At 70.3% G+C, this 57671-nt stretch carries 42 protein-coding genes, 1 tRNA gene and 1 pseudogene (2 of these 44 cut by a window edge); 25 read left to right on the forward strand and 19 right to left on the reverse strand.

Annotation, left to right across the window (positions count from 1 at the left end; genetic code table 11):
* Together ACIBTX_RS09285 and malQ are read left to right on the forward strand one after the other, a co-directional pair.
* Positions 1-118, forward strand: partial view of a sn-glycerol-3-phosphate ABC transporter ATP-binding protein UgpC gene (locus ACIBTX_RS09285; RefSeq protein ID WP_357128272.1) — the 3' end only. The gene continues 1070 nt to the left of window position 1, outside the view; only the last 118 of its 1188 coding nucleotides appear in the window; its start codon lies beyond the left edge, outside the window; its stop codon occupies positions 116-118.
* A gap of 158 nt (positions 119-276) precedes the next feature.
* Positions 277-2439: a 4-alpha-glucanotransferase gene (gene malQ, locus ACIBTX_RS09290; RefSeq protein WP_396832297.1), complete on the forward strand. Its 2163-nt coding sequence runs from the start codon at positions 277-279 to the stop codon at positions 2437-2439.
* Between the two features lie 59 nt (positions 2440-2498).
* Here malQ and ACIBTX_RS09295 read toward each other — a convergent pair whose 3' ends face one another.
* Entirely contained in the window at positions 2499-3602 is a 1104-nt protein-coding gene (locus ACIBTX_RS09295) for a winged helix DNA-binding domain-containing protein (protein ID WP_396832298.1), read from the reverse strand.
* Positions 3603-3726: 124 nt separating this feature from the next.
* Here ACIBTX_RS09295 and ACIBTX_RS09300 point away from each other — a divergent pair, with 124 nt between their 5' ends.
* A complete protein-coding gene (locus tag ACIBTX_RS09300; RefSeq protein WP_355047644.1) occupies positions 3727-4119 on the forward strand; it encodes a DUF4190 domain-containing protein in 393 nt (130 codons plus the stop codon).
* A gap of 53 nt (positions 4120-4172) precedes the next feature.
* On the opposite strand, the gene ACIBTX_RS09305 is transcribed toward ACIBTX_RS09300, so the two are convergent.
* The gene (locus tag ACIBTX_RS09305) at positions 4173-5123 is read right to left on the reverse strand and encodes an alpha/beta hydrolase family protein (RefSeq protein ID WP_396832299.1); all 951 of its coding nucleotides are present in this window, start codon (positions 5121-5123) and stop codon (positions 4173-4175) included.
* A gap of 130 nt (positions 5124-5253) precedes the next feature.
* Here ACIBTX_RS09305 and ACIBTX_RS09310 point away from each other — a divergent pair, with 130 nt between their 5' ends.
* The 4 genes from ACIBTX_RS09310 to wrbA all read left to right on the forward strand — a co-directional run bounded on the left by ACIBTX_RS09310 (position 5254) and on the right by wrbA (position 7915).
* Positions 5254-5844: a TetR/AcrR family transcriptional regulator gene (locus ACIBTX_RS09310; RefSeq protein WP_396832300.1), complete on the forward strand. Its 591-nt coding sequence runs from the start codon at positions 5254-5256 to the stop codon at positions 5842-5844.
* Between the two features lie 26 nt (positions 5845-5870).
* Positions 5871-6629, forward strand: a complete 759-nt coding sequence (locus ACIBTX_RS09315; protein WP_396832301.1) for a HipA family kinase — start codon at positions 5871-5873, stop codon at positions 6627-6629.
* Entirely contained in the window at positions 6626-6994 is a 369-nt protein-coding gene (locus ACIBTX_RS09320) for a DUF3037 domain-containing protein (protein ID WP_357128287.1), read from the forward strand. Before ACIBTX_RS09315 ends, ACIBTX_RS09320 begins: the two co-directional genes overlap by 4 nt.
* A 303-nt stretch (positions 6995-7297) precedes the next feature.
* The gene (gene wrbA, locus ACIBTX_RS09325; protein WP_396832302.1) at positions 7298-7915 is read left to right on the forward strand and encodes an NAD(P)H:quinone oxidoreductase; all 618 of its coding nucleotides are present in this window, start codon (positions 7298-7300) and stop codon (positions 7913-7915) included.
* A gap of 97 nt (positions 7916-8012) precedes the next feature.
* On the opposite strand, the gene ACIBTX_RS09330 is transcribed toward wrbA, so the two are convergent.
* On the reverse strand, positions 8013-9926 hold the full coding sequence (locus tag ACIBTX_RS09330) for an anthranilate synthase family protein (RefSeq protein ID WP_357128290.1): 1914 nt from the start codon (positions 9924-9926) through the stop codon (positions 8013-8015).
* A 263-nt stretch (positions 9927-10189) separates the two neighbouring features.
* Here ACIBTX_RS09330 and ACIBTX_RS09335 point away from each other — a divergent pair, with 263 nt between their 5' ends.
* The 3 genes from ACIBTX_RS09335 to ACIBTX_RS09345 all read left to right on the forward strand — a co-directional run bounded on the left by ACIBTX_RS09335 (position 10190) and on the right by ACIBTX_RS09345 (position 14667).
* On the forward strand, positions 10190-11602 hold the full coding sequence (locus ACIBTX_RS09335; RefSeq protein WP_357170971.1) for an FGGY family carbohydrate kinase: 1413 nt from the start codon (positions 10190-10192) through the stop codon (positions 11600-11602).
* 99 nt (positions 11603-11701) lie between these two features.
* On the forward strand, positions 11702-14248 hold the full coding sequence (locus ACIBTX_RS09340) for a nitrate- and nitrite sensing domain-containing protein (RefSeq protein WP_357170973.1): 2547 nt from the start codon (positions 11702-11704) through the stop codon (positions 14246-14248).
* Positions 14249-14253: 5 nt separating this feature from the next.
* On the forward strand, positions 14254-14667 hold the full coding sequence (locus ACIBTX_RS09345) for a roadblock/LC7 domain-containing protein (protein ID WP_197281421.1): 414 nt from the start codon (positions 14254-14256) through the stop codon (positions 14665-14667).
* Between the two features lie 77 nt (positions 14668-14744).
* On the opposite strand, the gene ACIBTX_RS09350 is transcribed toward ACIBTX_RS09345, so the two are convergent.
* Positions 14745-16088, reverse strand: a complete 1344-nt coding sequence (locus ACIBTX_RS09350) for a GH1 family beta-glucosidase (protein ID WP_357128299.1) — start codon at positions 16086-16088, stop codon at positions 14745-14747.
* Positions 16089-16930: 842 nt separating this feature from the next.
* On the opposite strand from ACIBTX_RS09350, the gene ACIBTX_RS09355 reads away from it, so the two are divergent.
* Both ACIBTX_RS09355 and ACIBTX_RS09360 read left to right on the forward strand, forming a co-directional pair.
* Entirely contained in the window at positions 16931-19837 is a 2907-nt protein-coding gene (locus ACIBTX_RS09355; protein ID WP_396832303.1) for a glycoside hydrolase family 48 protein, read from the forward strand.
* 485 nt (positions 19838-20322) lie between these two features.
* Positions 20323-21210: a phosphatase PAP2 family protein gene (locus tag ACIBTX_RS09360; RefSeq protein WP_357128604.1), complete on the forward strand. Its 888-nt coding sequence runs from the start codon at positions 20323-20325 to the stop codon at positions 21208-21210.
* 21 nt (positions 21211-21231) lie between these two features.
* Here the strand turns inward: ACIBTX_RS09360 and ACIBTX_RS09365 are convergent, their stop codons facing one another.
* Together ACIBTX_RS09365 and ACIBTX_RS09370 are read right to left on the reverse strand one after the other, a co-directional pair.
* Positions 21232-22095, reverse strand: coding sequence for a DUF1028 domain-containing protein (locus ACIBTX_RS09365; RefSeq protein WP_357128302.1), 864 nt, complete (start codon positions 22093-22095; stop codon positions 21232-21234).
* A gap of 89 nt (positions 22096-22184) precedes the next feature.
* Positions 22185-23405, reverse strand: a complete 1221-nt coding sequence (locus ACIBTX_RS09370) for a low temperature requirement protein A (protein WP_357128305.1) — start codon at positions 23403-23405, stop codon at positions 22185-22187.
* A 153-nt stretch (positions 23406-23558) separates the two neighbouring features.
* On the opposite strand from ACIBTX_RS09370, the gene ACIBTX_RS09375 reads away from it, so the two are divergent.
* Together ACIBTX_RS09375 and ACIBTX_RS09380 are read left to right on the forward strand one after the other, a co-directional pair.
* Entirely contained in the window at positions 23559-24542 is a 984-nt protein-coding gene (locus tag ACIBTX_RS09375; protein ID WP_357128607.1) for an LLM class F420-dependent oxidoreductase, read from the forward strand.
* The gene (locus tag ACIBTX_RS09380) at positions 24539-25345 is read left to right on the forward strand and encodes an SDR family oxidoreductase (RefSeq protein WP_357128308.1); all 807 of its coding nucleotides are present in this window, start codon (positions 24539-24541) and stop codon (positions 25343-25345) included. Before ACIBTX_RS09375 ends, ACIBTX_RS09380 begins: the two co-directional genes overlap by 4 nt.
* Before the next feature lie 50 nt (positions 25346-25395).
* On the opposite strand, the gene ACIBTX_RS09385 is transcribed toward ACIBTX_RS09380, so the two are convergent.
* From ACIBTX_RS09385 to ACIBTX_RS09410, 6 genes and pseudogenes are all read right to left on the reverse strand, one after another.
* Positions 25396-27783, reverse strand: a complete 2388-nt coding sequence (locus ACIBTX_RS09385; RefSeq protein WP_396832304.1) for a transglutaminaseTgpA domain-containing protein — start codon at positions 27781-27783, stop codon at positions 25396-25398.
* Positions 27759-28913: a DUF58 domain-containing protein gene (locus tag ACIBTX_RS09390; RefSeq protein WP_357392379.1), complete on the reverse strand. Its 1155-nt coding sequence runs from the start codon at positions 28911-28913 to the stop codon at positions 27759-27761. The genes ACIBTX_RS09385 and ACIBTX_RS09390 overlap by 25 nt, the downstream gene beginning before the upstream one ends.
* Positions 28914-28927: 14 nt before the next feature.
* The gene (locus ACIBTX_RS09395; RefSeq protein ID WP_357128317.1) at positions 28928-29923 is read right to left on the reverse strand and encodes a MoxR family ATPase; all 996 of its coding nucleotides are present in this window, start codon (positions 29921-29923) and stop codon (positions 28928-28930) included.
* 27 nt (positions 29924-29950) lie between these two features.
* Positions 29951-32569, reverse strand: coding sequence for a fibronectin type III domain-containing protein (locus ACIBTX_RS09400; protein WP_363660453.1), 2619 nt, complete (start codon positions 32567-32569; stop codon positions 29951-29953).
* Between the two features lie 201 nt (positions 32570-32770).
* On the reverse strand, positions 32771-33418 hold the full coding sequence (locus ACIBTX_RS09405; RefSeq protein ID WP_396832395.1) for a fibronectin type III domain-containing protein: 648 nt from the start codon (positions 33416-33418) through the stop codon (positions 32771-32773).
* 1950 nt (positions 33419-35368) lie between these two features.
* A pseudogene (locus tag ACIBTX_RS09410) lies at positions 35369-35542 on the reverse strand (tetratricopeptide repeat protein); the annotation flags it as partial.
* Positions 35543-35750: 208 nt separating this feature from the next.
* On the opposite strand from ACIBTX_RS09410, the gene ACIBTX_RS09415 reads away from it, so the two are divergent.
* From ACIBTX_RS09415 to ACIBTX_RS09425, 3 genes are all read left to right on the forward strand, one after another.
* Positions 35751-35837, forward strand: a tRNA-Leu gene (locus tag ACIBTX_RS09415).
* A gap of 139 nt (positions 35838-35976) precedes the next feature.
* A complete protein-coding gene (locus tag ACIBTX_RS09420) occupies positions 35977-36453 on the forward strand; it encodes a hypothetical protein (protein WP_396832305.1) in 477 nt (158 codons plus the stop codon).
* Entirely contained in the window at positions 36450-37472 is a 1023-nt protein-coding gene (locus ACIBTX_RS09425; protein ID WP_396832306.1) for a tyrosine-type recombinase/integrase, read from the forward strand. Before ACIBTX_RS09420 ends, ACIBTX_RS09425 begins: the two co-directional genes overlap by 4 nt.
* Before the next feature lie 9 nt (positions 37473-37481).
* On the opposite strand, the gene ACIBTX_RS09430 is transcribed toward ACIBTX_RS09425, so the two are convergent.
* The 4 genes from ACIBTX_RS09430 to ACIBTX_RS09445 form a co-directional block, all read right to left on the reverse strand.
* On the reverse strand, positions 37482-38489 hold the full coding sequence (locus ACIBTX_RS09430; RefSeq protein WP_396832307.1) for a hypothetical protein: 1008 nt from the start codon (positions 38487-38489) through the stop codon (positions 37482-37484).
* A 772-nt stretch (positions 38490-39261) separates the two neighbouring features.
* The gene (locus ACIBTX_RS09435; protein ID WP_396832308.1) at positions 39262-40215 is read right to left on the reverse strand and encodes a hypothetical protein; all 954 of its coding nucleotides are present in this window, start codon (positions 40213-40215) and stop codon (positions 39262-39264) included.
* Positions 40216-40284: 69 nt separating this feature from the next.
* Positions 40285-41412 carry a hypothetical protein gene (locus tag ACIBTX_RS09440; RefSeq protein WP_396832309.1) on the reverse strand — a complete coding sequence of 376 codons (1128 nt, stop codon included), beginning with the start codon at positions 41410-41412 and terminating at the stop codon, positions 40285-40287.
* A 223-nt stretch (positions 41413-41635) separates the two neighbouring features.
* Complete coding sequence (locus tag ACIBTX_RS09445) at positions 41636-42334, reverse strand: hypothetical protein (RefSeq protein ID WP_396832310.1); 699 nt, start codon at positions 42332-42334, stop codon at positions 41636-41638.
* 303 nt (positions 42335-42637) lie between these two features.
* Between ACIBTX_RS09445 and ACIBTX_RS09450 the strand changes: the two genes are divergently transcribed.
* On the forward strand, positions 42638-42865 hold the full coding sequence (locus tag ACIBTX_RS09450) for a hypothetical protein (RefSeq protein ID WP_396832311.1): 228 nt from the start codon (positions 42638-42640) through the stop codon (positions 42863-42865).
* Positions 42866-43066: 201 nt separating this feature from the next.
* Here the strand turns inward: ACIBTX_RS09450 and ACIBTX_RS09455 are convergent, their stop codons facing one another.
* Positions 43067-43237 carry a hypothetical protein gene (locus ACIBTX_RS09455; protein WP_396832312.1) on the reverse strand — a complete coding sequence of 57 codons (171 nt, stop codon included), beginning with the start codon at positions 43235-43237 and terminating at the stop codon, positions 43067-43069.
* A 665-nt stretch (positions 43238-43902) separates the two neighbouring features.
* Here ACIBTX_RS09455 and ACIBTX_RS09460 point away from each other — a divergent pair.
* The 5 genes from ACIBTX_RS09460 (at position 43903) to ACIBTX_RS09480 (ending at position 51564) form a co-directional block, all read left to right on the forward strand.
* Positions 43903-45510: a DUF262 domain-containing protein gene (locus tag ACIBTX_RS09460; protein ID WP_396832313.1), complete on the forward strand. Its 1608-nt coding sequence runs from the start codon at positions 43903-43905 to the stop codon at positions 45508-45510.
* Entirely contained in the window at positions 45500-46711 is a 1212-nt protein-coding gene (locus ACIBTX_RS09465) for a type II toxin-antitoxin system HipA family toxin (protein ID WP_396832314.1), read from the forward strand. Before ACIBTX_RS09460 ends, ACIBTX_RS09465 begins: the two co-directional genes overlap by 11 nt.
* A gap of 419 nt (positions 46712-47130) precedes the next feature.
* The gene (locus tag ACIBTX_RS09470) at positions 47131-47433 is read left to right on the forward strand and encodes a hypothetical protein (protein WP_396832315.1); all 303 of its coding nucleotides are present in this window, start codon (positions 47131-47133) and stop codon (positions 47431-47433) included.
* Positions 47423-48493 (forward strand): tyrosine-type recombinase/integrase, encoded by a 1071-nt coding sequence (locus ACIBTX_RS09475; protein ID WP_396832316.1) that lies wholly within the window; start codon positions 47423-47425, stop codon positions 48491-48493. The genes ACIBTX_RS09470 and ACIBTX_RS09475 overlap by 11 nt, the downstream gene beginning before the upstream one ends.
* Before the next feature lie 224 nt (positions 48494-48717).
* Positions 48718-51564 carry an NACHT domain-containing protein gene (locus tag ACIBTX_RS09480; RefSeq protein WP_396832317.1) on the forward strand — a complete coding sequence of 949 codons (2847 nt, stop codon included), beginning with the start codon at positions 48718-48720 and terminating at the stop codon, positions 51562-51564.
* 105 nt (positions 51565-51669) lie between these two features.
* Here ACIBTX_RS09480 and ACIBTX_RS09485 read toward each other — a convergent pair whose 3' ends face one another.
* A complete protein-coding gene (locus tag ACIBTX_RS09485; protein ID WP_396832318.1) occupies positions 51670-52992 on the reverse strand; it encodes a helix-turn-helix domain-containing protein in 1323 nt (440 codons plus the stop codon).
* A 177-nt stretch (positions 52993-53169) separates the two neighbouring features.
* Here ACIBTX_RS09485 and ACIBTX_RS09490 point away from each other — a divergent pair, with 177 nt between their 5' ends.
* Positions 53170-56058 carry a hypothetical protein gene (locus ACIBTX_RS09490; protein WP_396832319.1) on the forward strand — a complete coding sequence of 963 codons (2889 nt, stop codon included), beginning with the start codon at positions 53170-53172 and terminating at the stop codon, positions 56056-56058.
* Positions 56059-56770: 712 nt separating this feature from the next.
* Here the strand turns inward: ACIBTX_RS09490 and ACIBTX_RS09495 are convergent.
* Complete coding sequence (locus ACIBTX_RS09495) at positions 56771-56998, reverse strand: hypothetical protein (protein ID WP_396832320.1); 228 nt, start codon at positions 56996-56998, stop codon at positions 56771-56773.
* 573 nt (positions 56999-57571) lie between these two features.
* On the opposite strand from ACIBTX_RS09495, the gene ACIBTX_RS09500 reads away from it, so the two are divergent.
* Positions 57572-57671, forward strand: the start of a protein-coding gene (locus tag ACIBTX_RS09500) for a hypothetical protein (RefSeq protein WP_355030186.1). The gene runs 902 nt beyond the window's last position; 100 of the gene's 1002 nt are visible here — the first part of the coding sequence; it begins with the start codon at positions 57572-57574; its stop codon lies off the right edge, out of view.

The following is a 57671-nucleotide window of genomic DNA, read 5'->3' on the forward strand; positions in this document are numbered from 1 at the left end:
GTCCGCCGAGTCCGGCGCCGCCGAAGGGCAATCCCGCCGAGCCTGGTTCAACCTGGAAAAGATCCACCTCTTCGACCCGTCCACCGGCCGCAACCTAACCCTCGACAAGTCCCACTAACCCGGCCCCGGCCCCGGCCCCGTCGATCTTGCACTTTGTGTCGTCGACATGGAGGGGAAGGTCCTTTATGTCGCCGCAGAAAGTGCAAGATCGCGGGAAGGGGAGCGGGGGCGTGTGGTGCTGCGGCACGGGGGTGGGCGTGGCAGGGTGGGTTGGTGATGGATCGGGGACTTGTGGCGTTGGCCGCCGCGCACGGCGTGTCCACCTGGTACGAGGACTGGCGGCACCGCCGCGTCGAGGTCGCGTCGGAGACGGTCGTCGGCGTGCTCGGGCTGCTCGGCGTGGACGCCACCAGCCCCGCCGCGATCGCCGACGCGCTCGCCGCCGCCCGCGCGGTGGACCGGACCGCGCTGCCGCCGACCCTGGTGCTTGCCGAGGGCGCGACACACGCGCTGCCCGGCCCGGGTGTGGTGTCCCTGGAGGACGGTGGTCGCCGGACGGTTGACGCGCAGCTGCCCGCTGACCTGCCGCTGGGCTGGCACCGGCTGGCCTGCGACGGGCGGGACGTGACCCTCGTCGTGGTGCCCCGGCGGCTGCCCGTGCCGCCCCGCACCTGGGGTTGGATGCTCCAGCTCTACGCGCTCAGCTCCGAGCGGTCCTGGGGCATGGGCGACCTCGGCGACCTGGCCGACTTCACCGGATGGGCGGGCGGAACGGGCGCCGGACTGGTGCTGCTCAACCCGCTGCACGCGGTCGGACCGGCGCACCCGGTGGCCGCGTCGCCGTACTCGCCGGCCAGCCGACGCTTCGTGAATCCGCTCTACCTGCGCGTCAGCGACACCACCGCGTACACGGCGGCGGACCCGGCCACCCGGGCGGTGGTCGACGCGTTACGCCCCGACCGCCGGGACCTGATCGACTACGACGAGGTGTGGGCCGCCAAGCGGCACGCGTTGGAGCTGCTGCACCCGTACGCCCCGGCGATGGACCTCGACGCGGACCCGGCGCTGACCAGCTTCGCCACCTGGTGCGCGCTGGCGGAGCGGCACGGCAACGACTGGCAGGCGTGGCCGGCGGAGCTGCACCACCCGGACGCCCCGGCGGTCGCCGAGCAGCGTCGCCAACTCGCCGACCGGGTGGCGTTCCACGCCTGGCTGCAACACCTCTGTGACGAGCAGCTCGACGCCGTGACGGCGGCGGCCCGGTCGACGGGCATGCCGGTCGGCGTGGTGCACGACCTGGCCGTCGGCATCGACCCGGGCGGCGCGGACGGCTGGCAGCTCGCCGACGTCCTGGCCCAGGGGGTACGGGTCGGCGCGCCCCCGGACGACTTCAACCAGCTCGGCCAGGACTGGGGCCTCGCCGCGTGGCGACCGGACCGGCTCGCCGAGACCGGGTACGCGGCGTACCGGGACATGCTGCGGCGGACCCTGCGGCACGCGGGCGGCCTGCGGGTCGACCACGTCGCCGGGCTCTGGCGACTGTGGTGGGTGCCGCCGGGCGCCGGGGCCGCCGAGGGCACCTACGTGCGGTACGACGCCGAGGCGATGCTCGGCATCCTGGCGCTGGAGGCGCACCGGGCCGGCGCGGTGGTCGTCGGCGAGGACCTGGGCACGGTCCAGCCGGCGGTGACCCGCGGGCTGCGTGGGCGCAACATGCTCGGCTCGACGGTGCTGTGGTTCGCCCGGGACGACGACGGCGAGTTCACCCCACCGACCCGCTGGCCCACGAACGCCCTCGCCACGATCAGCACCCACGACCTGCCGACCGCCCCGGGATTCCTGACCGGCGAGCACGTGCGGGTGCGTGACGAGTTGAAGCTGCTCGGCACCGACGTGGCCGTCGAACGCGCCCGGGCCGCCGCCGACCGCGAGCGGCTGCTGGCGATGCTGCGCAACGAGGCGCTGCTGCCCGGCTCGCGCGTCGCCAAAGCAGGGGCCGCCGCCGGAGCCGAGACCGCCGGGGCAGGGGCCGCCGCCGGGGCCGAGGCTGCCGCCGGAGCAGAGGCCGCCGCCGAAGCCGAGGTCGGTTCCGGGGCGGGGGCCGACGGTGACCCGGCCGACGGTGACGTGGTGGTGGCGATGCACGCCGCGCTCGCGGCCAGCCCGTCACGACTGCTCGGCGTGTCCCTCTACGACGTGCTGGGGGAGGTGCGCCAACCCAACATGCCGGGCACCGTCGACGAGTATCCGAACTGGCGGCTGCCGCTGCCGGCCAGCGTGGCGCAGATCCGGACGGACCCCGGCGTGGCCCGGATCGTCCACCTGCTCACCGCCGCCCGTCCCCGGACGACCCCGCCCGACCGGGCCGGGGAGAAGGCCGGTCGGCGGACCACCCCGAACCCGGTCGGAGATAGGCCGCCCGACCCGGCCGGCACGTAGGCCACCCGGTCAGGCCGGCCAGTAGGCCGCCCCACCCGGTCGGCCAGTAGCCCGTCCGGTCAGGTCGACCAGTCGAACCGTGGTGGCAGTCCGAGGAAGTCCGCGTACCGGGTCAGCGCCCGCTCGACCTCGACCCGTTCGGCGGCGGTCATCGGCACCAGCGGCCGTACCGTCAGGGTGACGGCCTGCCGGCCGACCTTGCGCTTCCACACGCCGACCACGCGACCGGCGCGGACCACGGTGGCCTGGAAGATGCCGTTGTTACCCGGCACCACGGCCGCCCGGTGCGCGGGGTCGAGCATCAGCGTGCGGTCCCGGTAGCCGAGCAGGTACTCGTCGAAGCCCGGCAACGCGAGCACCTCGGGCGCCGGGGCGCGCGGGATGTCGGCCAGTGCCGCGTCCACGTACATCGGCTCGCCGTCGACGCGTACCGTGCTCAGCAGGTCGGCGGCGGCGGTCAGGCCGCGCCGCGCGTCGGTCAGGGTGAGGCCGCTCCACCCGGCGAACTCGCGGTCGGTGACCGGCCCGTGGCCCCGGACGTAGCGGTGGGCGAGCAGCGCCAACGCCTCGTCCCGCTCCGGGCGGCGTTGCTCCGGCGCCCACTCGTCGAGCAGGACGAACGTCTGCTCGGTGCCGATGGTGGGCGCCACACAGGTCACCCCGCGCACGCTCGCGTACCAGAGCAGGTGGTAGCCGCGCTGGCCGTCGGTGCCGATGCCGGCCGCGCGCAGGGTGGCGAGACACTGCGCCCGGCTGAGCCGGCCGCCGCCGGCCAGCGCGACGCCGAGTACGTCGAGCGCCCGCGCCTCGTCGGCCTCGGTCAGCCCGAGCTGTACGCGCCGGGTCGCCGAGCCCGCCAGCGCGCGTACGCCGGTCAGCTCCAGCATCCAGCAGGTGTCGGCGGGCGGGATGAGGTGCACGGTGCCCCGCATCGGCCAGGTGCGCAGCGCCTCGCGGCGTTCCAGCGCGGCCTGCACGTCGGTCACCGTCCACCCCGGCAGCCGGGCGCCGAGCGACCACAGCCCGCTCGCCAGGTCCTGAGCCTGCATCGCCCCGAACCACTCGACCACCTCGGCGACGGTGCCCGGCCCGCCGGGCGGGCGCAGCAGCAGGCTGGTCATCCGCAGTGCCAGCGCTTCGGCCGCGCTGAGGTCGGCAGTCATCGCACTCCTTCCGGTCGCCACGCCGCAGCCTAGGCCCGAGGACCGACACGCACGGTTAACCGCCGTGCCGGTGGGAATGCGGCCGGCCGGAAGTACGCGCGCCGCGCGTACGGAAGGGAGTCTCATGACTGCCGCAAGCCAACCGGCCCGCGGTGCCGGCGTACCGGCCGATTCTCGGGCCCATCGGGCGTCCACCGGCGCCAAGACCAGCGCGGCCGCCACTTTCGCTCTGGTCTTCGGTGTGGCCGGCCTGTTCAGCGTGTTGACGGCCATCCTCGCCTGGGTCGGACTGGTGCTCGGCATCATCGGCATCGTCCTCGGCATCGTCGGGCTGAAGATGGCCCGCCGGCCGGGCGTGACCGGCCGGGGCGTGTCCATCGGCGGCCTGGTGCTGAGCATCCTGGCGGTCCTGATCGGCCTGGGCCTCGCCGCGGGCATCACCACGTTCGTCAACAACAAGGGCGCGGTGGACCGCCTTCAGAACCAGGTCGACGACCTACGGGACAAGCTCGACTGACACCGGGCCCGGGTGGCTGGGGGCCAGGGCGTGCCGCTGGCCCCCACCCCGGCCTATTTGGACTCGACCCGTCCGACCGCGTCGACCCCCGAGGTGAGCGCCGCGCGGGTGGACTGCCACGCGGGATCTCCCGGGTAGAGCGTGCTGCGCAGGTATGCCGCGGTGAGCGCCGCGACCGCCGCCACCCGTCGCGGGCTCTCGTCGGTGGTCTCGGCGGCGTCGTAGCCGGAGATCCCGCCGAGACCGTGCTCCGCCTCGAAGAGGGTCAGGAGCGACTTGGGGGCGGGGGACAGGACGTACGGGTCGGCGTGCCACTGCGCGCCCCGCACCGTCAGGTGCTCGGAGGTGTCCCGGTCGCCGGCCACGACGAGCGCGGGCGTCGTCATCGCGGAGAAGTCCGTGGTCTGGAAGAACCCGTAGCTCCGGGCGAACTCGCTGAGCGCGTCCCCGCCCCGGCCGGGGGCGGCGAGGAGCACCCCCGCGCTGATCCGGGGTTCGGTCAGGTCGACGGGCGTCCCGTCGTGCGGGTCGGTGAGCCGCGCGCCCAACAGCAGGCTGGCGGTGTGCCCGCCCATGGAGTGCCCGGCCACGGCGACCCTGTCCCGGTCCAGACGGCCGTGCAGTTGTGTGACGGCGGCCTCGATCGTGTCGAGCGCATCGAGGATGCGCGTCATGTCGTGGGCCCGTGAACGCCAGTAGAGCGGTGCCTCGTTGTCGCCGGGGTTGAGGCTCAGGGTCTTCGAGTCCAGATGGGTCGGCTGGATCACGACGAAGCCGAGTGCCGCCCAGTGGTTGGCGAGGGGCCCGTAGCCGTTGAGCGAGGAGAGGTTGTTCGAGTGCCCGTGGCCGTGCGAGAGCAGGATGATCGGCAGCCGGGTGCCGGTCATCGGCGCGGAGACGCGTACCTGCAGGTCCACGGCGCGGCCGGGGGCCGGCAGCGTGATCGGGCCGACGGACACGATCGGGGTGCTGATGGTGTCGGCGACGAGGGTCGATGTGGTCATGGTTGCCTTCCCGTGGTGCGGAGGTGGCACGGCAGGGGTGTCCCCGCCTCCGCTACAGTTGAAGCGGATCGCCGTTCCACTAATATACGGAACGCTGATCCGTTTTCCAAACGGCGTGTGGAGGAGAACCGTGTCGGCGACGAGCCAGTCCCCGGAGATGCCGGCCCGAGGCCGCCGCGCCGACGCGGTGCGCAACCAGCAGACGCTCCTGACGGCAGCCGCCGCGGTCTTCGTCACCTCCGGCGTCGAAGCGCCGATCCGGGAGATCGCGGCCCGCGCGGGGGTCGGCATCGGGACGATCTACCGGCACTTCCCGACCCGGGCGGACCTCGTCGTCGCCGTCTACCGCCACCAGGTCGAGGCCTGCGCCGAAGCGGGCCCGACCCTGCTGGCGAACGCCGCCTCCCCGCTGGCGGCCCTCCGCCAGTGGGTCGACCTCTTCACCGACTTCCTGGTCACGAAGCACGGCCTGGCGAGCGCGCTGCAGTCGGACGCCGGCGGCTTCGACACGCTGCACGCCTGGTTCCTCGACCGCCTCGTGCCGGTCTGCGGGCAACTGCTCGACGCCTCCGTCGACGCGGGCGAGATCACCCCCGGCACGCGCCCGTACGAATTGATGCGCGGCATCGGCAACCTCTGCGTCAGTCGCGACAACGACCCGGACTACGACCCCCGCCGCCTCGTCGACCTGCTGCTGCGCGGCCTCCAGCGACCCCGCTGACCGGAGATCACAGTAGGGTGGGCGGCGTGCTCCGCCAGGTCACCGCGATCCGCTACGTCACCCCACTGCGGGAGGGTGGCTCACTGCCGGGCGTCGTGGAGGCCGACGACCTCGGCACGTACGTCGCGAAGTTCACCGGCGCCGGGCAGGGGCCCAAGGCGCTCGTCGCCGAGGTGATCTGCGGCGAGCTGGCCCGCCGGCTGGACCTGCGGGTGCCGCCGCTGGTGGTCCTCGACATCGACCCGGTGATCGGCCGGGCCGAGCCCGACCAGGAGGTACAGGAGCTGCTGCGCAACAGCGGCGGCGCCAACTTGGGGATGGACTTCCTGCCGGGCGCGCTCGGCTTCGACCCGGTGGCGCACCCCGTCGATCCGCTGCTGGCCTCCCGGGTGCTGTGGTTCGACGCGTACGTGGAGAACGTCGACCGGAGCTGGCGCAACCCCAACCTGCTCATCTGGCACCGGGAGCTGTGGCTCATCGACCACGGCGCCGCGCTGTACTTCCACCACAACTGGCCCCGCGCCGACGCCGCCGTGCACCGCGCCTACCGGGCCGAGGACCACGTGCTCGCGCCGTACGCCGCCCGGGTCGCCGAGGCCAACGACGAGCTGGCCGCCCGGGTCACCCCCGACCTCCTCCGGGAGGTGTTGGCGCTGGTGCCGGCTCAGTGGCTGACCGCGGCCGACTTCGACTCGGCCGACGAGGCGCGCGAGGCGTACGTGTCGCACCTGTCGCGGCGGGTCGCCGACCCGGCGGACTGGCTGCCGGCGGGGAGCGCGGCGTGAGGCATCCCTTCGAGTACGCCGTCATCCGGCTGGTGCCCCGCGTCGAGCGCGGCGAACAGATCAACGTGGGTGTGCTGCTCTACTGCCAGCAGCGGGACTTCCTGGCCGCGCGGACGCACCTGGACGCCGACCGGGCGCGTGCCCTGGCGCCCGACGTCGATCTGCCGGCCGTCGCCGCGGTGCTGGAGTCGCTGGACCGGACCTGCTCCGGCGACGGGCCGGCCACCCGTATGCGGCTCGGTGAGCGCTTCCACTGGCTGGTCGCGCCGCGCAGCACGATGATCCAGGCCGGTCCGGTACACACCGGCCTCACCGCCGACCCGGCGGCCGAGCTGGACCGGCTGATGACGATGCTGGTCCGCTGACCGGCCGGTGGGCTGAGCGGGCGGGGCCTTCGACGACGGCGGACCCCTGATCGCGCTGCGCCAGCGCCGTTGCCGGCGGAGCGCGATCCCCCGTTCAGGCGCCGGTGCCAGGGGGGCGGCAGGATTGCACGCCGGCACCGGTTGGCATCAGGATCGCCGCCCGCGCGGACGGCCGGATCGGAACGTCCGGGAACTTGCGGAAAACTTGAACCCGGACGACCGGAACACCGCGATCCGTCGTTTGTCTCCGCACCGCCGGGGTAGTCGCGGGAGCTGACCCGAGACGAGAAGGGGACAACTCTGATGGCTGCCCAGACGAAGGTGGCGGTGATCTACTACAGCGCCACCGGCATCACCTACCAGATGGCGCAGGCCGCGTGTGAGGCCGCCGGGGAAGCCGGCGCGGAGGTGCGCCTGCGCAAGGTACGGGAGCTCGCGCCGGACGAGGCGATCCGCTCGAACTCCGGTTGGCAGGCGCACCATCTGGAGACCCAGGACGTTCCCGAGGCGATGATCGACGACCTGGCCTGGGCCGACGTGACGATCTTCGGCTCGCCCACCCGGTACGGCATGATCGCCGCGCAGTTGAAGCAGTTCATCGACACCACCGGCCCGCTGTGGGCGCAGGGCGCGCTGGCCAACAAGGTGTACGCGGCCTTCACCTCCACGGCGACGTCGCACGGTGGTCAGGAGACGACGTTGACGTCGCTCTTCAACGTCTTCTACCACTGGGGTGGTGTGGTGGTCCCTCCCGGCTACACCGACTCCAGCCAGTTCATCGCCGGCAACCCGTACGGCGCCTCGCACACCAGCAACAACGGGGAGATCGCCCCGGACGCGGTGGCGCTGGGCGCCTGCGCCCTCACCGCCCGCCGTGCGGTGCTGATCGGCGCGGCGCTCAAGCAGGGCCTGGGCGGCTGAGGCGACCGGTGGCGCGGACGGGGGCTCTCGACCCGCCCGCGCCACCGGTCGCACCAGCCCTACCCCGCGACGACGGTGACCATGCCGTGGCCGGGAGCTAACCCTGGCCGACCGGGCGCGACGCCGGCAGCAGGTCGGTCAACACCTCGGTCAGCACGGTCAGTCCGTCCGGGCTGAGCACCGACTCCGGGTGGAACTGCACCCCGGCGAAGCCCTGCCCACGCAGGGCGTGCACGGACCCGTCGCGGACGTCCCGGGCCAGCTCCACGGTCCCGTACGCGGTGTCCAGCCGGTCCACCTGGGCGCGGGCGGTGAACGAGGAGTAGAAGCCGACCCGGCGGGACCGGCCGAACAGCGTCACCTCCCGTTGCAGCCCCTGGTAGGGCGCGTCCCTGCGGTGCAGGGGCAGCCCCAGCAGCCCGGCCAGCACCTGGTGCCCCAGGCAGACCGCGAGGGTGGGTCGACCGGACGCCAGCAACTCGCCGAGCAGGTCCCGCAACGCCGCCATCTTCGGATCGTCCGGGCTGCCCGGGTCACCCGGGCCGGGCCCGGCCACCACCAGGTCGTACCCGTCGACCGGGCCGCCGGCGTGCCACGGGCGCAACGTGACCGCGAGACCCAACGCGCCCAGTTGGTGCGCCAACATGCCGGTGAAGGTGTCCTCCGCGTCCACGATCAGGGCCCGCAGCCCGGCCAGGCCGGGCAGCCCGGACGCGTCGGGCGAGCGCTGGTCCAACCAGAACCGGGCCAGCGGCGTGTTACGCGCGGCCAGCGCGTCGCGTACCTCCGGGTCGTCGGCCAGCCGCACGACCGGCCCGCGCTCGCCGGTGGACGCCGCCGGGCCGAGACCCAGCGCGGCCAGCACCCCGGCCGCCTTGGCGTGGGTCTCGGCCACCTCACCGGCCGCCGTCGAGTGCCGGACCAGGGTGGCGCCGACCGGCACCCGCAGCCGACCGGACGGGGAGATCTCGGCGGTACGGATCAGGATCGGCGCGTCCAGCGTCTGCCGGCCGGCGTCGTCGTGGCCGAGCAGCGCCAGCACGCCCGCGTAGTAGCCCCGACCCCGGCGCTCGTGCCGGGCGATCACCCGGCAGGCGTTCTCCATCGGACTGCCGGTCACGGTGGGCGCGAACATCGTCTCCCGCAGCACCTCCCGCACGTCGCGGGTGCCCCGGCCGGCGAGCAGGTACTCGGTGTGGGCCAGGTGCGACATCTCCTTGAGATAAGGGCCGATGACCTGGCCGCCGTGCTCGGCGACGGTCGCCATCATCTTCAGCTCCTCGTCGAGCACCATGTACAGCTCCTCGATCTCCTTCGGATCGGCGAGGAACCGCAGCAGCGCCGCCCGGTCCGGGATGCCGCCGGTGGGCCGGAAGGTGCCGCTGATCGGGTTCATCATGACGAGCCCGTCGTCGACGCTGACGTGCCGTTCCGGGCTGGCCCCGACCATGGTGCGGGCGCCGGTGTGCACCACGAACGTCCAGTAGGCGCCGCGTTCGGCGACCAACAGCCGGCGCAGCGCGGCCAGCGCGGCCACCAGCGGCGCACCCAGCACGGTGGCGTGCAGGGTGCGGTGGATGACGAAGTTGGCGCCCTCGCCGCGACCGATCTCGTCGGTGAGCACCTGCTGCACGATCCGCGCGTACTCCTCGTCGCTGACGTCGAAGGCGGCGTCCCGGGTGCGGACCGGCTCGTCGGGCAGCGCGGCAAGCGCCTCGGCCAGCGGAATCCGATCGTGTTCGCGGACCTGGAGACACTCCAGCGGGGCGTCGTCGTCGACGCAGGCGAAGCCGCGCTCGGCGATCTGCCGGTACGGCACCAGGGCCAACGTCCGCGCCCCGGGCTCACCCGGGGTCAGCGGGATGTCCGCCAGCCGGTCGACGGTGCCGACCGGGCCGGTGAACAGTTCCAGGTCGTCGGCGCCCTCGCGGCGCAGCAGCGCGAAGGGGCCGGGATCGTCGCCCCGGGAGATGGCGGCGAGCAGGTCGGTCAGGGGGTTCTGGCTGGTCATCGTGGTCTCCGTGGGCGCTGGGCGCCGCCATCGGGGGCGGCCATCCGGGCCGGAGATCCGGCGGCCGCCTCGGTGGCGGCCGCGTGGATGAAGCTACGCGCGGGGGGTGGCCGCCGGGTCGGCGGGCCACCAGGAGGTTGGGTGCGCGAGCATGCGCATCACCTTACGCGGTCGAGGCCTCACTCGGGACCCCTTCCGGCGTACGGGTGTGCCGGGCCGGACCCTCGTCCCGGCGCGGCCGGCACCGGGTAACTTGACCGGCGATGAACATTCTCGCGCTCGACCTGGGCACCTCCTCCGTACGCGGGCTGGTGCTGGACGGGGAAACCCGGCCGCTGCCCGGCGCCCTGGCCCGGCGCAAGGTCAAAATCGCCATCGGGGACGACGGCACGGGCACCCTCTCCGGCCCCGACTACCTCGCCAGCCTCGTCGAGTGTCTGGACGAGTTGGCCGAGGCGGGGCACCTGCACGACGTGGGCATGGTGGCGACGTCCGCGCAGTGGCACTCGGTGCTTCCGCTCGACCGTGACGGCACCCCGCTGGGCCCGGTCGTCACCTGGTTGGACACCCGGCCCGCGCCGGTCGGCGACACGTCCGGCCCGGCCGACCCGGACGGCTTCCACCAACGCACGGGCTGCTGGTGGCACCGCTCCTACTGGCCGGTGCGCCTGCCCTGGCTGCGGGACCAGTCGGGCACGCCGATCACCCGGTTCGTCGGCCTTCCGGAGTACGTGCTGGGCGAGTTGCTCCAGACGGCGCCCATGTCGATCTCGCAGGCCTCCGGCACGGGCCTGCTCGATCTCGTCACCCTGCGCTGGGACGAGGAGGCGCTGACGCTGGCCGGCGTACGACCCCGCGACCTGCCGCCGCTGGGCGAGTTGGACTGGCACGGCCGGCTCCGCCCCGACCGGGCCCGCCGCTGGCCGCAGTTGGCCGAGGCCCGGTGGGCGCCGCCGGTGGGCGACGGTGGCGCGTCCAACGTCGGCTCGGGCTGCGCCGACCCGAGCCGGGCCGCCGTCACGGTGGGCACCTCCGCGGCGGTACGCCTGATGCAGCGCATCCCGGCCGGCGAGCCGCTGCCGCGGCTGCCCGAGCGGCTCTGGCGCTACCGGGTCGACCACGACCACGTGGTGACCGGGGCGGCGTACTCCAGCGGTGGCAACCTGTTCGCCTGGGCGGACCGGGAGCTGCGGCTGCCCCACGGGGACGAACTGGACGCGGCGCTGGCGCTGGTGCCGGTCGGTGGTGGCCGGCCGGCCGATCCCCGGTTCGGCGGCGACCGGGCGCCCGGGTTGGCCCCGGCGGGCACCGGCGAGCTGCGCGGTCTGAGTTTCAGCACCACGGCGGTGGACATCCTGGCCGGGCTCATGCAGGGGCTGTGTGAGCTGGTCGCCGAGGACCTCGCGGTGCTGGAGTCCACAGTCGACAAGCCGGTCGGGGTGGTGCTGGGCGGCGGCGCGGTGGCCGCGTCGGTGTGGTGGCGGCAGGCGTTCGCCGCCGCGCTCGCGCCGCGACCGGTGTCGCACCAACGCAACCCGGAGATCGGCGCCACCGGAGCCGCTTTGGTGGCCCTGGGTCACTTTGATGCGGCGGCGGCGCTCGCCGACATCGGCCGGACGGACGAACTGGTCTCACCGACCACGACAGGACGTTCCCACCCGCAGTATCCTTCCTGAACTTTCGCCCTGCCCGGGCCGTTGACAGCGCCACCGAGCCTGGTTGGATGGACTCCGCTCCCCGGGTCGCGGTGGACGCGGCAGGACGGAGGAGGCAGGGTGGCGGCAGGTCCCGACCCGTCGATCGGTGCGGTGTCGAACCACCGTCGGCGTCGCTTCGACGTCCGGGTCGTCCCGCATCGACGCCGCTCGCCGTTCCGGCTGCGGGACTGGCGGATGAGCACCAAGCTGGCCACCGTGCTGCTGGTGCCGTCGATGGCGTTCCTGGTGCTGGCGGGCGTGCAGACCAGCGCGCTGGTCGGTCGGACGGCCACGTTGAACGACTTCTCCCGGCAGGTCGGCATCGGTCGGCAGATCACCGCCGTGGTCGACCAGCTCCAGCAGGAGCGGGACCGTTCGGCGGGTGAGCTGGGCGAGTTGCGCCGCGGTGGCGACCGCGAGGCGGCGGCCACCGCCCTGCGGCCGTTGCAGTCGGCCACCGACCGCGCCGTCGAGGACCTCCGGCGGGCGGCCGAGCCGTTGGCCGACGCCGACGCCTCCTGGCGGGTCGCCTACTCCGAGGTGCTCGAGGCGTACGACCAGGTCGTCGACATCCGACCGGCCATCCCGCCGGCGGTGCTCAGCAACGACACCATCCTGAGCAACTACCACCGGGCGGTCGACGCGCTGCTGGACCTGCTCGCCGAGCCGACACCGGGCCAGGACCGACCGGGGCTGAGCGACGCGGTGCTGCGCTACGTCCAGATCGCCAGGGTCAAGGAGCTGTCCTCCCGGGTCCGGGCGCAGCTCTACGGCGCCGGCCGGGCCGGCCGGTACGGCACCGAGGACCGGGTGATCCTCTCCGACCTGCGTGCCCAACAGCTCACCGCGCTCGGCGCGTTCCGGGTGTCCGCCACCAGCGACCAGATCCGCCGGTACGACGAGACCTCGGTGAACCCGGGGTTCCAGGTCGCCACCCGCCTGGAGGAGCGCAGTCTTCCGGTCGGCGACGCGGCGCCGGAGGTGCTGCCCTCGGAGCAGTGGTGGTCGGCGAGCCAGCAACGCCAGGAGCTGCTGCGGCAGGTCGAGGCGAGTGTGCTCGACGACGCGGTGCGCCAGGCCGACGACGCGAGCAGCGGCCAGCTCCGGACCACCCTGCTGGTGGTCGGCGGCGTCGTGGCGGTGCTGCTGGTCGCCCTGCTGATCTCTCTGCTGGTCGGTCGCTCCGTCGCCCGGTCGATGCGCCTGCTGCGCAGCCAGGCGCTGCGGATCGCGCAGGTGGAGCTGCCCGACGCGCTGGACCGGCTGCGCACCGTCACCGGTGGTGTGCCGACCATCGACGTGTCCCCGGCGGTCGTCCGTTCGCTCGACGAGATCGGCGAGCTGGCCGAGGCGTTCGTCGCGGTGCACCGCAGCGCCGTGACGGTCGCCGTCGAGCAGGCGCTGATGCGCCGCAACGTCAACGCGATGTTCGTCAACCTCGCGCGCCGCAGCCAGGTGCTGGTGGAGCGGCAACTGGAGCTGCTCGACGACCTGGAGCGTGAGGAGAGCGACCCGGACCAGTTGGAGAACCTCTTCAAGCTCGACCACCTGGCCGCCCGCATGCGCCGTAACGACGAGAGCCTGCTGGTGCTGGCCGGCACGGACTCCACCCGCCGGTGGAACCGTCCGGTGGGCCTGGGCACCGTGCTGCTGGCGGCCGCCGCCGAGATCGAGCAGTACCAGCGGGTACGGCTTGAGTCGATGGGTGCCGTCAACGTGGTCGGGCACGCGGTCGGCGAGCTGGTGCACCTGCTGGCCGAGCTGCTGGAGAACGCCACGGCCTTCTCCCGTCCGGACACCTTCGTCGTGGTGACCGCGCGGGTCGAGGCGTCGACCGCGCTCATCGAGATCGTCGACGACGGTCTGGGCATGAGCCCGTCCGCGCTCGCCGAGGCGAACGCGGTGCTGGCCAGCCCGCCGGCCGCGGACGTCGCGGCGGTCGAGCGGATGGGCCTGTTCGTGGTCAGTCACCTGGCCAGCCGGCTCGGTGTGCGTGTGCAGCTCGACGGGCGCCACAGTGGCCTCGTCGCGCGGCTCGTGCTGCCGGCGACCCTGCTGGCGCCCGGCGGCGCGGTCGAGTTGGATCCGCCGGCGTCCGCCCGGATGCTGGCGTCGAACGCGGCCCGGGGCGCCGCGGCGCAGCGTGGGGCGGGTGTGCCCCCGTCCGGCTCCGTCCACGGGACAGCGACCGCGCCGCTGGACCTTCCGGTGGCCGGTCGTCCGCCGGCCGCGGCCGTGCCCCGCCAGACCCGACCCGTGCCGGTACGCGCCGAGGACGTGTTGGCTCCGGCTGCCGCTTCCGCCGGCGACGGCGGTGGCTGGTGGTCCCGGCAGGGGCCGACCGCGTCGGCGGCCCCGGTCCAGCCCGTGCCGCCCGCGACTCCGGTGACGGCCGGCACGAACGAGCGGGGCCTTCCGGTACGCGTACCCATGGCGCAGCTCTCCGCGGTCACCCGCCCCGCCCAGCCGGAGTCGTCGCCGCGGCGCGCCGACCTCGACCCGGACGCGGTCGGCGGCATGCTTTCCCGGCTCTACAGCGGGGTACGGCGTGCCGAGGCCGAGGACACCACCGAGATACCGGTGCCACCCTCGTGGGGGCACGACGAAGGAGGACGACGACAGTGACGACGTTGAGCCAGGAGGCACGTGACCTGAGCTGGCTGGTGAGCGCGTTCGCGGAGCGGGTGCCGGGCGTGGCGCACGCGGTGGTGGTCTCCTCCGACGGGCTGCTGGTGGCGATCTCCGACCACCTGCCCCGCGACCACGCGGACAAGCTCGCCGCGGTGACGTCCGGGCTGATGAGCATCACGGCGGGCGCGGCGCAGATGTTCGACGGCGACATCGTCAAGCAGACGGTGGTCGAGATGGGCCGGGGCTATTTCCTGGTGATGCAGGTGCGCGACGGGTCCATCCTGGCCACGCTCGCGGCCGGGGACGCCGACATCGGCGTGGTGGGCTACGAGATGGCCCGGTTGGCGAAGCAGGCGGGGGAGATGCTCACCCCGGCGCTGCGAGCGGAGTTGCAGCAGGCGCTGCCCCGCTGAGTCTTCCGGCCGTGACCCGGACGGTCACCGGCTCACCCGAGCCGAGCCGTCCGGGCCCGGCCGTCCGGGCGAGCCGTTCAGAAGCCACCCTCGGTGATGACGGAGCGGTACCAGTGGGCGCTGCGCTTGAGCACGCGCCGTTGGGTCACGTAGTCCACGTAGACCAGGCCCCAACGCTGCTCGTATCCCTCGTCCCATTCGAAGTTGTCGAGCATCGACCAGACATGGAAGCTCTCCAGCGGCACCCCGTCAGCGATGGCGCGGTGCGCGGCGGCCAGGTGGTCGCGCAGGAAGGTGATCCGGCCACTGTCGTCGACGGTGTCGTCCGCGGCCAGGGTGTCGGGGGTGGGCAGACCGTTCTCGGTCACGGTGAGCGGGATCGGGCCGTAGTCGCGGGTGACCCGGGTCAGGATGTCGTACATCCCGTCGGGGTAGATCTGCTGCCAGCCGGCCTCGGAGGTGGGCCAGCGGTGTTCGGTGCTGCCGTCGGCGGCGACGTAGATGGGCGTGTAGTACTGCACGGCCAGCAGGTCGACCGGTGACGAGATCACCGCCAGGTCGCCGTCGCGGATGCCCCGGACCATCCGGCTCTGCGGGCCGAGGTCGGCCAGGACGTCCTGCGGGTAGCTGCCCTTGAGCACCGAGTCGAGGTAGAGGCGGTTCTCGTAGCCGTCGTAGAGGTGCGCGGCGGCGGCGGCCTCGGCGGAGTCGTCGGTGGGGTAGCAGGGGTGCAGGTTGAGCGCGGGGCCGATCCGGGCGGTGCTGTCCGAGGCCCGTAGCGCGCGCACCGCGAGGCCGTGCGCGAGCTGCAGGTGGTGGGCGACGAGGTAGGCGGCCTCCGGGTCCTGTCGACCGGGCGCGTGGTGGCCGGTGAGGTAGCCGTTCTGTACGACGGTCTTGGGCTCGTTGATGGTGAGCCAGACCGGCACCCGGTCGCCGAGGGCGCTGAAGACGGCGTTGGCGTAGTCGGCGAAGCGCAGGGCGGTGTCGCGGGACTCCCAGCCACCGGCGTCCTGCAACGCCTGCGGCAGGTCCCAGTGGAACAGGGTCGCCATCGGGGCGATGCCGCGTTCGTGCAGACCGTCGAGGAGGCGACGGTAGAAGTCGAGCCCACGCTGGTTGGGCGCTCCGCTGCCGTCGGGCTGGATGCGGGGCCAGGAGATGGAGAAGCGGTAGCTGCGCAGACCCAGGTCACGCATCAGGTCGAGGTCTTCGACGTACCGGTGGTAGTGGTCGGCGGCCACGTCGCCGGTGTCGCCGTTGCGGGTACGACCGGGGATGCGGCTGAAGGTGTCCCAGACCGACTCGCCGCGGCCGTCCTCCTTGGCGGCGCCCTCGATCTGGTAGGCAGAGGTGGCCGCGCCCCAACCGAAGTGGCGGGGGAAGCGCAGCGGGCCGGCGGGCCCGGTAGGTATCGACATGGATTCTCCTCGTGGATACGGGGCCCACCGCCCAGATTCGGGAGCGCTCCCAGGATAGGCCAGAAGCGCTCGACCCGGTGAGCCGGCCGTCACGGCGGCCGACGATGGCGGGTCGAGGCGGTTGAGGGCCCCGGACAGCGAACGAGGCCGACCGGGCGGCGCTTCGCGCCTGTCCCGTCGGCCTCTTTTCCCATCGTGTACGGGGGTTTAGTGTGGGGACGGGGGAGGGCAACCCCCGTCCCCACCGTAACTGCACACACACGGGCGGAATTGGGTCCTGCCGTGCGTGTCGCGCGGGAGCCGGGCCACGCGAGTGGCTCTGGTTCCACCTCCCTCCCTGTGGCGGGATGATGGCTGACGGCGGCGTCCGGGCTGGCCCGCCGTCGGCCTTCGGATGGTTCCCCGGGCCCGCCACGAGGACGGTCCCGGCGATCTTCCAGTTGGAACCTTTGTCGATGGAAGCGCTCCCATCGACCGATGTTGCGACTGTAACGCCCGTCACGCCTTTGTGAAAGACCCAAAACGAGATCGAAACAAGTGGGTGAACCAGCTCGCTCCGCGCTTGTTGTGGGAGCGCTTCCATGGCACACTGTCGATTCAACGCGACAGGAGCCAGATCGCGTGGGCGCGGGACCGCCGAGGGCAGCCGGAGCACCACCTCCGGTCACGGCACCCGAGCGAGCCGGCGGGACCCCCTCCCGCGCGGGCCGCATCGCCGCACCCCGGCCGGGCCCGGGGCTACCACCTTCCCGGGCGCCTCGAATCCCCCGCGTACCACCACCACCTGCGGGCAGGCGCCTCGCCGGGAACCACCCGGCCTGGTCCGAGGAGACACCGCGCACATGAGACATCTGGCACGACGCCGTCGAGTGGCGATCCTCGCCGCCGCCGCGCTCGCCGTCGGCGGGGTGATGCTGCCCGCTGGCGCCGCACAGGCCGCACCGGCCTGCGACGTGGTCTACGCGACCAACGACTGGAACACCGGCTTCACGGCCAACGTGACCATCAAGAACCTGGGCGACCCGATCAGCAACTGGACGCTCAAGTGGACCTTCCCGAACAGCGGACAGCGGGTCACCCAGGGCTGGTCGGCCCGGTACAGCCAGTCCGGCAGCGAGGTCACCGCGACCAACGAGTCGTACAACGGCAACCTCGGCACCGGGGCCTCCACCACCATCGGCTTCAACGGCTCCCACACGGGGAGCAACCCGAAGCCCACCTCGTTCACCCTGAACGGCACCCCCTGCAACGGCACCCCGGCCAACCAGCCGCCGACCGTCTCGCTGAACCTGCCCTCCGGGCCGTTCACCGCGCCTGCCGACGTGCCGCTGACCGCGACCGCCAGTGACCCGGACGGGACGATCAGCAAGGTCGAGTTCTACCGCAACGGCCTGCTCATCAACACCGACACCACCGCGCCGTACTCCTACACGCAGGAGGACCTGCCGGCCGGCAGCTACACCGTGCAGGCCAAGGCGTACGACAACGCCAACGGCATCGGGGTCGCCGAGAAGTCGTTCACCGTCGGCGCCGCCAACGGCCCGACGCTGGTCGCCACGCCGTCCGCGGTGAGCGTCAACGAGGGTGGCACGTCCACCTTCAACCTCAAGCTCAGCGCCGCGCCGACGACCAGTGTGCCGGTCACCCTCACCCCCTCGGGCGACAGCGACATCACGGTCTCGCCGAGCACCGTCACGCTGACCCCCACCAACTGGAACACCGGGGTCACCGTCACGGTCGCCGCGGCCGAGGACACCGACACCGTCGGCGGTAGCGCCACCATCACCGCCGCCGCCACCGGTCTCGCCTCGCTGGCGGTCGCCGCCACCGAGATCGACAACGACACCCCGGGCGGCGACAACGCCTACATCAAGAAGTTCCTCGACCAGTACGGCAAGATCAAGAACTCGGGCTACTTCAGCCCCGAGGGCGTGCCGTACCACTCGGTCGAGACGCTGATCGTCGAGGCGCCCGACTACGGCCACGAGACCACCTCGGAGGCGTTCAGCTTCTGGATCTGGCTGGAGGCCCAGTACGGCCGCGTCACCCAGAACTGGGCGCCGTTCAACAACGCCTGGACGGTGATGGAGAAGTACATCATCCCGTCGCACGCCGACCAGCCCACCGCGGGCTCCGCCGGCACCCCGCAGTACGCCGCGGAGTACAACCTGCCCAGCCAGTACCCGTCAGCCCTGAACCCGAACATCTCGGTCGGGCAGGACCCGCTGCGCTCGGAGCTGCAGTCCACCTACGGCACCGGCGACATCTACGGCATGCACTGGCTGATGGACGTCGACAACACATACGGCTTCGGCCGCTGCGGCGACGGCACCACCAAGCCGGCGTACATCAACACCTTCCAGCGGGGCACCCAGGAGTCGGTGTGGGAGACCATCCCGCAGCCGTCCTGTGACACCTTCAAGCACGGCGGTCAGTACGGCTACCTCGACCTGTTCGTCAAGGACACCGGCGCTCCCGCCAAGCAGTGGAAGTACACCAACGCGCCGGACGCCGACGCCCGTGCGGTGCAGGCCGCCTACTGGGCGCTGACCTGGGCCAAGGCGCAGGGCAAGCAGGCCGACGTCGCCGCCACCGTGGCCAAGGCCGCCAAGATGGGCGACTACCTGCGGTACGCGATGTTCGACAAGTACTTCAAGAAGATCGGCAACTGCGTCGGGGCCAGCACCTGCCCCGCCGGCAGCGGCCGGGACTCGGCGCACTACCTGCTGTCCTGGTACTACGCCTGGGGTGGCGCGTACGACACCAGCCAGAACTGGTCCTGGCGGATCGGCTCCAGCCACAACCACTTCGGCTACCAGAACCCGTTCGCGGCCTGGGCGCTGACGAACACGCCGGAGCTGAAGCCGCAGTCGTCGACCGCGGTCTCCGACTGGACCAAGAGCTTCGACCGGCAGCTGGAGTTCTACACCTGGCTGCAGTCCTCCGAGGGCGGCATCGCCGGCGGCGCGACCAACAGCTGGGACGGTAGCTACGCCCAGCCGCCGGCGGGCACCAGCACCTTCTACGGCATGTTCTACGACGTCGACCCGGTCTACAACGACCCGCCGTCGAACCAGTGGTTCGGCATGCAGGCGTGGTCGATGCAGCGGATCGCCGAGCTGTACCTGCAGACCGGCAACACGAAGGCCAAGGCGCTGCTGGACAAGTGGGTGCCGTGGGCGATCGCCAACACCACGCTCGGCACCAACTGGTCGATCCCGTCGGACATGAAGTGGACCGGCCAGCCGACCACCTGGAACCCGAGCAGCCCGCAGCCCAACACCAACCTGCACGTCGAGGTGATCAGCAAGGGCCAGGACGTCGGCGTCGCCGCCTCCTACGCCCGGATCCTGATCGCGTACGCGGCCAAGTCGGGCAACGCGGCGGCGAAGACCACCGCCAAGGGTCTGCTTGACGCGCTGGACGCCGCCAGTGACTCGAAGGGTGTCTCCACCACCGAGACGCGTGGCGACTACAAGCGCTTCGACGACGTCTACGACGCCTCCAGCGGTCAGGGCCTCTACGTCCCGCCGGGTTGGACCGGGAAGATGCCCAACGGCGACGCCATCTCCGCCGGGAAGAGCTTCCTGGACATCCGGTCGTTCTACAAGAACGACCCGGACTGGCCGAAGGTGCAGGCGTACCTGAACGGTGGCCCGGAGCCCACGTTCAACTACCACCGCTTCTGGGCGCAGGCCGATGTGGCCATGGCGTACGCCGACTACGGGAGCCTTTTCCCGAACGGCTGAGAGCGACCCGGGGTGGGTGGAGTGCCCCGCCCACCCCGGGGTTCGGCCGGGTCCGGGGGAACGACGGGACCCGGCCGGCGGACGGCCTGACACCCACGGTCAGGCCGGGGTGGGCCGGTCATCTGGTCAACGCAGCGGGTCGACCGGCCCACCCCACCGCCCGGACTGAAGACTGCCGCGAAAAAGCCCAGAAATTCCGGCTGTCACGGGATCACACCAAGGACGTTGACGGAGTAACGTACGTCACCGGAGAGGCCGCTCCCCCCGTGGCGGCCTCTCCACTTTTATGCCCGAGCGCGGCCGGTCACCCCGCCGCGGTCGTACGCCGGCCACGCCGACGCCGACGGCGAGCGCCGGGCCGGGCTCGACCTGGCCGGACTCGCGTTCCGGTGTGTCGCTCACCGCCACCTCCTGACCCCCGCCACAACCTGACCGCCAACAGCCGGTGGGCCACCGACCGCCCGGTCCGGTCCGGCCGCTACGGTGTGCGGATGCGCGCGACGGCACGGGGTTGGACCGCGGTCTGGTTGGTCGTACTGGCCCTCGTCCAGGCGGCCGCCTTCCTCGCCGTGTGGCGGGTTGCCGTGCACACCGAGATCGGTCAGTGGGTCGACACGGTGGCCCTCACCGGCAACGAGATCGGTCACGACCGCATCGACGGGCCGGTGGACCGGATCCTGAACGCGATGTCGGTGGTGTCGCTGCTCGCCGCCACCGCGATGATCGGCTTCATCGCGCTCATCCGGGGGCGGATCGCCCTGGCCGTCACCGCGACCCTGCTCATCGCCGGGGCCAACGTCTCCACCCAACTACTCAAGTACGGGCTGAGCCGGCCCGACTTCGGCGTCGACCCGGAGCGGGCCGCGGTGGGCAACAGCCTCCCCAGCGGGCACACCGCGGTGGCCGCGTCGGTGGCGGTCGCGCTGATGCTCGTCCTGCCCCGCAAGGTGCGGGCCGTCGGAGCCTTCGTCGGCGCGCTCTACGCCGCCGTCGCCGGGGTGGCCACCCTCTCCGCCGGTTGGCACCGGCCCAGTGACGCGGTCGCCGCCTATCTGGTGGTGGGTGTCTGGGCGGCGCTGGCCGGGCTGCTCCTGCTGATCACCCAACGGGAGCAGGCCCAGATCGAGCCCGGCGACGCGCACCGCGTCGCCGCCGCCGTGCTCGGTGTCGCCGGAGTGCTCGCCCTGATCGCCTCCGGGCTGGCGCTCACCTGGCTGGTGGATCTGCGCGGGACCGGCCCGGAGGAGTTGGCCCGCCGACCGCTGTTCGCCGGGTACGCGGGCAGCGCCGCCGGCATCGCCGGGACGATGGCGGTGGTCATGGCGTTGGCGCTGACCGTCGTGCACCGGCTGGTACCCCGCGTGAAGGGTTGACCCGGCGAGCGTCCAGTGTGATCAGGCGCCCTGGCGGGGCGCGGGCACGTGCGGGGCGACGCCACGCAGGTGGGTGAGCACCACCGGGTCGATCCGCCCCGGCACCAGGCGCTCCTCCAGATTCTCCAGCCCCGCCCAGGAGACCAGCGCCGCCTCCGGCCCGGCGTCGCCCACCGGGTGACCCAGCGCGGTGAGCAGCGCCGCCACCTCGTCGGCGAGCGCGCCACTCAGGTCGAGCAGGGTCGCCGGGTCGGGCCGGCTGAACAGCATCGTGTGCACGGTCAGCAGCCGACCGAGCTCGGCGACCGGGTCCGGATGGTCGTCCACCCGCAGGTCGACGACCACGTCGCTGGTGCCGCCGTACCCGCCGCCGCGCTCGACCACCAGCAGGCCGGCGCTCTGCCGGCCGCGCCGGTCCCCGCCGGCCTCGTCACCGGCCCGCAGCGCGGCGACCAGCCGCTCGGCGAACGGCAGCGCCGAGGCGCCCTGCCACGTCTCGCCCATCGCGTCGACCACCTCGGGGCCGGCCAGGATGTTGCCCTGCGCGGCCCAGCCGTCGCCGACGCGTCCGCCCGCCCAGGGATGGCAGGCCGGCCCGGTCCAGCTCGCGCCCGGCCCGCTGACGCCCACCACGGCGAGCTGCCGGTGCTGCCGCTCGGGGTCGGCGGCGACCAGGCCGGCCACCACGTCGGCGGCGGGCACCCCGGTGCGCAACAACGCGAGCCCCTGCGGACGATAGGCCAGGTTGACGTGCGCCTGGGTGGCCAGCGCGCCGACCTCTGCCGCGGCCGCCGGCACCAACGCTCCGGCGGCGAGGAACTTGCTGGCCACGACGACGCCGTGGCGGCGGCCGTCGGCGGAGCGGGCGACGAGGGAGAAGGTCACCCGCCGAGACTAGGGCGTGTGTCCGGTTCCTCGGCCGGCCAAGGGCTGTGAGACTCGACCCAACCGACCTGGTCGCGTACACCGGTGCTTCAGAACGGCGTCGCGGCGGCCTCCGGCGGCGCGCCGCGCGCCCGACGGGCGTCCGCGACCGCGACGCCGCCGAGCACGATCGTCCCGGTGGCGGTGGCGACCACCCCCGGCAGGAACAGCAGCGGTACGACCGCCGCCGCGAGCGCTCCGATGGCGATCCACCGGGACGGCGACACCCGCCCGAAAACCTCGTACTCGAAGCGGGCCCGGCCGGCCAGGAACAGCGCGGGTCCGCCGAGCACCATGACCACCCACGGCGCCGGGGCGTGGCCGAGTGGATGCTCGATCACCAGTTCGTAACCGATCGCCGTCGCGGCCAGACCGATCACCATGATCAGGTGAGTGTCGGCCGCCGAGCGGCCGATGTTGGCGGGGTGACGGGCCATCTGCACCGCCTCGCCCAGGATCTGCCCGGCGCGTTGCACGTAGATCCGCCACAGCATGATCGACGTGGCCACCGCGAACGCGAACGCCCACAGGTGCCCCGACCCGTACGGACCCTTGCTGTAGGCGAAACCGGCCACCAGGATCGTCTCGCCGAGCGCCACGAGGAAGAACTGCTGGTACCGCTCCGCCAGGTGCTCCCCGGCGATCTCCCACTTCGAGACCGTGGAGCGGCCCAGCCCCGGCACCGGCCAGCCGCACCGCGCGGCCAGGTACTCGGCCGCCAGGGCCACCGACCAGAGCACCACCTGCGTGTTGGTGTCCAGCAGCGCCCCGCTGATCCAGAGCACCCCCGTGACGGCGAACACGACCGCCATGCGCACCTTCAGCCGGCGGTACGGGTGCGGCCCCAACGCGATCGACAGGATCACCGGCCGGGTCACCTGCGCGACCACGTACGCCGTGGCGAACATGAGCGACGTCTCGGAGAACGCCCGGGGAACCGCCACCCCCATCACCATGCTGCTCACGAGCGCGGTCAACACCACGATCTGCAACGGCGCGCGGTACGGGTCGTAGCGGCTGGTCGTCCACGCGGTGCCCTGCCAGACCGACCAGAGCGCCAGCAGCAACAGCAGCGTCTTGCCGCTGCCGGTGATCGCCGCCGCGGCGTGGTCGCGGGCCGGCTCCCGGCTCAGATCCTCGAACGCCCGCGCGGAGATCCGGGTGAGCGCGAAGACGTACACCAGGTCGAAGAAGAGTTCCAGGAACGTCGCCCGACCGGGCGCGGCCGCCGCCGGGACCGGCTCCAGGTGTCCTGCCGCCCTGGAACCCATGGTCAGCGGCCTGCGCCGGTGCTCCGGTCCACCTCGCAGTGGTAACACCTTCGGGGGCTGGGGCGCGGCGAACCGGCGATTAGGCCCACTAAGGGGATCTTGCTCAGGGGTGCCGTCACCAGGCAGGATCGATCGGTGACGAATCGATGGGGCATGACGGTGCCGTTGGGCGGGATTCCGCTGGCCGAGCACCAGGGGGTCTACGCGACCCTCGAGCGATCCGGGTTCACCGACGTGTGGTCGTCCGAGGTCGCCGGGACCGACGCGTTCACCCCGCTGGCCCTCGCCGCGGCGTGGCAGCCGCAGCTACGGCTGGGCACGGCGATCACCCCGGTCTTCACCCGTGGACCCGGGCTGCTCGCGATGAGCGCGGCGGCGCTGGCCGAGGCGGCACCGGGCCGGTTCGCGCTCGGCATCGGCGCGTCCTCCCCGGTGCTGGTGCGGGACTGGAACGCGGCGCGGTTCGACGAGCCGTTCCGGCGTACCCGGGACGTGCTGCGTTTCCTGCGGGCCGCCCTGCGCGGTGAGACGGTGGACGAGGTCTACGACACCTTCACCGTGCGCCGGTTCACCCTCGAACGCCCGCCCACGGCGCCGCCGCCGATCCTGCTCGCCGCGCTGCGCCCGGGGATGCTCCGGCTGGCCGGCGCCGAGGCCGACGGGGTCATCCTCAACTGGCTCAGCGCCGACGACGTGCCGCGAACCCTGGCCGAGCTGGGCGAGCGCCGGGCCGGCTTCGAGGTCGCCGCGCGGATCTTCGTCTGCCCCACCGAGGACGCCGCGTACGCCCGTACCCTCGGCCGCCGGCTCATCACCAGCTACCTGACGGTCCCGGCGTACGCCGAGTTCCACCGCTGGCTCGGCCGCGACGAAACGCTCGGGCCGATGTGGGCGGCGTGGGCGGCTGGCGACCGCCGCGCGGCCAGCGCGGCCGTGCCCGACGAGGTGGTCGACTCCCTGGTGCTGCACGGCTCACCCGAGCGGTGTCGGGCCCAGGCGCGGCGCTACGCCGAAGCCGGCGTGGACGTGCCGATCCTCGCGCTGCTGCCCACCCCGGAGGTGACCGCCGGGGGTGCCGCCGCGCTGACGACCCTCATCGCCCAACTCGGCGCCGAGCCGGCGGGAGCGTCCGCGTGAACCTGACCGACCGGGTCGTGGTCGTCACCGGAGGCGCCGGTGGCATCGGAACGGCCCTCGCGCGCCGCTTCGCCACCGAGGGCGCCGCCGCCGTGGTCGTCGCCGATCTGGACGCCGAGGCCGCGCGCGCCGTTGCCGAGGGCATTGGCCCGGTGGCGCACGCCGTCGCCGTCGACGTCACCGACGAGACCCAGGTACGGGCGCTCGTCGACGACACCGAACGGCGGTTCGGCCGCATCGACCTGTTCTGCGCCAACGCCGGGGTCACCACCGGCGGGGGAGTGGAGGTCGACGACGCGGGCTGGGACCGGGCGTGGCGGGTCAACGTGCTCGCCCACGTCTACTCGGCCCGTGCCGTGCTGCCCGGCATGCTCGCTCGCGGTGGCGGTCACCTGCTGCACACCTGCTCTGCGGCGGGGGTGCTGACCGCGGTGGGCGACGCCGCGTACACCGCCACGAAACACGCCTCGGTGGGCTTCGCCGAGTGGCTGGCCATCACCTACCGGGACCGGGGCATCCGGGTCAGCGCCCTCTGCCCGCAGGGGGTGGACACCCCGATGCTCGCCGACGGGATCGCCGAGGGGCACCTCGGCGCCCGGGTGATCACCGCCTCCGGCGCGGTGCTCACCCCGGACCAGGTCGCCGACGCGGCGATCGCCGGGCTCGCCGAGGAGCGGTTCCTGATCCTGCCGCACCCGGAGGTCGCCGACTACGCCCGCCGTCGCGCCGAGGACCCCGACGGCTGGCAGGCCGGCATGCGCAAACTCATCCGCCGTCTGACCGCCCGACAGTCTCCGAGTTGATCAAGAGGTTCGCGTCAGAAAGACGTCCACCGATGACGCGAACCTCTTGATCAGCGCCGGAGCCGGCGGGCGCGCCGGAGGCGGCGGGCGCGGCGGAGGGGATCGGGGTGGATGGACCAGAGCAGGCGACGCCACCACGGACGGGCCTCCCGCAACGTCGTCACGTAGGCGGTGGCCACCTCGGCGGCGCGGACCGCCTGGTCGGCCGTCGCGGTGCCCGGGGCGAAGCCCACCTGGTTGAGCAGCGTCGCCAGCTCGTCCACCGCCGGGTCGGTCGTCACCTCCGGTGGCGAACCAGCCGTGCGACGGGCGTCGACGAGAGCCTGCCGGGCGCGTCCGGCCACCTCGGTGGCCGCCAGGTCGTCGCCGACCGGCCGACCGGCCAGCCGCAGCGCGTCGGTCACCTCCCGCCAGGCGCCCGCGATCCGTTGGCCGGGGTCACCCCGCACCAACCGGCCCCGACTCAGCGAGCGGCGCATCGCCAGCAGGGTGAGCAGCAGCGCCCCCACCAGCAGCAGCAGCGACCCGCTGCCGCCAGCGACCAGCACCGGCCTGGACACCCCACCGCGCGCCGGCGGCCCGTCACCAGCGGCCACCGGCTCCGGCGACGCGCTCGGCTCCGCGGTGGGCGCGGGCACCTCCGACGGCGGCGGATCCTCGGGCGTGGGGCGGAAGTCCTCCTCCACCGGCCGCGGCTCGTTCTCCGGGCGGGGCAACGGGTCGAACGCCACCCAACCCAGCCCGTCGAACAGCACCTCCGGCCAGGCGTACGCGTCACCCGCCCGCACCGGCCCCTGACCACCCGAGGAGAAACCGACCACCACCCGCGTCGGCAGCCCGGAGAGCCGGCCGAGCACCGCGAACGCCGCCGCGAACTGCTCCGACGTGCCCCGCTGCCCGCCACCGTTGCGCGGGCCGAAGAGGAAGAAGGCCAGGTTCGGGTACGCGTGCCCGCTCGGCGCGTCCGCCACCACCCGGTAGTGCTCGGCCAGGAACTGCTCGATCGCCGCCGCCCGCGCGTACGGGGCGCCGTTCTCCTCGGCGAGCTGGGTCGCCAGCCGGCGCAGCGGATCCGGCACACCGTCCGCGACCCGCAGCACCCGGGCCACCTCCTCGCCGGCGGGCACGTTCGCGGTCGCCAGCAGGTTGTTGTCCGGGCGCTCCCGGACCGACGTCACCTCGTACCGCAGCCCCGGCGTCAACCCCTCCGGCCGGATCAGCGTCCCCGTCGCCGGGTCGTACGCCACCCGCGCGCCGCTGACCTCACGCGGCGTCGCCACGGCCGGGAGCAGCCGCCCCGTCAGCTCGGCCACGGTGATCTGCTGCCGGACGGTCTGCACCGTGCTGTCCCGGGCCGGCTCGCCGGCCGGCAGGATCCGCCCCGCGTTGCGGTACGTCGCGCCGACCCGCCAGGTGATCCCGTCGTAGTCACTGAGCACCGCCAGCCGGATCCGCACCCCGGCCGCCCTCGGCTCGTCCGCGTCGCCGGCCGGAGCGGTGGCGCCCGACGTACTCACGTCGAGGAGCTTCTGTTCCGGGTGCAGCGCCCACCCCGAGATCCGGATCAGCGGGTTCTCGTCGAGCGTCTCGACCTGCGGCGGCTCCACATAGCGGCGCGGGTCGACCGGCCGCCCGTCGACCTGACCGGCGACCACCGGGCCGAGCAGCGCCACCAGCCCGATCACCAGGACGACGCCGAGCGCCGCCGACGCCGCCAGCCGAAGTCGCACGGCCGCCCGTACCCCGGGGGCGAGACCGGCCGCCGGGTCGCCGCCGGCCGGTGACGCGCCGGTCGGCACGGCCAGCCCGACCGCCGCGACCGCGACGAACGCCACCGTCGCGCCGATCGCCGGTTCGGCGTTCGGGCCGACCACGTAGAGGGCCGCCGCGTAGAGCCCCGCCGCCGGCAGGTAGCCGAGCAACACCCGGCCGGTGCGCAACGCCACCTCCGCCCCGGCCAGACCGGCGAGCCAGGCCGCCACCACCGGCACCAGCACCGTGTCCGGAGTGGGCTCCACCGGGATCATCGCGGTGAGCAGGCGGGGAATGCCGTTGCGCGCCGCGTCCGCGCTCACCTCGAGCAGGCTGCCCGGCAGGTCGGCGCGGGCGGCGGCCAGGCGCAGCGACCACAGTGTCCACCCGGCCAACGCCACCATCGACACCGGCGCCACCAGCCACGACGGCAGCCGCCGGGCAGCCACGCTGGCCAGCACCGAACCCACCGCCGCGCCGATCACCAGCCGGGTCAGCAGGTCGCCCGCGTACACCCGGCCGAGCACCACCCCGGCGAGCGCGATGAGCGCGATGAGCGCCAGTGGCACGACGGCCGCCCGCAGCGCGCGCACCACCCGCCCCGCCGCGCTCGGGCCGCCCGCAGTCGCCTCCTGCGCCTCGCGCTGCGGCGCGATGCCCGTCACCACCGGCGTACCCCGTCCCACTCGGCGGCGAACTGCGCGCCGTCCACCGCGTCGACCACCACCAGGCCGCCCGTGCCCGCCGGCGTCGGCTCCGCCGCGCCGAACACCCCGACCACCACCGACGGGTACGCGCCGCGCAGCGCACCGACGTGCCCCAGTCCGTCCCGCCCACCGGGGCCGGTCAGGAAGATCAGCGTGTCGCCGAGCCGGTCCTGACGCAGCCGGGTGGTGACGGCGCGCAGGGCGTCGTCGGAGTCGGACAGTTCGGCGGCGGCGAGCCGGTCCAGCGGCCCCACCCCGGCCGGCCCGCCCTCGATCGGCTCCGGGCCGACCAGCAGCAACAGCACCGGCAGGTCCGCGCGGTGCGCGGCGGTGACGACCGACGCCGCCGCCTCGCACGCGGACTCGAACGACTCCGCCACCCCGCCCGTGCGGTGCGGATGCGCGGCCGACCGGTTGTCCAGGAGGACGACCAGACTGGGCAGGCTGGTGTCCACGTTCTCCCGCACCATCAGCTCACCGACGCGGGCGCTCGTGCGCCAGTGCACCCGCCGCAGCTCGTCGCCGACCACGTACTCCCGCAGCGAGTCGAACGTGATCGACCCGTGCGGCACCCCGTCCACCCGACCGTCGAGGCTGCGCCCCGCACCGGTCGGCACCGCCGACAGCGGGTGGATCCGAGGGTGCACCCAGACCGGTGCCGTCTCCCCGTACGGTCGGGCGAGCGCCACCAGACCCAACGGGTCCCGCCGGGTCACCCGCAGCGGACCGACCGCCACCACCCCACGACGGTCGGTCGGCACGTCGTAGCGGACCTCGGTGTCCCGACCGGGACGCAGGCGCAGCAGCGGCACCGGCACCGCGCGGCTCCCGCACCGATCCTCGGCCAGCAGGTTCGCCGAGCGCAGCCGGCCGGCGTTGCGGACCGTCAACGTCATGCTCGCCGGTTCGCCGCGCGCCACCCGATCCGGGTCGGCGCGGCGCGCGACCACCAGCCGGGGCCGCCAGGCCGCCGTCAGCGCCGCGTAGCCGACGGCCGCGCCGGCCGCCGCGCCCAACAACGTCAACTCGGGGTACGCGAACCGGAAACCGGTCCCCAGCAACACGACGGCGGCGACGAGCAGCCCGACCCCTCGGGCGGTGATCCCCATGGCGCTGCTGCCGGTCAGCCCTGCACCGGGGCCGGCTGCCCCGACGGCAGCGGCACCGGCACCGAGGCGATGGCCTGGCGCAGCACCTCCCCGGCGGTCATCCCGCGCACCTGCGCGTCCGGCGTCAGCAGCAGCCGGTGCGCGAACACCGGTTCGGCGAGCGCCTTGAGGTCCTCCGGCATGATCCAGCCCCGCCCGTCGATCAGCGCGTACGAGCACGCCGCCCGCGTCAACGCGATCACACCCCGAGGGCTCACCCCGACCCGTACCTGCGGATGGGTGCGGGTCGCGGCGGCCAGCCGGACCGCGTACGCGTACAGCGGCTCGGCGATGTGCACCCGACGCGCCATCCGGACCATCTCCCCGACGGTCGCCGTATCGGTGATCGGGGCGAGCGCCTCGGGGGAGCGGACCGTCGCGCCGCGCAGCACCTCCACCTCGACCGCCTCGTCCGGGTAGCCGACGGACAGCTTCACCAGGAAACGGTCGAGCTGCGCCTCGGGCAGCCGGTACGTGCCGTCCATCTCCACCGGGTTCTGGGTGGCGACCACCAGGAACGGCGCCGGCACCGGGTGTCGGACCCCGTCCACGGTGACGGTGTGCTCCTCCATCACCTCCAGCAGCGCCGACTGCGTCTTCGGCGACGCCCGGTTGATCTCGTCGGCGATCACGATGTTGGCGAACACCGGCCCCGGGTGGAACTCGAACTCCCTGCTCGCCTGGTTGAAGATCGTCACGCCGGACACGTCCGACGGGAGCAGGTCCGGGGTGAACTGGATGCGCCGCCACTGACCCTGCACCGTCGCGGCGATGGCACGTGCCAGCGTCGTCTTACCGACCCCCGGCACGTCCTCCAGCAGCACGTGCCCCTGGGCGAACAGCGCCGTCAGCGCCAGCCGGACCACCTGCGGCTTGCCGAGCACCACCGCGTTGACGTTCTCGGCCAGCCGGGCGGCCAGGGCGGCGAAGCCCTGGACCTCCGGTTGGGTTAGCGGCTCGTGGGTGTTCACGGTCGGTGGTGCTCCTCGCCTGGTGGTTCAGCAGGTGGGCAGGACGTTGATGTTGTCGCCGCCTTCCAGGTTGAGCCAGGCCCAGGGGATGTAGTTTTTCCCCTTGTAGTCCACCTGCACCCACCAGGTGCTGCGCTTGTCGTTGTTGTAGATGTACGCGTAGACCTCTTCACCCGACTTCTTGCAGTACGCCTGCAAGCGTTGCCCGTTGGGCACCCAGCCGGCCTGCCGGTCGTTGTCCTGCCGCGGCACCTCGAAGATCTCGTTGCCGTTGCGTTCGCCGGGGATCTCCCGCGTGCAGTAGCTCGCCTCCGGGCCGGACGCGCCGTTGCGGCACGTCGCGATCCCGTACAGCGCCTGGGTGGTCTGCGCCCGCTTGGCGGTGCTACTGCCGGCGGCGTTGGTCGCCGTCACCGTGAACGTGTACGCCGTGCCCGGCGTCAGACCCGACATCGTGATGCTGGAACACGCCCCGGCCTTCGCCGGCTCACCCGACGTGCTCAGCGAGCAGGTGGCCCTGCCGCCGCCCGCGTCCACGGTGAACGTGACGGTCGCTCCCGTCGCCGTCGCCGACGAGCCGGTCACCGTCACCCGGGGCGCCGCGACCGTGCGGGCCGTGGCGGTGGCCTCCGGGCCCGGCCCGGCCTCGTTGACCGCCTTCACCTTCACCGTGACGTTCTGGCCGTTGCCCAGACCGGTGACGGTGGTGCGGGTCTCGGTCACCTCGGTGGTCTTGCCACCGACGTCCACCTGGTACTTCGTCACCGGTCGACCGTTCGCCTCGGCCGGCGACCACTGCACCGTGACCGCGCCCGGCTGGTCGGCGACCGTGCCGGCCTGCAGGTCGAGCGGACGACCCGGCGCCGCGAACGGCACCACCGTGTTGCTGACCGGCGAGGCCGCCGAGCCGGCGCCCTTGTCGTTGACCGCCACGACGGTGAACGCGTACTGCGTCCCGTACTCCAGCTCACCCGCCGGCACCACCAGCTCGGTCTTGGTCGACTCGCCGGCCGGCGCGTTCGTCCCCGCCGACGTGGCCGTCACCGCGTACTTGGCGATCTTGTTGCCCTGGGCGTTCGCGGCCGGCCACTTGACCACCACCGTGCCGTCCGGCCGCTCCTGCGCCGTGATGCTGGCCGGCGGATCGGGCACCGCGGCGGTCGGAGTGACCGGGTTGCTGCTGCGCGGCGGGCCGTCACCCTTGGCGTTCACGGCGTGCACCGCGAACCGGTACGTCTCGCCGTTGGTCAACCCCTTCACCTCGACCGCGCGCTGGTTGGCGCCCACCTCCAGGCGCTGACCGGCGCCCTGCACGACGTACTTGATGATCTCCGCGCCGTTCGCGGCGGCCGGCCGCCAACTCACCCGGGCCTGGGCGTTGCCGGCGGCGGCCGTGACGCTGCGCGGCGCGCTCGGCTTGCTCACCCGGGGCTTCTTCGGCGGCGGGGGCGCCGGCGGCGGGTCACCGCCCAACACGTCATTGGCGTACTTGTCGACCTCGCGCACCTGGTGCTTGTCGTCCACCACCCGAGCCGTCGCCGAGTCGGGCGAGTTGATGAACAGGTGGTTCTCCCGGACCTCCATCTCCAACGGTCCGGTCGCCTTGCCCTTGATGGTGTCGACCAACTGGCCGCCCGCGTCGAAGGAGTAGATGGTGCCGGTGGCCTCGTCGGCACAGTAGAACCGATCGGCCCACGCCACCGCCGGGCTCAGCCGGTCGCCGCTACCCGGCACCGTGAACGTGCGCTCCTCACCGACGTCCCCCACCACCAGCACCCGCCGCTCGGCCGGCACCGTCACCGGCACCCGCGGCCCCGACGTGCGGGCCGGCAACGCCGCGGGGCCGGGCAGCGTCAACGGCGTCGGGCGCACCTCGCCGCGCTGCACTCGCAGCAGCCGGCCGGCCGTCCGGTCCAGCACCGCCACTCCGTCGTCCAGCGTGGAGACCACCAGATCGTGGCTGGGGTCGGCGACGTCGTACGTCTCGACCCGCTCCGGGCTGAGCCCTCCGCCGGCCGGCGCGGCCGAGGCCGGCGCGGACGGCAGCTTCGCGGCGGTGACCGCCGAGACCGTGCCCTCGCTGGGCACCGCGATCCAGAGCCGGCCCGTACCGTCGAACGCGCCGCCGGTGATGCCCGGCGGATAGCGCACCGGTTCACCCACCGGGCTCAACGAGCGGGGGTCGAGCTGCCGCACGATGCCCTGCACCGCGTCGACGACGAACGCCGCGTCCTCGTGCAGGGCGACGCTCACACCCAGGCCGGGCGTGGTCGGCGTGGTCGCCGTGAGCTGCAACGTGGCCAGGTCCAGTGAACTGATCTGCCCCGTCTGCAGGTCCCGCAGGATCAGCAGCCGGTCGGTCTGAGCGACCTGCATCGGGTGCCGACGGGCACCCGGAATCTCGGTGCGGGTGTCCACCCGGGCCGTCACCCCGTTGACCCGGGCCAGCTCGCTGCGCACCCCGCTCCACAGCCAGGAACTCGCGTCGTAGTTGGCCACCGCGTTGTCCGCCGCGCCCAACCCCAGGACGGTCAGCCCCATGGCCGCCAGCAGCGCGGTGACCGTGCCCACCGTCACGAGCCCGCCTCGCAGTCGGGACCGGGAACGGGGGGCGTCGGTCCGCTCGGCGTCGTCGATGCTGGCCACAGCCGGCTGCCTTCCCTGAGTCGTGGCAGGTGGCGTACGCCTCGCGGCGACCCCTCCCCTGAGCCGGGTGCCATCATATGGCCCGGCCGGGAACGGGGGAACCCGCACCGTCACCCCTGTGGATACCGAGCGTGGGCGGCGGACGCCCAGCTCAGCTCCACAATCGTCAATCCGACGATGACCAGCTCCACGGCGCGGTGCTCAGCTCGGGGGTGTGGACCGCTCACGATCCGTGCACACCTGACCCGAGGTGGCGAAGCTGTCGGTCGAGTAGACGGCCAGCACCGTGAAGCAGTAGTCCACCCGGGAGCTGAGCCCGTTGACCGTGTGGCGGGTCCGCCCCGGCTCCACTGTCGCCATCACGCCGAGCGCCGACCCGGCCCGCCCACCCGCGACCATGAACGGCACCGTGCCCCCGGACGGATCCGTCCAGCTCAGCGTGATCGTCACCGCATCGTCGCTCAGCTTCAGGTCGCCGGGAGGGGGACCGGTCGTCGCCGGTGCCACCGTCACCGGTGTCCCGGACGGCGGCGGCGCGTCGTCACGGCTCAACACCACCGCGCCCAGGCCCGCGACCGCCACCAGGGCCACCCCGGCGGCCACCGCCGCGCCGATCACCGTCGCCCGGTTGCGGCCCGTCGAGCCAGTCCCATCGGTGTACGACGGCGCGTACGCCTCCTGCGGGTAGTACTGCCCCGGGTACACCTCGTGGCCGGCCGGGGCCTGCTGCGCCGGGTACCGCTGGCCGGCCGGGTACTGCTCGGCGGCCCGGTACTGCTCGGCGGCCGGGTAGGCGGGCGTGACCGGCGGGCCGTAGGGCGCGGCCAGGCCCGGCACCAGATCGTCCACCGGAGTCGACGCCGAGGCGCCATGTCCGCCGGTGAGGTGCGCCGGGCCGCCATGTCCACCCGGGACGGGTCCCGGTCCGCTGTGCTCGTTCAGGATCGGGGCGACAGGCGTCGTCGGGGCCGGTTCGAGGTTCGGTGCCCGGTCGGGCGGGGTAGCCAGATCTCCGGCGTCGCGCCTGCCCGGCTGGGGGGTCGACGGCCCGACGGCCGGGAACACCTCCGTCGACGCGGATGCGAAACCTGACGCTTCACCGGGTCCGGCCGACAGCGCTTCCGTGCCTCTGTCGCCCGGTCCAGGCCGCTGGGGCACGCCCGCCTGGCCGTCCCCGGTGCCCGGTGAGCCCGGTGTGCCCCCAACGGCCGGGGTGGGCCGGACGTCCGTCGACCCAGGGGAGTCAGCATTCGACGCGGGCAGCGGTTGCGGAGGCGCGCTGCTGCTCCACGGCGGCGCGGTCAGTCCCCACGGCGGTGCGCTCACCGGAGGCGCCGACACCGGCTGGCTCTGCCCAGGTGGTGCCGATACGGGAAAGGCGGGCGGCCCGGATACCGGGAACGCTGAGGCCGGTGGGCCAGAGGCGGGGTGCGGCGGCGCGGACGTCGGGAATGCCGAGGCCGGGGGACCGGACACGGGGTAGGGCGGTGCGGACGTCGGGAATGCCTGGGCCGGGGGGCCGGACACGGGGTAGGCCGATGCGGACCTCTGGGCCGGGGGGCCGGACACGGGGTGCGGTGGTGCGGACGTCGGGAATGCCGAGGCCGGGGGACCGGACACGGGGTAGGGCGGTGCGGACGTCGGGAATGCCTGGGCCGGCGGACCGGAGACGGGGTAGGCGTGGCCGGGTGGTCCGGACACCGGATTGGTGGGCGGCCCGACCAGCGGTTGGGGTTGGGCGGGCGGCCCGGAGACGGGTTGGTCGTACCCGGGCGGAGCGGACACCGGGCGGCCGGGCGGTACGGCTGGTCCGGAGGCCGGCGCCGAGGGCAGGGGTGGCCCGGAGACCGGCAGCGATGGTGCGGCGGGCGTCGCACCGGATGCGTGGTGCGTGGGCGTGCCCGCCGGACCGTTGGTCGTCGGGATCGCACCAGGCGGTGCCGTACCTGCTGCCGTGACGGCCGGGCCGCTCGGCCCTGCCGCCGCGAGCCGAGCCGCCTCCTCGGCCAGCAGGGGCTCGATCTGCCGTACCTGAATCGTGGGTTCATCCCACCGCGGCGCTGGCGGGGGGCCGGTGTGCGGACCGGCGGAGGTCGGCGCGGTGGCGGGCGGTCCGGTCATGGGCGGTGTCTGCGGCCCGCCGGAGGCCGGGCGGATCGGCCCGTCGTTGGTGCGCTGGCGCGGCGGCGCGGATGGAGGCTGCTGCCGCAGGTGTGGGGTGGGCTGGGCGGCTACCCCAGGTGGTGGGCCGGCCACTGGCCGGGGTGTGGCCGCCTGCTGCTCGACCCGCTGGCGGGGCGGCATCGGCGGTGCGGCCGGCACCGGGGGGACGGCCGACGCGGGCCGCGTCGGACCGGCAGGGGTCGGGGAGGGCTGCGGCGCCCAGGGCGACGCGGGCGCTGGCGGACCGTCCGTTGTCGGGCGCATCGCGGCCAGGGTCGCCAGAGACAGCGTCGGGCCGGAGAGCGCCGAGCGGGCCCCGGAATCAATCGAGGTGCCGGTGGCGGAGGCCGGCGGTCCGACGTACGTCTGCTCCACGGCAGCGCTGCCCTCGCCGAGGTAGTCACGGGCGGCGCGTACGACTGGGTGGTTCTCCCCGAGCGCCGCGGGCCCGGCGCTGGCGACCCTGGTGTAGTTACGGCGGGCCTCGTGCCTGTTACCCAACTCCTCGGCGACCTCGGCCAGCTCGAAGGCGAGCGCGAGCATCGTCGGTTCGGAATGGTCCCAGCGCCGCTCGCCCGCCGCGAAGGCCTCCTCGAGCACCCGGCGGGCGGCGAGCGGGTCGTCCGCCTCGCGGTGCAGGCGGGCCAACAGGTGAGCGGTGTGCAACGTCTCGGGATGGTCCTCGCCGTACGGCGGACGGGCGGAGTCGACGGCGTCCGCGAGCAACGTCCGGGCGGCGTCGTGGTCGCCCGCCGCGCGTAGCGCGAGGGCCCGTTGCTGTACGGCGGCCAGGGGAGAGGGATGGGACACAGGGCAATGCTGCCGTCACCGGGCCGTCGACGCTACCCGGCCCTGCGCTCGAGCCGACTCTGGTGACCCTCAGTGGCGGTGTGAGCGGTGGCGGGAGGGTGATGTGCATGATCCATGGGCGCCGTGTACAGTAACTCCCCGTGCGGCCCGCTGGGCCGGCCTTCGGATGCAAGATCATCTGGGTCGGCAAGGTAGGCTGAACGAGCAAGTCCGGGTGGCGGAATGGCAGACGCGCTAGCTTGAGGTGCTAGTGCCCGTATAGGGCGTGGGGGTTCAAGTCCCCCCTCGGACACCAAAGTTCGTGGATATCCACGTGAGATCAACTTCCTCTCGCATGGAGACGCGAGCCACGACGACTCATATGTGCGCACCGACCCCACGGAGCCGGTGTCACCTGCGCTGACACCCTTGCCCTCGCGCTGGCGGGGGCCCAGGTGAATCTCGGCCGCTCGCGCCCTCGCTGGCCCGACGAGCAGCTCGTCGAGGCGCTCGTACCCACCCCACTGCCGGTCTCCTCGCCGGAGCCGGCGCCGCTGCCGACACTGCCCGCGCCCGCCGCCCGCACGAGTGATGGCGTGCTGTTCGACGTTGGCCGACCCGACGCCGCCGGCCGCGTCACCGCTCGTGCGCTGCTGCGGGCGTTGGGCTGGACACCGGGGCTCACGCTGCACATCGACGTCGTGACCGACGCAATCCTGATCACCCCGGCCGCCGATGGCGCGCACGTCGTGGGCACTCGCGAAGAGCTGCCCCTACCGGCGGCCGCCCGACACCTGTGCGGCATCGCCACCGGCGAACCCGTCCTCCTGGCCGCCCTGCCCCGCCAGAAGCGCATCGTCGTGCACCCCTCAAACACCATCACCGCGGTCCTGGCCGACCTGCACGCCCGCATCCTCGCAGAGCCCTCATGACCACGGATCCCGATCGTGTCGCCACCGCCCGAGCACTTCTCGCGCATCTCGGCCTTACCGCCGCCGACCTCAGGGGCACCGATCAACCGGCCGTGCCGACATTCGCCGAGTACCTTCCTGCTGTCGTCGCCGCGGCGAGCCCGGGAACCCGACGCACCTACGGCAGCTCCTGGCGACGAATGGCCGCCGCCTACGGCGAGTGGCGTATCGACGCGGTGCGGGCCAGCGACCTCGAAGCCCTCATGCGCCAGGCCGCCGCCGGCGCCCGCCCTCGCCGCAACTCCCGAAACGGCCGGCACGCCGGCGAGCACCTCATCGCCGCCGCCCGCGCGTTCTACAACCGCGCCATTGCCGACGGCTACCTCACCGTCGTGGACAGCCCTGCCCACCGGGTTCGCAAACCTCGTCGGCTGCCCAACACACGCCGCGCCCTCACCCCCGACGAATTGGCCGACATCAACGCCGCCGCCCGCAGCGGCGGTAACGACATCGTGCTCGACGCCCTACTGCTGCGCCTGCACACCGAAACTGCCTGCCGGCGCGGCGGCGCCCTGGCGCTGCGCCTGATCGACCTGGACACCGACCACGCGCTGATCCGCCTGTCGGAGAAGGGTGGCACGCAGCGGTGGCAGCCCATCACGCCGATGCTCGCCGCTCGTCTCAGCGAGCACGCCCAAGCCCGCGGCGCCGTCACGCCCACCGACGCGCTGCTTCGCTACCGCAACGGCCAACCCGCCACCTACCGGCGCTACGACCTACTGTGGGCCCGCATCGGCCGGCGGCTACCGTGGGTCGCCGCCCAGGGAATCACCACGCACTGGCTGCGCCACACCACCCTGACCTGGGTCGAGCGGCACTTCGGCTACGGTGTGGCCCGCGCCTACGCCGGACACACGGACCGCCGAGGACCCGCCACCACCACCTATATCAAGGCCGACCTGCACGCTGTCGCTACCGCCCTGGCAGCCTTCACCGGTCAGCCACACCCACTGGCCGTAGGTGAGAGCGCCCTAAGATGATGATCAGACCTAGACGGTGGTCGCGTCCTTGATCTGGAGCACGACAGGCCCTGCCGCTGTTGGAGCGATCCAAGCCTCGTAGGTGGGATTCCGGGTGTCGGTCTTCGTGGTTCCGAGCCAGGTGTAGCGGACGGCCAGCTCGTACGTGCCCTTGACGCGGTAGATCGCAAACTTCGGATCGAAGGTGGCACGCGCGGTCAGAAGTGGATCACCCGTGGAAGACCATTTGATCTTCTCGGCGCCCGACGGCGGACTCCATTCGGGGCATCCAGCCGGCATAGCCGACTTGGCGTCTCGCACGCATCGTGTGAAGGCGTCGCTCAGTTTTGCGGCGACCAGCTCCCAAGGCACCTTGGGATCCTGCTTCACTACATCGGGGTCGCCTATGGCCGAGTGTTCCTTGATTTCCTGGACGTCAAGTCTCCCATCGACCCAGTTCACCTTGGCCCAGTACTTCGCTGGCGTCACGACGCGGCGTAGCTCCTTTGAAGCGGTGTAGTCCGCCGTCACCATGACGGTCCCGAGCATGTCGAAGCGGCTTTCCGCTTCGGTGTAGTGAATGACCGCAGCTTCCAGAGGGTTGCCGTAGAAGGCCCATCGGACCTTGGAGACGTCCGAGGTCTCGACGATGGATTGCGGGCAATTGGCGGGGGTCGCAGACGGTGACTTCGCGCATTTGTCGAGCCAGCTCCCTGCAGCCGCGACCACGGCCTCCTGCTTCACCTCAGCCGGCCAGGGATCTGACGTCGCAGGGAACGGCTCATTTCCGCCGAAGATGAAGTAGCCCAAGACAGCAAGAACGACGACGACGCCCAGTCCGCCACCACCCGCGGCTGCTGCCGCGCCACTTCCGGAGCCAGACTCTGTTGCCTCATCTTCTCTGAGGTCGACATTCGCTCTGGTTCCGTAGTGACGATGGTGATGCGTGTGGGTGCTCTTATCGACGTTCCCTTCGTAGTAGGATCCCTTGACGTTGGCCTGACGTTCGCCACCAACGCCAGTTTGCCGATCTACCATGCTTACCTGCCCTCGCGGTCATCATGGCCTCGCTCGAAGTAGTCGCCCGCGACGTTGGCCTGACGCCCGCTACTGAACCCGACCTGGTTGACCACGGGGCTAGCTCTGCCCGACTTCGCCGGGCCGCTCAAGCTGTCCCGATGCTGAGCGCTAGACGAGGATGCCGAGCCGCTGGCGCTTCGAATCGTCAAGATTATGCCGACGATCGCTACCGGTAACGCGATGATGTTTGCCCAGGCCGCCGCGCCGTCGAGGGTCCCACTAAAGATCATTACTAGCGAGACAACGATCATCAGAAGGAGCGCGCAGGCGATCATCTGTCGTTTGGACACGACGTCCATCATGGGCGATGGACGCAAACTTGCGAAGCTCCGACGATAAGGAGTGTCCTTGATCTGCCACGTTGGCGACGTGCATCTTCCTGGTGCGGCTTGCCCGTGGTCCAAGGGGCCCAAGGCCATTCGTGAGCAGCAGTCGGTGTGGCACTTGGCGACGCGGTGGCCGACTCATCGGCTGCTGGTCGCAGCATCGGTCGGTCGTGAGCTGCCTACCGTGGCTGAGTGACATCCTGGATCCCGTCGCCGCCAAGGCGACCGTCACCGCCGAAGCCGAGGTCAGTGACGCAAGACGACGATGGGCCGGGGCTGGCTCGTTGCCACCGCTCTTGCAGGCATTAGCGGCCAGCTGCACCCCTTTCGATTAACTCCGGAAACGTCGGCATCCGAAGTTGATCAATGACGCGTTGAAGCCAACGCGCGACCGCCTGATGGAGTCAGCGTAGACCGCGCTGCGCGGCGACGCTCTCGGCTATCTTCCGGTGAGTGCCGGCCAGTCCCTGGGTGTCGAGCGCGCCGGCGAAGGGCTTGCTGCTGTCTGGTTTGACGAGCGCGCCGCGGCGGACCCAGACGTCGGTGTGGCGGATCAGATAGTTGGTGGTCAGGATTGTGGCCCTGTGCGCGAGGAGGAATTCGAGGATGCGGTGCAGTTTCTCGCTGTTGCGCGAGTACCGGCTCAGCGCCGATGTGCACAGTACGAGATCGCCTTCGGTGGCCTTCCTGAGCAGGTCCACCAGACCTTGGTCGAAGCGCGGGTCGATCGCGCTGAACAGGGTCACCGTGTCGTCGCCGGACGGTGGTGCCGTGACTACCTCGTCGCCAGAAGGCAGGCTGGGCGTGGGTGCCGAGGGCAGGCGCAGTGGACCACGGCCGCCGTCGGCGAAGGTGTCGGTCAGCGCGTCCAGACACGCCCACGCACGCGGATAGCGCCCGGCCAGCTCGGCGAAAGGGTTCGGCTTTTGATCGGCGATGGGCTGGCGGCGGCGCGCGGCCAGCAGATGCGATAGCGGGCCGGCCGCGTACTGTGTCGCCGGGATGATCCCGCTGTCGAGCGGACCGTCGTGGTGTGCCTGCTCAAGCAGGCTGTTTCGCACCACGAGGGTGACCTTGGCCTTCAGGTCCAGCGGTGCCGCCAGCGGCTTGTGGTCGAACACCTCCTCGACGAACGGTGCGATCAGCACGTCCTGCTCACGTTGCGGCAGGGCCGCCAGCGCCTCGGCCCGCTGCAACACGTCGTCGCCGATACGGTGGGCCAGGTCCTCGTTCACGTCGCATGCTTCAGTCAGCATGCTGGGCAGCACGTCGCGGCAGTATTTGACCATGTGGGTGGGATCAGGGGTGGTCATCGCGAATGCCTCCGTCGGATGCGGGCTGGGTGTCGACAGCGCCACACCCTAAGCAGATCGACGCGTTGTCGCGACAGGCTCGCCATGGCCAAACCGCTATAGGCGGTAGAGGACTCAGGCGGGCAGCATGGCCTGTGCCGGCGTCAGCCAGTCGGCGCGTATGTGTTGCTGGGTCTGTTCGGTGACGCTCCAGTGGCCGCCGCAGGGCATCGCGTCTGCGGGGAAGGCGTACGACGCTAGGGGGTTGTCGAACCGGGTTATTCGCGGCCGGTAGGGGCCACCGGGGAACCACTCGTGCACCGAGAAGACAGCCGAGACCCGCCGGTGCTTGCCGGCGGTGCGGTCACGGCCGGTGCCGAAGAACCCATCGCCCTTGCGGATCATGGCCCCGCTCGAGATCTGGATTGCTGACGTGCCGGTCAAGGCCTTGTGAACCTCCCGGATGTCGCACATGCTGTCACGGATGCCAGCCACGATCGCGAACGGCTTGGAGCACAGCTCGTACTTCACGGCCTTGTCATCGAGCCGCTCCCGTAGCCTGGCTGCGGAATCGACAGCACCGCCCATTGCCGCGCCATTGACCACGATGTCGTCGTCGGCGCAGATGCGATAGCCGGCGGGCAGCGCAAGGAAACGGACGTCGATGTCGACGGCTGCGCTGCGGTACACCGTCCCGGGCACACCATGCTCGATAGGCAACGCGGCCGGATCGTCACGCAGCTGGGCGATCGTTCTCTCGATCCAGGCGACGAGCGGGCGCATCCGCGGGTCACGGTCCCACCGGCGGATCTCCACCATGATCGAGTGAGTGGTCAGCGTCAGACGGGCGTTCAGGTCATCGACCAGCACGGCGTGGCGGCGCTGTTCCGCAGTCCAGTCTTCGCGCAGCGTCAGTGTCAAGACCTCCACCGCCCCCACGTATGAGCCGTCGGACGTATAGAGGCGAAAGTCGGGACGGGTACCTGTCCCCTCCTCGTAGCTCACCTGGTACCGGCGAGCCAGCAGGTCGTGCACGAGCAGCTCGTCGAGCGCGCTGTACAGCCGCGTGTCGTCCGGCGCCCGTAGTTCGGCGTGCAGCCGCCCATCCCGGTCCGGGAACCGCGAGTACATCTCGTTGATGACGCGCCGCCCCTGTGCGGCCTGCGGCCGGGTGCACTCCAAGAACCAATTCACCGTCGGTTCCGCCGGGCTGATTCCACGCTCTTGAGTCGTACGCGGCTCATCGAACACCCTGCCCATCATGGCCGCGACGCTAGTGGCCAATTGCTCTGCCGACCAAGCCAAATTAACGGCGCGTCGCCTGCCGGGACGCTACCCATCTAGACGGCGGCTCGCCTGACTCATAAGAGCTGAGGACCTGAACGTCGATATCGGTCACCATCCTTCGCGTCTCGATGCTCACGATGAGGAGCACGGGCGAGTCGGGCATAGGCACAAGGGGGAGGGGAGGTGCGCTACGAGTACGTCACCCTCGCTTCCAGGCGCTCCACGAGACAACCCATTCCGGTACTGGCCGGACTGCGGGCAGTTGGTCTCGCCCCAGCAGCACTGCTTCGACTGCTTCGACGGCAGCCTGCTGTTCAGCCTCGCGGTCGCCGAGTGACTCGCATACCACCATCAGCACGTCGTCGTGTACGAAGGTCCGACACGGCTGGCCTATCTGCTGCTTGATCAGTAATCGAATGGCTTTGCGCAGTGCGGAAAGTTGGTCGCCGGGCACCCTTCGCACCTCTGCGTATCCATGCTGCAGCACTAGGTCGACGACCAGTTGCGCCACGACCGGCAGCCGTTCATCGACCGCAGGAGCCGGGAACAGACGGTCCATCAACGCCAGACACCGTCGACACGTTGGCGCGAACGCCGGCTCCCGGTACCGGCTGACGGGTCCGCCATCACCGCCGGCCATCACCAACCAAGCCCGACCGCACATCGTCGTCTGCGCCCAGACCGGTTCCTCAAGCGCGGCGAGGTCGTATCGTCGCTTGATCAGTTCCCGGTCGTTGTCCGCCTGGTAGAAGTGGGCGTCGGACAGAGCGCCGCGGCCTGCTTCAGGCGGGTTGTTGCGGCGTACGAGGTGAACGGCCTCGCCTCCACTGACCACGGCGAGGAGAAGCTGCGACGTCCCGGCCGTGATGACGTTGGGTCCGTCTAGCTCTTCAGGCATGACAGCATCCCCTCACGTCAGAAGGTGTATCGGACCGACGTACCGGTAACGGAGGCATCCTGCCAAACAGCAGCACCCGGGTGGGGGCTGTCGACGCTGATGCGGTCGCGCTACGGCCGTTTGTCGGGATCGAGCGCGTGGATGAGATGCCCGATCCTTTGCTGGTCGGGTGCCGGCCAGTACAGGTAGCGCGGGCCGAGGAAGCAAAGGAAAGCCCTGCAGGCGAACAGCTCGGGGCCTGGAGCCCGCCGCACCTACGGCACCTACTGGGATCGGACGGCCGCCGCGTGGCCGGACCAGCCGTTGGACAGCATCGCCGCCAGTGACATCGAGGCCTTGAAGCAGGTGATGATTGCCAGCGCGGTGTCGCGCTGTAACAGCCGCAACGGCCGGCACGCCGGCGAGCATGTCGTGGCCGCCGCCCGCGCCTTCTATTCCCGGGCGATCGCCGATCGTCTGATCGACGCCTCCGCGAGCCCTGCCCACCGGGTCGCGAAACCCGCCGCCTGCCCAGTACCCGCCGCGCCCTGACCGCACACGAGCTGGAAGCAATCAACGCCGAGGCTCTTACCAGCGGCAACGACGTCATCCTCGACGCACTGCTCCTGCGCCTGCGCACCGAAACCGCCTGCCGCCGCGGCGGTGCCCTGGCCCTGCGGCTGGTCGACCTGGACACCACCAATAGACTCGTCCGCCTGGCAGGGAAAGGCGCCACCGCCCGGTGGCAGCCCATCACCCCTCGATCTCGCCGAGCACCTGCACGAGCATGCCCGCGCCCCCGGCGCGGTCCTGCTCACCGACGCGCTCCTGCGCACCGTGCCGGCCAACCAGCCACGAGCCGCCGCTACGACCACGGACCACTTGTGGAAACGCCTCGCCGAGCGCCTGCCGTGGGGTCGCCATGCACAGGGCCGCCCACACACTGGCTACGCCACACCACGCTCACCTGGGGGAACGCCACTTCGGCTACGGCATCGCCCGCGCCTACGTCGGCCACATCGAAGGCCCCGGATCCTCCACCACCAAATACATCAAAGTTAATCTCCACGTGGCCGACGCGCTGTCGGCCATGACCGGCTAATCCCATCCGCTGGCCCGTCTGACAGATCACGCCGACCAGTGGTCGCAGGCCAACTGAGCTGTCTTGCCGACATCCCACCAAGGGGGCTGGTAGTCGCGTGCGGTGCCCTTGCAGGTGGTTCCGGGGTGCACCGCAGGCGCAAGGCCCCCGCGAGCCACGCACTACCTCGGTCGCTGCACCTGGCTCGCGACCTATCCGGGCTCAGAGCAAGTGGACGGTTACCCCACGTTACAGCGACCGAGGACGGTTTCGCCGTCGTTATATCCACCACCTGTAGGCTATTAGACGGTGACTGGCGCTCGTCCAACCGGGCCTCACCAGCAACATCTCAAACGACGGCTGTCGTACTAGGGTGTGCGGCCTGCGGAGACGTTCTTAGCTGAGGAATGACCTCCCGACCTGCGCGCCCGTCTCGGCGTCCCGGCAGCGCGTTCTATCATCGGCAGTAGTTCACTACTGATGGAGAGGCGATCTGGTGGCTCACAGCATGGCGCAGCAGACCATGGTCATGTCTCTGAGCGAGCTCGTGAGGCTGGCGGAAGAGGGCCAGTTCCGCACCAGCTCGTACTCCCGTCCGATTGTGTGGGGGCCTAAGCAGACCATCGCATTCTTCGACTCCCTTTACCGAGGGTATCCCACTGGGCAGCTGCTCTTTGCTGAGCAGCCAGCAGGTGCGGAGGAAATCGAGCTGGGTGGCGTGGCGATTCATGCTCCAGAAAACCCTTTAGCCTGGACGATCATCGATGGGTTTCAACGACTTTCCGTGCTCGTCGCAGCATGGCATGCTAGCGGGGATTCCCGGTATTCAGTATGCTATGATCTCGAAGCTATGCATTTCGTGGCCGGACCGCCGCAGCACCTCACGATGTTGCCGGTTCCAGTCGCAGTGCGCAGGCGGCGGCTCATGGAATGGCTTCGAGAACGATCTTTTCTTTCCGAAGAGAACCGAAGTGAGGCCCTGAGTTTAGGCAGTCGTCTGGCTGGCTATTCCATGCCGGTCATCGTGATGCGCGGTTTTGATAACTCCAGCGCTCTTCATGAGGTTTTCACTCGCATTAATCGCGGCGGCATCGGGCTAGCCCAGACGGATTTGGATCGTGCGAATAAGAAGCCCGGGGAACCCAAACGCGGTCTTGAGGCATTCTCCTCGCATAGTGAAAGATTGGGCTTCGGCCGCCTAAGTGAGAATCTTGCAGCTCAGTGTGTGGTCGCTGCCATTTTTCCCCGTGTTGATGCGCCCGCTGGTATGGCTGAGACTTCGCAGCTGTACCGATCGGCTTCGCGGCACACGTTGATGGAGGACGATGCAAAACTATCCGAAGCGCTCAGTTTAACTGTGAGATGGTTGCGGAGAGACGCCCATATCCCGCATGTGCGGTTGCTGCCCGCCGAGGTGGTGCTTCCGGTGGCGGTCCGGTTCTTTAGTGTGTTCCACACCCCGGAGCCCCATATTCGCGACTTGCTTCGGCGGTGGGTATGGCGCACCGATGTAGTTCGAAGAGAGGTTGACAAACGTAGGGCGCTCGAGGCAGTGGCTCACACTGCCGCTGATGAGGTACGTAGACTCCTTGATTCCCTTCCGCCTTCGAGGAGCGGACGGTACGAAGTTAACCTACAGGCCAAAGGACTTGAAACCCCCGAGGGTCGGATGAACGTGCTGGGCCTCCTTGGAGCGCAGCCGCTCTTGATCGTGCCCTCTAGACAGTTCAGTGAGTTGCCGGGCGCTCCACTGACAGATAGCGGGATCCTTACACCTTGGCTAGATAGCGCGGGAGCGATGTTTTCCCTGGTGACAGATCGCTCTGTTACGGAAGCGAAAACGCTGGGACATTATCTGCTACATCCATCCGCGCCTCGGGAGCAGCTACTGGAATCCGTGATTTCGTTGCCGCCAGGGGACGAAGCATTGGAAAGCCAGTTCCTTGATCAGCTGAGTGTCATGCTTCTGAGCGAGAGGCGATTTGACGAGTTCGTCGTTCGGCGTGATGGAATACTTAGTTCTGCGATCAGTCGCCGGGTCCAGTCCTTCGCACGTGTCGGCTTCCGCGAAAGGGGACGTCTTCCGACGTTGACGGGGGACGACTATGACAGCTAGGACGGCGAAGGCCCGCGTTTTGCTCGGGGACCGGCATGCGGGCGTTCTGCATTACGCGGAGGGCCTCACATTCTTCGCCTACGAGGATCTAGAGCCTGACCACCCAGTGCTAGGTCTTCCTTTCGAGTACAACCCCGACGTGGCTTCGCGGCCGGTGGCTGGTGTGCCCAGTTGGTTCGCCAATCTCCTGCCGGAACGCGAATCCGCGCTACGTAAGATTTACAATCAGCAGCTCCGCAGACGCGACGTTCCAGACTTCCTGCTTCTGCTTCACCTCGGCCACGACCTTCCTGGCGCGATTCGAGTAGAGGTTGAGGACAGCCTCCCAGGCGACATGGCGGAGGCGTTGGAAATAGCACAAACCGCTGCTGAGGATTCAGCAATTGGATTTTCCTTGTCGGGTATGCAGCTTAAGTTCTCGATGAAGTCCGAGGGAGAAGAATTTCACCTCCCCGAACCTCACGAACTTGGCGATTGGATCGTAAAACTGCCAAGCAACGTTCACGCCGAGCTTCCCGCCAATGAGCACATCGCCATGGCGTGGGCGTCTGCAATTGGCATCGATATCCCTGAGAATAGTCTTGTTCCCCTTTCATGCCTGAAGCGACTTCCTCAGGAATACCTCGATAGCGGCGGAAGCGCCTTTGCGGTACGCCGCTTTGATCGCACTGAAGCTGGGCGAGTGCATCAGGAGGATTTTGCTCAGATCTTCGATGTGATGCCGGCAAGCAAAGACCGCGGCGCCCAGGAACTCATTGGGCAAGTTATCTTGGATAACTGTCCGCAAGACTTTGATGAGTATATCCGCCGTCTAGTGTTCTGCGTTGCTGTTGGCAACAACGACGAGCACCTCAAGAACTGGTCTCTGCGCTATCCCGATGGGCGAACGCCTCGGTTGTCGCCCGCCTATGATCTCGTCGCCGTCACTTCCTACCCGCCGTACCAGCGTAAAGGGCTCACGCTGCCAATAGCTGGACAGGCGGACATGCGGTACCTCACCAGGGAACACTTTAGGCGGTTTGCCGAAAGTCTTGAGGGTAGCGGAGCGGAACCATCTCGAGTCGTGGATGTAGTGGATACAACCGTGCGACAGCTACGTGAGACCTGGCCGCAGATCCGGGACATGGCTAGTGGGCCTTACTTTGTAGTTGAGCATTTGGATCAGCGAATCACCAGTCTCCCACTCCTCCGCGCCTCGTAATGTCGATCTCGAGCGGTGCCTTCCCGTTGCGGCCGGATATCTGCTAGAGGTCGGCGTAGCGAATGAGAGCCCGGAGCTGATTTGGCGTGAGTAGCTATGGCCCATCATGCCAAGCCAGCGGCTTGAAGTCGTCTGCTGTTGCGGGCGATCTTGATGTCGGCGGGGCCGGTCAAGGGTCGGTAGGAGCGGCCGAACGGATCGTGCCTCGTCATGTACTGCCTGAATGTGATTGTTCGGTCATGACACAACTTATCCGACCGAAGGAACACCTCGTCGGTCCACTCGTACCTGCTGTCCTGCCCGCGCGTCCGGGTCCAAGCCCGATGCCGATGCCAGCTCTACCTGCCCGAGTCTGTCCGTCGGCGATCACGGACGCGCCCCTGTTGCTGTGGATGGCTCTTCCGGCACGCTGTGGCCGGGTGAGCGCGCAGCACCTCCTGCGCGCGCTGGGCTGGCTCCCGCACCACCGCCTCGACATTCAGCCGCGCCACGGCATGCTCGTCATCTGCTCGGCCAGCGGCGGCCTCCACCAGGTGGGTAGCCGAGGGGACCTACCCTTGCCGGCGAATGCCCGGCACATGTGCCGCATCGAGCCCGGTCAACCCGTGCTGCTCGCCGCCATCGTTGCGCACGACCTGCTCGTCGTACATCCCGTCGGCACCGTCGTACGCCTGCTCGCCGACCTGCACACCCACCTGGCGGGAGCCGACAATGAACACTGACCCCGCCGCCATCGCTGCCGCACGGCAGGTTCTGGCTCACCTGGGCGTCACGCTGACCGACCTGCAATCGCACCCCGCGATGCCATCCGTTGTGCCGACGGTCGCCGAGTACCTGCCCGATGTTATTGCCGCTGCCGGGCCCGGAGCACGCCGCACCTACGGCACCTACTGGGAGCGGATGGCCGCCGCGTGGCCCGAGCGGCCCGTGGACACCGTCGCCGCCAGTGATATCGAGGCTCTGAAACAGGCGATGATCGCCAGCGCCGTGTCGCGGCGCAACAGCCGCAACGGCCGGCACGCCGGTGAGCACCTCGTCGCCGCCGCCCGCGCCTTCTTCCGATGTGCCATCGCCGACGGGCTGATCGACGCCGCCGCCAGCCCCGCGCACCGTGTCGCGAAACCCCGACGCCTACCCGGCACCCGCCGCGCGTTGACCGCACACGAGTTGGAGGAGATCAACACGATGGCGCGCACCAGCGGTAACGACGTCATCCTCGACGCGCTGCTTCTGCGCCTGCACACCGAGACCGCGTGCCGCCGCGGCGGCGCCCTGGCCCTACGGCTGGTCGACCTCGATGCGACCAACGGGCTCGTCCGCCTCACCGAGAAAGGATCCACTGTCCGCTGGCAGCCCATCACCCTCGATCTCGCCGGACACCTGCGGGAGCACGCCGACGCTCGCGGCGCGGTCCTACCGACCGATCCGCTCCTGCGCGCGCGCAACGGCCAACCGATCACCAGCCGCCGCTACGACCACCTGTGGCAACGCTTAGGTGAGCGCCTGCCCTGGGTAGCCGTGCACGGCATCTCGACCCATTGGCTGCGCCACACCACGCTGACCTGGGTGGAACGGCACTTCGGCTACGGCATCGCCCGCGCCTACGCCGGCCACACCGACAGCCCCGGTTCCTCCACTACCACCTACATCAAGGCGGATCTGCACGACGTGGCCAACGCGCTGTCGGCCATGACCGGCCAACCCCACCCGCTGGCCCGTCTGACAGATCACGCCGACCGGTGGTCGCAGGCGAACTGCGCCGTCTCACCTACGACCGAGTAAGGGACGGTAGCCGCGTGCGGTGCTCCGGGTGATGCGGCTCCGGGTCACCGCCCGCGGCGAGGTCCCCTGCGATCCACGCCCTACCTCGGCTGCGGCCCTCGTCCCGCGGTCGTGCAACCCCTCCTCGGGTTCACGCGTTAGATGGCAGGCGAACCGCCCGCGTAGGCTGTTCTGCGGGCCCTGGCGGCCCGCCCGAGCGACGGGGTGGCCGAGAAGGTGTGACGTTGAGCGATAACCTGGAGCAGCTAGGTCCGACCGGCTTCCAAGACCTCGCGGCCAGCCTTGCAGTTGCCTCCTTCGGGCCAGGTGTTCAGGTTATGGGCGCCGGCCGGGACGGCGGGCGGGACCTGTACCACCGGGGTTCGCTCATTTGGAAGCCGACGCAGGACCAGACTGGCGAGGTGTGGGAGGGGTACACGGTCCTGCAGGTGAAGCACAAGGCCGCCCTGTCCGCCAACCACCAGGAGAATGCGGCCTGGCTGTGGGGTCAGGTCCGTGAGGAGCTGAAGGCTTGGGCTGATCCCGAGGGAGACCGCGATCCTGTCCCCGACTTCTTGATCATCATCACGAACGTGGTGCTGACGCCGTTTCCCGGGGCCGGCGGCCACGACGCGTTGCACACGAGCATTACGAGTTACATAAAGGGCTTCGAGGACGACACTCGCGACGTCGACTCGCAAGCCACGAAGGATCGGCTCGATCGACTCGCGCGGCTCAGGCGCATGGACAAGGTGCGTGTCTGGGATCGCAACCAGATTCAAGCATTGCTCAAGCTGCACCCGGGCGTCCGTGAAGCCTTCCCAGGATTCCTCACCGCCGGTGACGTCTTCGCCGCGTTGGCGCAGTTCACCGACAACATCCCGCTAAGGGACCTTGAAACGGGGCTCCGGGAGCACGCCAAGACCACGCTCATGGGCGAGGGCTTTATCTACTTCGACGAAGCGGGCAGCGGCGACGGCCAAGGGATCCCCGTCCACAACGTGGCCATCGACTTGCCTGTCACCTTCGCCGGCGGCACGGGACAGACGAGCGTGGTGAAGTACGTGCTCGACCGTGCAGAACATGTGCTTACTCCCGGCATAACCACGCAGGCAGCGCCTCGGCACTTGATCGTCACCGGCGCTCCCGGCAACGGCAAGACGACGATTTCCAAGTTCCTCGTCCAGGTGTTCCGCGCGGCCATGCTCAAGGGCTCCGAAGACCTCAGCGAGGGCCACCGAGAGGTCATCAGCGGCACCGCCGAAGCCCTCAACCGCTTCGGCCGTGAGATGCCGAAGAACCGGCGATGGCCGATGCGCATCGATCTGGCGAGGTACGCCCAGGAAGGAGGGCTCGGCGACGACTCGACCCTGCTGCGATGGATCGCGCACAAGGTTTCGCACCGGTCCGACACGGGCGACGTGACACCGTGGGCGCTGAAGAAGTGGATGCAGAGGTGGCCCTGGCTGCTCGTACTGGACGGACTAGACGAAGTTACTGAACCTTCGGTGCGCAGGCGGCTGATCGAGCGGGTCACCGAGTTCGTCAACATGGCCGAAGCTGACAAGAGTGATGTGCTGGTCGTCCTGACTACTCGCCCGGTCGGTTACACCGAGAACATCGCGCCCGCGCACTTCGAGCGAGTCGATCTGGATTACCTTGACCTCGGCGAAGCCGTCCGCTACGGCGAGCTTGCGACGAGGGTCAGGCTCCGCACTGACCTCGACCGCATCGAGAGGGTGCTCAGGCGCCTGCACAACGCGGCGGAAGACGAGGCCCTGCAACATCTGCTGCGGACCCCACTCCAAGTCCTGATGCTGACCATCATCATCGATGGCGCCGGTCAGCTCGCGCCCGACCGCTACAGCCTCTTCCGGGGTTACTACGACGCCGTCTTCAGGCGAGAGCGCGACAAGCCCGCTGGACTTCACAAGATGCTGCAGGAGCATGGCCAGCAAATTCAGCAACTGCATGAACGGGTTGGCTTCGAGCTGCAGGTGCGCGCCGAGACGGGCGACCGCTCCTACGCCACCCTCACACGAACAGAACTGCGGCAGATCGCGTGGCAGGTCCTAGACGAAGCCGGGTTCAAGCCATCAGGCAAGGACGCCCCCCTGCTGGACAAGATCTTCGACGCTGCCACCAAGCGACTGGTCCTGATCGCGCCGCGCGGCACGGATGGCTACGGCTTTGATGTCAGGTCACTGCAGGAACTCATGGCAGCAATGCACCTGACAACGGGACCACTTGACGGCGTACTTCAACGCCTCCGAGTCTCGGCCGCCAGCCCTTACTGGCGAAACACATGGCTGTTCGCGGCGGGTCAGCTCTTCTCCACACCACAGCCGCATCAGCACGACGCCCTGGTCCGCCTCGTCGAGGCCATTGACGAAAATGCCGACTATCGGCTTGGCCAGGTGGTGCCGATCGGCCCGAGGCTCGCCCTCGACATCATCGACGACGGCATGGCTCGCTCCTATCCAAAGTGGCGCGACCGGCTCGTTGCGCACGGCATGGGGGTCCTGACAGAGCCTGATCCGCCCGACCTGCCATCGATCGCCAAGTGTCTGGTGCGCTTCGCCAACACCGGCGACGACCAACGCGCCGCGGTGGCACAGGGACTGCGAGACGCACTGGCTGGGACGCGGATGGCGCGGGACACAACGGCCGCACTGCAACATCTGGTGCCAGCGATAGTTGACGAGGTCCACGCGCACAGCAACGTGCGAGGCCTTGCCGGAGTGAGGAAATACCCAGACGCACTGCTCGCGCCCGAGCCCACGAGGGGCTGGGAGGACTTCGAGGTCGAACTCGCCACGAATCCGTGTACCGGTGAAGAAGATCGCTTACTCCACGCCGGTGCCGCCGCGCTTCGTTGCATCACCACCAATGCAGTCCGCGAGGAGGAGGCCGCTACCCTCCAGCGAGCGCTGGAGATAGCGCAAGTCGCGACGGGGCTCACAGCGGCCCTGGCGCACGTAATCGGCCATGAGCAGGTGCTTCTCAAGAACCTGCGAGACGGCGTAATTCCGGGTGTACACCGTCGCCTCATCGGTGAGCAGCTGCGGTCGATGACGACCGAGAATCCTTAGGCAACGCTGTTCGCGCAGCTTTCGAAGGGATGAACTGATCGGCCGAGCGTCAGGCACGCCGACCTGTGTAGTTGTTGCATGGGCAGTGTCCGAATTGCCAGCCAATCAGGTGAGCGGCTGCGTGAGCACCTCGACGCCGGCAGCCTGGGCCCAACTGGTTACCGTTGGACGGATCTGCTGATGCCAGTGAGGAAGGCGGATCCCGCCATCGGCGGTCACCTGCCCTACCTCGGGGGCACCGAACGCCTGGAACAGCTCGCTGGCGAGTCGGTGCGTCGCCGCGACCAATCCCGGGCCGTCTGCGCAGAGATCGTCGATCTCGGCGACCGTGTCAGCCCACGCGCCGCTCGCGATCTCGCTGCCGATCCGGTCTGCTGGGAAACCGAGAGTGTCGGCAATCGCTGCCGGAGCGTTCGGCGTGATGGCGGCTCGGACGGTGGCGAGGCCGCCGGCAGCAGCCCTATCGCGTGCATGACGAGCTAGGAACTGTAGTCCCGCAGCAATGCCAAGGGTGAGCCATTGGTCATCGACGAGACGGGTGGTCACGTCCCCGAAGCCAGACGGCGTGCTGTCCACTCCGCTGGCGAAGACGCCGCTGCCGTTTCCGTGAAGCTCGCACGCGCCACGCGAGATCAGCTTGTTTGGCTCGTACTTGGTCATGGCTACAAGGCGCCGACGCCGCACGCTTGACCGGATGAAGTGGCGCACTCCGATGCCGAAGGCGCTGTGGGTGGTATTGAGGTTGCTCAGCTCGAAGGCCCGCATCGCCGCGGTGTCGATGGTGAAGGCTCCCGGCATGTCAGGAACGAGGGTTACGACCACGAACGTCTCGTCCTGCGAGAGGCTTGCGGTGAGTGCGGCTTCAACCCGGGCGGCTTCGTCGGTGCGGTCGGTGAAACCGGCGAAGCGTGCGCGGTACGCCTCTGCCACCAGCGCCTCGGACAGCCAAATCCGTTGGGTCCCGATCCGCTTGGGGTAGAGCAGCGAGTTGTTCTGCATGTACGCATGAGGGGCGGTCGCCGTCCTGGCGACCCAGATGATGAGGAAGCCAATGCCGGCGCGCTCGGGGTCCTCAACCGCGATGATGTCGAATGTCGGCGTCGGCTGGACGTTAGCGACGACGGTCTGGTGAAGGCGAAGGCGCTCGGAGTCGCTGATGTCAACCCCGATGTCGTTCTTGGCGCGGCCCTGGTCGTCTTCCTCCATGCCCAGGACGATCAACCCGCCGTTGGCATTGGCCAGCCCGCCGACGTCACCGCACAACTCCTTGCGGTCCTTGTCTCGACTGCCGTACGTGTCTCGCTTGAAGTCCAGGTCGGGGCTCTCCGTAGCGGCGGGGATGAGCCCTTTCACCTGCTGGTAGGTCAGAGCTCCATCGATCGGTCCACCGAGAAGCTGTTCGAGCCTGCGGTTGCGCAGCGTTGGCATGTGCCTGATCGTGAACCGTCTTGCAGTCGAGAAGCAACTGGCAGACGGCGATATCACTGCCGGGGCCAGCCCGGCCCGGAGCGTCCCGCCCGGACGCATCACAATGGCCAGATCCTGACAGCCACTGCCGGTTGCGAGTCACGGCGAGTGGCGGGCGTTGGGCCGAAACGCGCGATAATGGCCGGCATCATGAGCCCACGACGAGGCGGGGAAGCCGACAAGTTTGGCAACCGGTATGAGGGTGCCTGGACGGTTCGCCATCTGCTGCACGTACTAGGCGGGAGCGGCGAGTCGCTGACCGTCGAGGACTCCGGTGACCTGGCCAGGAGCGTCGAATTTACCTACCAGCGGACCGGCGCCGTCGAGGTGCACCAGGTCAAAAGGCAAAATGGCGTCGCGAACGGCTGGACTGTCCGGTCCCTACTCGGCATCGGAATCTGGGACGCCGCCCGTCACCATGTCGGGGCAGGCCGGGAGTTTCACATGGTCTCGACTGTGCCAGCACGTGTGGCGCAAGAATTGTGCGACAACGCCCGCAGCGTCAGCGATGTGCGAAGTTTCGTTGATCACTGGCTGCCGAACCAGGACCTTGAGGAAGCCTTCTCGGTCCTGGCGTCGATGGAAGTCCTCGGCACCGATGAGCAGGCCTGGCGAGTTCTGCGCGGTACCTGGATCGAATGCCACGGCGAGCAGGACGTGGCTGAGTTCAACGGGCTGCTTGCCGGGCAACTCCTGGACGGCGCGACTGGCGCTCTCGCAGCCGTCGGGCTCGGCGACTTGGTCGTCCATCACCTTGGTCGAGAGCTGAACGCTCCAGTTATCGAGGAGCGTCTCCCGAAATACGGCCTGAGGCGCGCCCCCACACGGCGCAAAGTGACCGTCGAGCGACGAACGTGGCGTTTGGCACCCGTGGCGGACTGCCGCCCGGAGCAGGTTGGTGTCCACTTGGCTGCTGCGGGCGGTATACACCACCAAGGGCAGCCCTCGTACGGGACGCGGGAGCACGACAACCTGTTGCGCGCACAGCTGCGCCAGGCGGCCTTGGCCGGTGGCATGGTGGTCGTCGTCGGCGGCTCCTCCACGGGCAAGTCGCGAAGCCTGTTCGAGGCTGTCCGGTCGGAGCTTGCCGACTGGCGCATTCTTCTGCCCGACGACGCGGAAGCGGTCCGCAGCGCCAGCGCGCGAATCTCGGCTCAAACGGTGGTATGGCTCGACGACACACCCGCGGTGCGGTTCCTGGGGCCGGACGGGCTCACTGCCGGCGACCTAGCCGCTCTCCTCGAAGGTGAAAATTCAAAACCCCTGGTGATTCTCTATTTGGCTTGGCCCGACGCTTACCAGCGTATGACTACCGTCCCTCAGTCGGCGAAGGGTGCGACTGATGACCCGGCGCGTGGCACACGGGAAGCGCTGTCTCTGGCGGTGCAACCACCGGTACGAGTGCCAGACGACTTCACCCCGTCGGAGCGGCGGATTCTGACGAGCGTAGCCAACATGAGCGGCGACCGTCGGCTCCATGATGCTCTCAACGACCAGCGGTACGGCGTGGCCCAGCATTTGGCCGGTGTGCCAGACGTAATGGATCTCTGGAAGGACGGTGCGACCGTGCAGCCGTACGGGGCAGCACTGATCACCGCGGCTGTCGACCTCCGCGCCCTGAGAATCCAGGGACCGCTGACAGTCGAGCTGCTCGCCGCAGCCGCCCCGCTCTACCTAACGAGCCGGCAGTACGCCGAGGCGCCGGCGACTTGGTTCGACGATGGGCTCGCGTACGCAAGCCGCCCGTTGCGCGGCACCGTCCGCGCGCTAGACCCCGTGCCAGGCGCCGAGATCGGCACTATCGCCGGATACGACGTGGCCGACTACCTGCAGCAGCACGGCGCCATTGGGCGTGACTTCACCACGGTGCCCACGGGTCTGTGGAACGTTCTCACCGCCCACGTTGCCGACCTGGACGATTTGGCCCGCCTCGGCCGCCGGGCTCACCAGCTTGGGTGCGCTGAGCAGGCCCGGCCGCTGCTGCTCCGGGTGTTCGAGCACAGCGAGGATGCCCGATGGCGTCTGGTCAGCATGCTCGCTAACGAGCAACGGTACGACCTGCTGAGGGAATATGCGGCGGTCGGGTGCGCTGAGGCCCACTATGCGCTCGCCGAGTACGCAGTCGAGGAGAACCGCTTCGGCGACGTTTTAGAGCATTGGCGTGCAGCGGAAACGGCCGGGCTTCAGTGGTGGGACCTTGCCGAGGAGTTGCTTGAACACGAGCAGGAGGATCTGCTCCGGAGGCTATACGAGTTAGCGGATCCGGCAGGCCAGTTCTTCTACCTGCGGCTGCTGGGGTACCAGGGCCAGGAGACAAAGCTGGGCGACCTCGCCGATGCGGGGGACCAGGAAGCCCAACTCGAGTTGGCGCGGCTGCTGGGAAGCTTGGGACGGGTGGACGAAGCTCTGGATGAGTTGGAGGCGCTGTTTGACTCGAAGAACAGCGAGTTGGTTGATGAGGCCGTCCGAGCCTGGGGTTCGCTGCTCGCCGCTCACGGCCGAGAGGCCGAGTTGCGGGACTGGGCCGCCGAGGACGCTGACGATGGGTTGCCCATGCTGTTCTTGGCTAGCCTGTTGGCCCAACAGGAACGCCTGGACGAACTCCGAGACTTGGCAGCGGGCGGAGGTGTCACCGTCGTGTGGCAGTACACCGCTCTGCTCCGGCGCCTCAACCGGGAGCAAGAGCTTCGCGATCTGATACAGCGGGGTTGTAAGGAGGCTAGCAAGGACCTGGCGGAACTTTTGCTGTTGGCAGGGCGCGAGGACGACCTGCGCGCTTTGGCAGCAGCGGGGGACCGCTCGGCCCGGGAATGCCTCATCCAGTTGTGGGGCTCGCTTGGTCGCGAGCACGACCTGCGAGAGCTGGTCGTGGCCGGTGACGAGCATGCGCGGGGTGAGCTGATGAAGCTCCTCGCCCGGCTCGGGCGTCAAGAGGAGCTCAGGCGGTTGGCAGCAGCGGGAGATATGTGGGCGAGCAGCTACCTTCCCGGAAGGAACTACTCGATGGAGTTCTCGGACTTGGCCTGAATGTCTGGCTGGCCTGGTACGTCAACGCCCGCCGGCGCGGCTCCGCACGCCCGAAACGGTGCGCGAGCCGTGCCACCGAATCATCCAACCCCGTCCGCCACCCGACGATCTCATCGATCAAAACAGGCGCGAAAGCCTGCCCGGACTACAACCGCCCACAACAGACAGACAGTGCGATCACCTAACCCCCAGGGCACGAATAGCATCGGCACCAGCAGCACTGCGGCCGGTGCCTCCCGGGGCGTTGATCATGCCAATAAGCTGCCGAGACTCCACGTCAGTTGGCGCGGCGTGCCAGTCGTAGGTGTTGATCAAGAGGCGATTCGGTGGCCCCGGGTGCTGAACCGAAAGTTGGTGGATCTGCCTTCGGGGGTTGAACCCCGCCGCTACCGCGCCCGCCTCGATCGGCGTCGACCTGCCGGTGCCGTTGTCTCCGCTCGGGAACGTCACGGCGGGATCCAGCGTCAACCGGCCGGCTGCTCGTAGGCCGGCGACGACGGGCCGTGTAAACGGAGATGCGGACCCGTCCCTGTCGTCATCGGTCGCTGTCTCGACGCGAGTTCGAGGCGGTGTCTCCACTGGCCATCAGGTGACCCTTCGCGCCGCCGCCCTGTCTACCATCTCGACCGAGTTTGCGGGCCGGAAGATGTCCGACGGTACGCCTGCTGGCGCGGCTGCTGCTCCCACCGTCCGCAGGTGGGACAGTTTTACGTCATCGGCGCGGCGGTGGCAGTGCCTGATCTAGCTGGTTGTGTTTTCCGTGGCGGGTGGCGACGGCTGCTGTCAGCGTCACCGCGGCGAGGATCACGACTCTGTTTGTGGTTGCGGTAGTGATCTGGAAGTCGGGGTAGCTGGCGCCGGCGAGGTCGGCGGTGATCTCGCTCAAGGGGTACGGGCCGAGTAGCTCGATCGAGGTGAGCAGTGTCAGCGGGGCAAACACTCCTCGCTTGTTGTGGGAGGGCGAGGATGGCGGCGGTGAGCATGGCGGTCAGTAGCAGCGGATGCCCGCCTTGGGCAGGAAGTTGCCCCACTCGGCTGACCGGTAGGGAGTGTTCCGGGGCGACAACGCTGCCACCGTCGCGAGTCGGCCGGCGTGGCCAGTGCCAGGAGGCCGAGCGCGGCGTGGGGTACCAGGACGAACAGTGGCGGTCTCGGGAGGCCGACTGGGAGCGTCGCGACGCTCAGCAGCAGTGCCAGGCCGACGGTCATCTGAGTCCAACGGAGCGGGGCAGGGGATGTAGGACGACGGCCAGCAGCCAAGCTATCCAGACGACGATGCCAGTGACCGCGAAGACCCCGGGACGCCTGGCCGGCGATGTTCTCGGCTTCCGTCCAGATGCCCGCGAGGGGCGGTTGCGGTGGTGAATCTCGACGGTGCCGGCGGCCCTCAGCCGCTTGCGGGCGCCGCCACCTGCGTCCACGGCACGGCTGTCGGATATGCCCATTCCTGCGGATGGCACAAATGGCACAGCTTTCTTGGATGGCACTGTGCCATCTGTGCCATCGTCGGTACATGACTCCGATCCCGCTGTCCCAATGGGCCGACCAGAACGGCGTGCCGCGCCGTACCGCCTACAACTGGGCCAAGAACGGCAAGCTCAACGTGCCGATCC

The sequence above is a fragment of the Micromonospora sp. NPDC049359 genome, from assembly GCF_044466585.1.
Classification (GTDB): Bacteria; Actinomycetota; Actinomycetes; order Mycobacteriales; family Micromonosporaceae; genus Micromonospora.

What these genes read in the sequence shown, in the direction of transcription:
- ACIBTX_RS09430 (WP_396832307.1), bottom strand. Translation starts at nt 38,489, where the DNA reads ATGGTAGATCGGCAAACTGGCGTTGGTGGCGAACGTCAGGCCAACGTC.
- ACIBTX_RS09465 (WP_396832314.1), top strand. Translation starts at nt 45,500, where the DNA reads ATGACAGCTAGGACGGCGAAGGCCCGCGTTTTGCTCGGGGACCGGCAT.
- ACIBTX_RS09300 (WP_355047644.1), top strand. Translation starts at nt 3,727, where the DNA reads ATGACTGCCGCAAGCCAACCGGCCCGCGGTGCCGGCGTACCGGCCGAT.
- ACIBTX_RS09485 (WP_396832318.1), bottom strand. Translation starts at nt 52,992, where the DNA reads ATGCCAACGCTGCGCAACCGCAGGCTCGAACAGCTTCTCGGTGGACCG.
- ACIBTX_RS09355 (WP_396832303.1), top strand. Translation starts at nt 16,931, where the DNA reads ATGAGACATCTGGCACGACGCCGTCGAGTGGCGATCCTCGCCGCCGCC.
- ACIBTX_RS09460 (WP_396832313.1), top strand. Translation starts at nt 43,903, where the DNA reads ATGGCGCAGCAGACCATGGTCATGTCTCTGAGCGAGCTCGTGAGGCTG.
- malQ (WP_396832297.1), top strand. Translation starts at nt 277, where the DNA reads ATGGATCGGGGACTTGTGGCGTTGGCCGCCGCGCACGGCGTGTCCACC.
- ACIBTX_RS09445 (WP_396832310.1), bottom strand. Translation starts at nt 42,334, where the DNA reads ATGCCTGAAGAGCTAGACGGACCCAACGTCATCACGGCCGGGACGTCG.
- ACIBTX_RS09475 (WP_396832316.1), top strand. Translation starts at nt 47,423, where the DNA reads ATGAACACTGACCCCGCCGCCATCGCTGCCGCACGGCAGGTTCTGGCT.
- ACIBTX_RS09490 (WP_396832319.1), top strand. Translation starts at nt 53,170, where the DNA reads ATGGCCGGCATCATGAGCCCACGACGAGGCGGGGAAGCCGACAAGTTT.
- wrbA (WP_396832302.1), top strand. Translation starts at nt 7,298, where the DNA reads ATGGCTGCCCAGACGAAGGTGGCGGTGATCTACTACAGCGCCACCGGC.
- ACIBTX_RS09455 (WP_396832312.1), bottom strand. Translation starts at nt 43,237, where the DNA reads ATGGCGACCCCACGGCAGGCGCTCGGCGAGGCGTTTCCACAAGTGGTC.
- ACIBTX_RS09305 (WP_396832299.1), bottom strand. Translation starts at nt 5,123, where the DNA reads ATGACCACATCGACCCTCGTCGCCGACACCATCAGCACCCCGATCGTG.
- ACIBTX_RS09425 (WP_396832306.1), top strand. Translation starts at nt 36,450, where the DNA reads ATGACCACGGATCCCGATCGTGTCGCCACCGCCCGAGCACTTCTCGCG.
- ACIBTX_RS09295 (WP_396832298.1), bottom strand. Translation starts at nt 3,602, where the DNA reads ATGACTGCCGACCTCAGCGCGGCCGAAGCGCTGGCACTGCGGATGACC.
- ACIBTX_RS09335 (WP_357170971.1), top strand. Translation starts at nt 10,190, where the DNA reads ATGAACATTCTCGCGCTCGACCTGGGCACCTCCTCCGTACGCGGGCTG.
- ACIBTX_RS09440 (WP_396832309.1), bottom strand. Translation starts at nt 41,412, where the DNA reads ATGATGGGCAGGGTGTTCGATGAGCCGCGTACGACTCAAGAGCGTGGA.
- ACIBTX_RS09330 (WP_357128290.1), bottom strand. Translation starts at nt 9,926, where the DNA reads ATGACCAGCCAGAACCCCCTGACCGACCTGCTCGCCGCCATCTCCCGG.
- ACIBTX_RS09375 (WP_357128607.1), top strand. Translation starts at nt 23,559, where the DNA reads ATGACGGTGCCGTTGGGCGGGATTCCGCTGGCCGAGCACCAGGGGGTC.
- ACIBTX_RS09370 (WP_357128305.1), bottom strand. Translation starts at nt 23,405, where the DNA reads ATGGGTTCCAGGGCGGCAGGACACCTGGAGCCGGTCCCGGCGGCGGCC.
- ACIBTX_RS09350 (WP_357128299.1), bottom strand. Translation starts at nt 16,088, where the DNA reads ATGTCGATACCTACCGGGCCCGCCGGCCCGCTGCGCTTCCCCCGCCAC.
- ACIBTX_RS09390 (WP_357392379.1), bottom strand. Translation starts at nt 28,913, where the DNA reads ATGGGGATCACCGCCCGAGGGGTCGGGCTGCTCGTCGCCGCCGTCGTG.